The 54,595-nt window shown below is 71.7% G+C and carries 52 protein-coding genes and 2 pseudogenes (2 of these 54 running past the window's edge); 15 read left to right on the top strand and 39 right to left on the bottom strand.

The window, feature by feature from the left end; genetic code table 11:
• A protein-coding gene (locus ACZ4E1_RS08130) for a hypothetical protein (protein ID WP_467536976.1) crosses the window boundary here: on the top strand, positions 1–236 show its 3' portion. 103 nt of this gene lie to the left of the window's left edge; only the last 236 of its 339 coding nucleotides appear in the window; the start codon falls outside the window, past its left edge; the stop codon is at positions 234–236.
• Between the two features lie 211 nt (positions 237–447).
• Positions 448–1,977 (top strand): helix-turn-helix domain-containing protein, encoded by a 1,530-nt coding sequence (locus tag ACZ4E1_RS08125; RefSeq protein WP_399129799.1) that lies wholly within the window; start codon positions 448–450, stop codon positions 1,975–1,977.
• Positions 1,978–2,004: 27 nt separating this feature from the next.
• Here ACZ4E1_RS08125 and ACZ4E1_RS08120 read toward each other — a convergent pair whose 3' ends face one another.
• Positions 2,005–3,123 (bottom strand): hypothetical protein, encoded by a 1,119-nt coding sequence (locus tag ACZ4E1_RS08120; RefSeq protein WP_467536975.1) that lies wholly within the window; start codon positions 3,121–3,123, stop codon positions 2,005–2,007.
• 126 nt (positions 3,124–3,249) lie between these two features.
• On the opposite strand from ACZ4E1_RS08120, the gene ACZ4E1_RS08115 reads away from it, so the two are divergent.
• Positions 3,250–3,909 (top strand): hypothetical protein, encoded by a 660-nt coding sequence (locus tag ACZ4E1_RS08115; protein ID WP_467536974.1) that lies wholly within the window; start codon positions 3,250–3,252, stop codon positions 3,907–3,909.
• Here ACZ4E1_RS08115 and ACZ4E1_RS08110 read toward each other — a convergent pair.
• On the bottom strand, positions 3,903–4,319 hold the full coding sequence (locus ACZ4E1_RS08110) for a hypothetical protein (protein WP_467536973.1): 417 nt from the start codon (positions 4,317–4,319) through the stop codon (positions 3,903–3,905). The two genes, ACZ4E1_RS08115 and ACZ4E1_RS08110, sit on opposite strands and share 7 nt — an antisense overlap.
• A 291-nt stretch (positions 4,320–4,610) precedes the next feature.
• Between ACZ4E1_RS08110 and ACZ4E1_RS08105 the strand changes: the two genes are divergently transcribed.
• Positions 4,611–4,982: a hypothetical protein gene (locus ACZ4E1_RS08105; RefSeq protein WP_467536972.1), complete on the top strand. Its 372-nt coding sequence runs from the start codon at positions 4,611–4,613 to the stop codon at positions 4,980–4,982.
• Here the strand turns inward: ACZ4E1_RS08105 and ACZ4E1_RS08100 are convergent.
• The 3 genes from ACZ4E1_RS08100 to ACZ4E1_RS08090 form a co-directional block, all read right to left on the bottom strand.
• Positions 4,948–6,498, bottom strand: coding sequence for an MFS transporter (locus ACZ4E1_RS08100; RefSeq protein ID WP_467536971.1), 1,551 nt, complete (start codon positions 6,496–6,498; stop codon positions 4,948–4,950). The two genes, ACZ4E1_RS08105 and ACZ4E1_RS08100, sit on opposite strands and share 35 nt — an antisense overlap.
• A 117-nt stretch (positions 6,499–6,615) precedes the next feature.
• Positions 6,616–7,041, bottom strand: a complete 426-nt coding sequence (locus ACZ4E1_RS08095) for a RidA family protein (RefSeq protein WP_467536970.1) — start codon at positions 7,039–7,041, stop codon at positions 6,616–6,618.
• Positions 7,038–8,171: an acyl-CoA dehydrogenase family protein gene (locus ACZ4E1_RS08090; protein WP_467536969.1), complete on the bottom strand. Its 1,134-nt coding sequence runs from the start codon at positions 8,169–8,171 to the stop codon at positions 7,038–7,040. The genes ACZ4E1_RS08095 and ACZ4E1_RS08090 overlap by 4 nt, the downstream gene beginning before the upstream one ends.
• Positions 8,172–8,362: 191 nt before the next feature.
• Here ACZ4E1_RS08090 and ACZ4E1_RS08085 point away from each other — a divergent pair, with 191 nt between their 5' ends.
• Complete coding sequence (locus ACZ4E1_RS08085; RefSeq protein ID WP_467536966.1) at positions 8,363–10,054, top strand: AMP-binding protein; 1,692 nt, start codon at positions 8,363–8,365, stop codon at positions 10,052–10,054.
• A gap of 40 nt (positions 10,055–10,094) precedes the next feature.
• A complete protein-coding gene (locus ACZ4E1_RS08080; protein ID WP_467536964.1) occupies positions 10,095–10,910 on the top strand; it encodes a PaaX family transcriptional regulator in 816 nt (271 codons plus the stop codon).
• Between the two features lie 264 nt (positions 10,911–11,174).
• Here the strand turns inward: ACZ4E1_RS08080 and ACZ4E1_RS08075 are convergent, their stop codons facing one another.
• Both ACZ4E1_RS08075 and ACZ4E1_RS08070 read right to left on the bottom strand, forming a co-directional pair.
• The gene (locus ACZ4E1_RS08075) at positions 11,175–13,481 is read right to left on the bottom strand and encodes a bifunctional salicylyl-CoA 5-hydroxylase/oxidoreductase (protein WP_467536961.1); all 2,307 of its coding nucleotides are present in this window, start codon (positions 13,479–13,481) and stop codon (positions 11,175–11,177) included.
• Positions 13,466–14,296 (bottom strand): enoyl-CoA hydratase family protein, encoded by an 831-nt coding sequence (locus ACZ4E1_RS08070; RefSeq protein WP_467536959.1) that lies wholly within the window; start codon positions 14,294–14,296, stop codon positions 13,466–13,468. The genes ACZ4E1_RS08075 and ACZ4E1_RS08070 overlap by 16 nt, the downstream gene beginning before the upstream one ends.
• A 432-nt stretch (positions 14,297–14,728) precedes the next feature.
• Between ACZ4E1_RS08070 and ACZ4E1_RS08065 the strand changes: the two genes are divergently transcribed.
• Entirely contained in the window at positions 14,729–15,154 is a 426-nt protein-coding gene (locus ACZ4E1_RS08065) for an ATP-binding protein (RefSeq protein WP_467537592.1), read from the top strand.
• A gap of 38 nt (positions 15,155–15,192) precedes the next feature.
• Here ACZ4E1_RS08065 and ACZ4E1_RS08060 read toward each other — a convergent pair whose 3' ends face one another.
• The 7 genes from ACZ4E1_RS08060 to ACZ4E1_RS08030 form a co-directional block, all read right to left on the bottom strand.
• Positions 15,193–16,623: an amino acid permease gene (locus ACZ4E1_RS08060; protein ID WP_467536957.1), complete on the bottom strand. Its 1,431-nt coding sequence runs from the start codon at positions 16,621–16,623 to the stop codon at positions 15,193–15,195.
• A 175-nt stretch (positions 16,624–16,798) separates the two neighbouring features.
• Positions 16,799–17,806: an ornithine carbamoyltransferase gene (argF, locus tag ACZ4E1_RS08055; RefSeq protein ID WP_467536955.1), complete on the bottom strand. Its 1,008-nt coding sequence runs from the start codon at positions 17,804–17,806 to the stop codon at positions 16,799–16,801.
• Positions 17,807–17,953: 147 nt separating this feature from the next.
• On the bottom strand, positions 17,954–19,183 hold the full coding sequence (locus ACZ4E1_RS08050) for an arginine deiminase (protein WP_467536952.1): 1,230 nt from the start codon (positions 19,181–19,183) through the stop codon (positions 17,954–17,956).
• Between the two features lie 183 nt (positions 19,184–19,366).
• Complete coding sequence (locus tag ACZ4E1_RS08045; RefSeq protein WP_467536950.1) at positions 19,367–21,964, bottom strand: polynucleotide kinase-phosphatase; 2,598 nt, start codon at positions 21,962–21,964, stop codon at positions 19,367–19,369.
• On the bottom strand, positions 21,961–23,481 hold the full coding sequence (locus tag ACZ4E1_RS08040; protein WP_467536949.1) for a 3' terminal RNA ribose 2'-O-methyltransferase Hen1: 1,521 nt from the start codon (positions 23,479–23,481) through the stop codon (positions 21,961–21,963). Before ACZ4E1_RS08040 ends, ACZ4E1_RS08045 begins: the two co-directional genes overlap by 4 nt.
• 148 nt (positions 23,482–23,629) lie before the next feature.
• Positions 23,630–24,058: a DUF5959 family protein gene (locus tag ACZ4E1_RS08035; RefSeq protein ID WP_467536947.1), complete on the bottom strand. Its 429-nt coding sequence runs from the start codon at positions 24,056–24,058 to the stop codon at positions 23,630–23,632.
• 80 nt (positions 24,059–24,138) lie between these two features.
• A complete protein-coding gene (locus ACZ4E1_RS08030; protein ID WP_467536945.1) occupies positions 24,139–25,059 on the bottom strand; it encodes an LLM class F420-dependent oxidoreductase in 921 nt (306 codons plus the stop codon).
• A 247-nt stretch (positions 25,060–25,306) separates the two neighbouring features.
• Here ACZ4E1_RS08030 and ACZ4E1_RS08025 point away from each other — a divergent pair, with 247 nt between their 5' ends.
• Positions 25,307–25,474, top strand: a complete 168-nt coding sequence (locus ACZ4E1_RS08025) for a hypothetical protein (RefSeq protein ID WP_399129779.1) — start codon at positions 25,307–25,309, stop codon at positions 25,472–25,474.
• Positions 25,475–25,667: 193 nt separating this feature from the next.
• Here ACZ4E1_RS08025 and ACZ4E1_RS08020 read toward each other — a convergent pair whose 3' ends face one another.
• The 8 genes and pseudogenes from ACZ4E1_RS08020 to ACZ4E1_RS07985 form a co-directional block, all read right to left on the bottom strand.
• Positions 25,668–26,180: a DUF6099 family protein gene (locus ACZ4E1_RS08020; protein ID WP_467537591.1), complete on the bottom strand. Its 513-nt coding sequence runs from the start codon at positions 26,178–26,180 to the stop codon at positions 25,668–25,670.
• A 118-nt stretch (positions 26,181–26,298) separates the two neighbouring features.
• Positions 26,299–26,772, bottom strand: coding sequence for a nucleotide pyrophosphohydrolase (locus ACZ4E1_RS08015; protein ID WP_467536943.1), 474 nt, complete (start codon positions 26,770–26,772; stop codon positions 26,299–26,301).
• 38 nt (positions 26,773–26,810) lie between these two features.
• Positions 26,811–27,977, bottom strand: a complete 1,167-nt coding sequence (locus ACZ4E1_RS08010) for an AAA family ATPase (RefSeq protein ID WP_467536941.1) — start codon at positions 27,975–27,977, stop codon at positions 26,811–26,813.
• A gap of 143 nt (positions 27,978–28,120) precedes the next feature.
• Positions 28,121–28,507 (bottom strand): cell division protein SepF, encoded by a 387-nt coding sequence (locus ACZ4E1_RS08005; RefSeq protein ID WP_467536939.1) that lies wholly within the window; start codon positions 28,505–28,507, stop codon positions 28,121–28,123.
• A 95-nt stretch (positions 28,508–28,602) separates the two neighbouring features.
• Positions 28,603–29,940, bottom strand: coding sequence for an FtsX-like permease family protein (locus tag ACZ4E1_RS08000; protein ID WP_467537589.1), 1,338 nt, complete (start codon positions 29,938–29,940; stop codon positions 28,603–28,605).
• A gap of 12 nt (positions 29,941–29,952) precedes the next feature.
• Positions 29,953–30,765 (bottom strand): ABC transporter ATP-binding protein, encoded by an 813-nt coding sequence (locus ACZ4E1_RS07995; RefSeq protein WP_467536937.1) that lies wholly within the window; start codon positions 30,763–30,765, stop codon positions 29,953–29,955.
• A gap of 120 nt (positions 30,766–30,885) precedes the next feature.
• Entirely contained in the window at positions 30,886–31,734 is an 849-nt protein-coding gene (locus tag ACZ4E1_RS07990; RefSeq protein WP_467536935.1) for an ABC transporter ATP-binding protein, read from the bottom strand.
• Between the two features lie 161 nt (positions 31,735–31,895).
• Positions 31,896–32,123: pseudogene (locus ACZ4E1_RS07985) on the bottom strand (potassium-transporting ATPase subunit C); the annotation flags it as partial.
• A gap of 14 nt (positions 32,124–32,137) precedes the next feature.
• Between ACZ4E1_RS07985 and ACZ4E1_RS07980 the strand changes: the two are divergent.
• Positions 32,138–32,233 carry a hypothetical protein gene (locus ACZ4E1_RS07980; RefSeq protein WP_467536934.1) on the top strand — a complete coding sequence of 32 codons (96 nt, stop codon included), beginning with the start codon at positions 32,138–32,140 and terminating at the stop codon, positions 32,231–32,233.
• A gap of 25 nt (positions 32,234–32,258) precedes the next feature.
• On the opposite strand, the gene ACZ4E1_RS07975 is transcribed toward ACZ4E1_RS07980, so the two are convergent.
• On the bottom strand, positions 32,259–33,062 hold the full coding sequence (locus tag ACZ4E1_RS07975; RefSeq protein ID WP_467536933.1) for a thioesterase family protein: 804 nt from the start codon (positions 33,060–33,062) through the stop codon (positions 32,259–32,261).
• Positions 33,063–33,303: 241 nt separating this feature from the next.
• Between ACZ4E1_RS07975 and ACZ4E1_RS07970 the strand changes: the two genes are divergently transcribed.
• Positions 33,304–35,721, top strand: coding sequence for a glycoside hydrolase family 2 protein (locus ACZ4E1_RS07970; RefSeq protein WP_467537588.1), 2,418 nt, complete (start codon positions 33,304–33,306; stop codon positions 35,719–35,721).
• Positions 35,718–36,755, top strand: coding sequence for a LacI family DNA-binding transcriptional regulator (locus ACZ4E1_RS07965; protein ID WP_467536931.1), 1,038 nt, complete (start codon positions 35,718–35,720; stop codon positions 36,753–36,755). Before ACZ4E1_RS07970 ends, ACZ4E1_RS07965 begins: the two co-directional genes overlap by 4 nt.
• 148 nt (positions 36,756–36,903) lie before the next feature.
• On the opposite strand, the gene ACZ4E1_RS07960 is transcribed toward ACZ4E1_RS07965, so the two are convergent.
• The 5 genes from ACZ4E1_RS07960 to ACZ4E1_RS07940 form a co-directional block, all read right to left on the bottom strand.
• On the bottom strand, positions 36,904–37,167 hold the full coding sequence (locus tag ACZ4E1_RS07960; protein ID WP_467536930.1) for a GlsB/YeaQ/YmgE family stress response membrane protein: 264 nt from the start codon (positions 37,165–37,167) through the stop codon (positions 36,904–36,906).
• A 114-nt stretch (positions 37,168–37,281) separates the two neighbouring features.
• On the bottom strand, positions 37,282–37,503 hold the full coding sequence (locus ACZ4E1_RS07955; RefSeq protein ID WP_467536928.1) for a hypothetical protein: 222 nt from the start codon (positions 37,501–37,503) through the stop codon (positions 37,282–37,284).
• 2 nt (positions 37,504–37,505) lie between these two features.
• Positions 37,506–37,898 (bottom strand): carboxymuconolactone decarboxylase family protein, encoded by a 393-nt coding sequence (locus ACZ4E1_RS07950; protein WP_188336385.1) that lies wholly within the window; start codon positions 37,896–37,898, stop codon positions 37,506–37,508.
• Between the two features lie 126 nt (positions 37,899–38,024).
• On the bottom strand, positions 38,025–38,981 hold the full coding sequence (locus ACZ4E1_RS07945) for a sigma-70 family RNA polymerase sigma factor (protein WP_467536927.1): 957 nt from the start codon (positions 38,979–38,981) through the stop codon (positions 38,025–38,027).
• 165 nt (positions 38,982–39,146) lie between these two features.
• Positions 39,147–40,346, bottom strand: coding sequence for an NAD(P)/FAD-dependent oxidoreductase (locus ACZ4E1_RS07940; RefSeq protein WP_467536926.1), 1,200 nt, complete (start codon positions 40,344–40,346; stop codon positions 39,147–39,149).
• A 410-nt stretch (positions 40,347–40,756) separates the two neighbouring features.
• On the opposite strand from ACZ4E1_RS07940, the gene ACZ4E1_RS07935 reads away from it, so the two are divergent.
• The gene (locus tag ACZ4E1_RS07935) at positions 40,757–41,074 is read left to right on the top strand and encodes a hypothetical protein (protein ID WP_246532363.1); all 318 of its coding nucleotides are present in this window, start codon (positions 40,757–40,759) and stop codon (positions 41,072–41,074) included.
• A 46-nt stretch (positions 41,075–41,120) separates the two neighbouring features.
• Here the strand turns inward: ACZ4E1_RS07935 and ACZ4E1_RS07930 are convergent, their stop codons facing one another.
• Positions 41,121–41,303, bottom strand: coding sequence for a hypothetical protein (locus tag ACZ4E1_RS07930; RefSeq protein ID WP_467536924.1), 183 nt, complete (start codon positions 41,301–41,303; stop codon positions 41,121–41,123).
• A gap of 71 nt (positions 41,304–41,374) precedes the next feature.
• Positions 41,375–41,995, bottom strand: coding sequence for a TetR/AcrR family transcriptional regulator (locus tag ACZ4E1_RS07925; protein WP_116157415.1), 621 nt, complete (start codon positions 41,993–41,995; stop codon positions 41,375–41,377).
• Between the two features lie 264 nt (positions 41,996–42,259).
• Here ACZ4E1_RS07925 and ACZ4E1_RS07920 point away from each other — a divergent pair, with 264 nt between their 5' ends.
• Positions 42,260–42,793 (top strand): TetR/AcrR family transcriptional regulator, encoded by a 534-nt coding sequence (locus ACZ4E1_RS07920; RefSeq protein WP_467537587.1) that lies wholly within the window; start codon positions 42,260–42,262, stop codon positions 42,791–42,793.
• 400 nt (positions 42,794–43,193) lie between these two features.
• Here ACZ4E1_RS07920 and ACZ4E1_RS07915 read toward each other — a convergent pair whose 3' ends face one another.
• The 7 genes and pseudogenes from ACZ4E1_RS07915 to ACZ4E1_RS07885 form a co-directional block, all read right to left on the bottom strand.
• On the bottom strand, positions 43,194–43,472 hold the full coding sequence (locus ACZ4E1_RS07915; protein ID WP_467537586.1) for a helix-turn-helix transcriptional regulator: 279 nt from the start codon (positions 43,470–43,472) through the stop codon (positions 43,194–43,196).
• A gap of 123 nt (positions 43,473–43,595) precedes the next feature.
• Positions 43,596–43,880 (bottom strand): annotated as a pseudogene (locus tag ACZ4E1_RS07910) (helix-turn-helix domain-containing protein); the annotation flags it as partial.
• 144 nt (positions 43,881–44,024) lie between these two features.
• Positions 44,025–44,378 carry a DoxX family protein gene (locus tag ACZ4E1_RS07905; RefSeq protein ID WP_467536923.1) on the bottom strand — a complete coding sequence of 118 codons (354 nt, stop codon included), beginning with the start codon at positions 44,376–44,378 and terminating at the stop codon, positions 44,025–44,027.
• Positions 44,375–46,342, bottom strand: coding sequence for an acetoacetate--CoA ligase (locus ACZ4E1_RS07900; RefSeq protein ID WP_467536922.1), 1,968 nt, complete (start codon positions 46,340–46,342; stop codon positions 44,375–44,377). The genes ACZ4E1_RS07905 and ACZ4E1_RS07900 overlap by 4 nt, the downstream gene beginning before the upstream one ends.
• Entirely contained in the window at positions 46,339–47,916 is a 1,578-nt protein-coding gene (gene mhpA / locus ACZ4E1_RS07895) for a bifunctional 3-(3-hydroxy-phenyl)propionate/3-hydroxycinnamic acid hydroxylase MhpA (protein WP_467536920.1), read from the bottom strand. Before mhpA ends, ACZ4E1_RS07900 begins: the two co-directional genes overlap by 4 nt.
• Before the next feature lie 9 nt (positions 47,917–47,925).
• On the bottom strand, positions 47,926–48,864 hold the full coding sequence (locus ACZ4E1_RS07890) for a fumarylacetoacetate hydrolase family protein (RefSeq protein WP_467536918.1): 939 nt from the start codon (positions 48,862–48,864) through the stop codon (positions 47,926–47,928).
• 28 nt (positions 48,865–48,892) lie between these two features.
• Positions 48,893–50,038: a VOC family protein gene (locus tag ACZ4E1_RS07885; RefSeq protein WP_362012365.1), complete on the bottom strand. Its 1,146-nt coding sequence runs from the start codon at positions 50,036–50,038 to the stop codon at positions 48,893–48,895.
• A gap of 135 nt (positions 50,039–50,173) precedes the next feature.
• On the opposite strand from ACZ4E1_RS07885, the gene ACZ4E1_RS07880 reads away from it, so the two are divergent.
• Positions 50,174–50,809: a TetR/AcrR family transcriptional regulator gene (locus ACZ4E1_RS07880; protein ID WP_181924416.1), complete on the top strand. Its 636-nt coding sequence runs from the start codon at positions 50,174–50,176 to the stop codon at positions 50,807–50,809.
• A gap of 11 nt (positions 50,810–50,820) precedes the next feature.
• Here the strand turns inward: ACZ4E1_RS07880 and ACZ4E1_RS07875 are convergent, their stop codons facing one another.
• Entirely contained in the window at positions 50,821–51,603 is a 783-nt protein-coding gene (locus ACZ4E1_RS07875) for an LmeA family phospholipid-binding protein (RefSeq protein ID WP_467536917.1), read from the bottom strand.
• 481 nt (positions 51,604–52,084) lie between these two features.
• Between ACZ4E1_RS07875 and ACZ4E1_RS07870 the strand changes: the two genes are divergently transcribed.
• On the top strand, positions 52,085–53,698 hold the full coding sequence (locus ACZ4E1_RS07870) for an MFS transporter (RefSeq protein WP_467536916.1): 1,614 nt from the start codon (positions 52,085–52,087) through the stop codon (positions 53,696–53,698).
• A 298-nt stretch (positions 53,699–53,996) separates the two neighbouring features.
• Here ACZ4E1_RS07870 and ACZ4E1_RS07865 read toward each other — a convergent pair whose 3' ends face one another.
• Positions 53,997–54,595 carry the 3' portion of a TetR/AcrR family transcriptional regulator gene (locus ACZ4E1_RS07865; RefSeq protein ID WP_116157425.1) on the bottom strand. The gene runs 49 nt beyond the window's last position, so 599 of the gene's 648 nt are visible here — the last part of the coding sequence; its start codon lies beyond the right edge, outside the window — the gene reads right to left on this strand; the stop codon is at positions 53,997–53,999.

Below are 54,595 nucleotides of genomic sequence, written 5' to 3'. Positions count from 1 at the left end.
CGGCCGAACAGCGGCGGTACCCGGTGGCGCTGAGGCGGGCCTGCGACATGGCGATCGCCGAGGCGCGGCGACGGGCGGGGGCCGGGGAGCCGGCGATGGTGCGGACGGATGCGGTGCTGGAGCTGATGCGGGGGCACTTCGGGTTTCCGTACGCGCGACGGGAGGATGTGGCGGCGGCGCTGCGCGGGCGGTTCCGGGAGCGAGGGTGCGCGGTGGACTGCGTGACGGACGCCTGAGGCCTTGGAGGTCGGCCGTCAGCGCCCGCGTCCCCATGACCACCCCCACCCCCGCGCGACACTCCGTCAAATCCACATATGACTGAAATTGACCACTTCCGCCACTAAGGTCACATCGGTCACGAGAGCGGTCGCTGAGCCTCCGTCAAGCCCCTTCACCCGAACGGGCCCCACGGAATGCGTCATCTCATATCTGAGATAGCCTGCCGCTATGGCAGACGACTACCTCGTACGCATCGGCAAGCTCATCCGTGACGCCCGGCAGCACCGGGGCTGGACGCAGGCACAGTTGGCCGAGGCACTCGGAACCAGCCAGAGCGCCGTCAACCGCATCGAGCGCGGCAACCAGAACATCAGCCTTGAGATGATCGCCCGGATCGGCGAGGCCGTCGACAGCGAGATCGTGTCGCTCGGCTACTCGGGCCCGATGCACCTGCGGGTCGTCGGCGGACGCCGCCTGTCCGGCGCCATCGACGTCAAGACGAGCAAGAACGCGTGCGTGGCGCTGCTCTGCGCCTCCCTCCTCAACAAGGGCCGCACGGTGCTGCGCCGCGTCGCCCGCATCGAAGAGGTCTACCGGCTCCTCGAGGTCCTCAACTCCATCGGCGTCCGCACCCGCTGGATCAACGACGGCGTCGACCTGGAGATCGTGCCGCCCGCCACGATCGACATGGGGTCGATCGACGCGGAGGCGGCCCGCCGCACCCGCTCGATCATCATGTTCCTCGGCCCGCTGCTGCACCGCCTGGACCACTTCAAGCTGCCCTACGCGGGCGGCTGCGACCTCGGCACCCGCACGATCGAGCCGCACATGATCGCGCTGCGCCGCTTCGGCCTCGACATCACGGCGACCGAGGGGCTCTACCACGCCGAGGTCCAGCCGGACGTGGCCCCGGACCGCCCGATCGTGCTGACCGAGCGCGGCGACACCGTGACGGAGAACGCGCTGCTCGCCGCGGCCCGCCACGACGGCACGACCGTCATCCGCAACGCCTCGTCCAACTATATGGTCCAGGACCTCTGCTTCTTCCTGGAGGCGCTCGGCGTCCGCGTCGACGGCATCGGCACGACCACGCTGACCGTGCACGGCGTCCCGCACATCGACGTCGACGTCGACTACTCCCCCTCCGAGGACCCGGTCGAGGCGATGAGCCTGCTGGCCGCGGCCGTCGTCACCGAGTCCGAACTCACCGTGCGCCGCGTGCCGATCGAGTTCCTGGAGATCGAGCTGGCCGTGCTGGAGGAGATGGGCCTCGACCACGACCGTTCCACGGAGTACGTCGCCGACAACGGCCGCACGCGCCTGGTCGACCTGACGGTGCGCCCCTCCAAGCTGGAGGCGCCGATCGACAAGATCCACCCGATGCCGTTCCCGGGCCTGAACATCGACAACGTCCCGTTCTTCGCGGCGATCGCGGCCGCCGCCCAGGGCAAGACCCTCATCCACGACTGGGTCTACGACAACCGCGCGATCTACCTCACGGACCTCAACCGCCTCGGCGGTCGCCTCCAGCTCCTCGACCCCCACCGCGTCCTGGTCGAGGGCCCGACCCGCTGGCGCGCCGCCGAGATGATGTGCCCGCCGGCGCTGCGCCCCGCGGTGGTCGTCCTCCTCGCCATGATGGCGGCGGACGGCACGTCGGTGCTGCGCAACGTGTATGTCATCAACCGGGGTTACGAGGATCTGGCGGAGCGGCTCAACTCGGTGGGCGCGCAGATCGAGATCTTCCGCGACATCTGAGCCGCCCCCGCGCCGGCCACTCCGGAGCTAGAACAGGCCGTGGATCCGCCCGTGTTCCGCGCGGTGCTCGATCACCTCGCGGAACCACGGGTGGCGTGCGGCCGGCAGCCGGGCCGCGGTGCGCCGGAACACCCAGCGGTCCACCCAGAAGTGCCCGCGCCCGCCCGGCGGGATCGGGTAGTCGCACCGTACGAGCGGGGGCAGGCCGCCGGACACGGGTTCCGGCACGGGCCCGCGCGGCTGCGGACGGACCAGGGCCAGCCACACGTCGACGGCCAGCGGCACCCGGTACGCCGGGCGGGCGGCAGCGGGCGGGGCCCACGGTTCGCCGGTCTGCGGATGGAGCGGGACGAGGAGCACGTCCGCGCCGTCGTCCGGCACGGGCAGCCCTGGGCCGGCCAGTACGGCACGGCGCGCGGGCGGACCGGCGGGCAGCAGCGCGTCGAGGGCACGCTGGAAGACCTGCGCGGTGAGCCCGTCGGGCACCGTCAGCCGCTGCCCCTCGGAGGCCGCGACCAGGTGGGCCAGCGCCTGCCCCGCCGCGGCCTCCCAACGGGGGTTCCACGACCAGTAGTGGCCCGTTCCGTACCGTCCGCCGCCCCACGTCGCGATCGGCTCGAACGGCGCCGACGCGGGTACCTGCTCCGCCACTTGCTCCCAGGTCAGCGGGGCTGCCGCGTCCCCGTCGGTGGGCATCCGGCGCACGGCGTCCGGCAGGAACCACACCGCCTGCCAGAGCGAGCAGTCGTCCACCCGGGTCGCGACGGGGGACGCGCAGGAGGCACACGCCATGTTCGGGCCGTCCCGTCCGTCCATGCCGCAGCAGCCTCCGTCGCTCCGCTCGGGGATCAGCCGGGTGCCGCGGACGTCACCGGGCGCGATGACGACCGCGCCGGCCGGGGCGTCCGACAGCCTCGGTACCGGCAGAAACACACCGCGCCGCGCGGCCTCCCCCGGAGCGAGCTCGTCCCACGTCCGCCACGGCGGCCCCCAGGGCTCCGGGTCCACGGCGTACGTCCCCGCCTCCATCAGCACGGGCAGCTGTATGCCGTTCCCGTAACTGGCATGCGCATGGGCCGGCAACGCGACCCGGAGGACCTCCGTGGTGAGCACGCCACCACACTCCGCACAGACGAACACAGCCAATACCCCTCGGCCCCTCCCCCTGGGAAACCCCCGCATCGTCGCACCGGCCCGCACGCCGGACAATCGAGATTCGGGGGCGGGAGGGCGGACCGCTCCCGCACCGGAAGGGAACGGGAGGGAACACTCATGGAGTCTGGGCAACTCGTCGCGCTGCTGCGGGAGATCGTGGCGGCGAGCCCGCGCACGCGGGCGCGGGGCGCCGATCGGGTCACCGATCTGATCCGCGCGTATCAGCCCAGCGAGGTCACCGCACAGGTGACCGCCCTCGCCGCCGGTGCGGCCGAAGAACAGGATCTCGTGGCGCTTGAGTCCCAGTTGCACGCGATCCTCGAGCTGACCTTCACCGGACAGGTACGGCGGTCCCACCTGGCGCGCCTGGAACAGCTCCGCACCCGCGATCTACCGGCCGAACTGCACGGCTACCTGCGGGATCTCCTGGACGACGAGGAACCGGACCACCCGCGCCTGCAAGTCCACTCCGCCGAGGGCACAACCGAGGGTGCCGTAGTGTGTGTCGTCCGGTGCGTGAGCGGCGTCGTGCGTCCCGGGCAGGTGTTCTCGGCCGGCGGGGAAGCCCGGGGTGGCGCACGGTGGCTGGTGGCGGGGATCGAGCGGTACGGGCGACCGGTCGGGATGCTCGACCCGCCGCACAACGCCCGCGTCACCCTGACCGGGGCCTCCACCGACATGCCCCCGTCCCTTCCGGCTCCCTTCGGCCCTGTGCTCGTACAGGTGCGGGCCGATGACGGTCGGTCCGGATCGACAAGTCACCGGGCAGGTCAGTAGGACTGTCCCGGTCCGTTCACCTTCAGGATGAGCCGGCCCGCCCGGTCGAACGCCCTGAACTGGAGGTACGACATTTTGCTCGGGAACTTCGACGCGTCCGCGTAGACGTGGCGCGAGTACCGCTCGGTGCAGGGGCGCAGGCTGGTGGATCGGACGATCCGATGGTTGTCGGCGTCCAGGAGGTAGACGCGGTAGCCGGCGCAGTTCGCGGGGAAGCGGCTCACCGTGGTGCGGCCGTCGAAGGTGGAGCTGACGATGGACAGACAGCTCTTCAGGTCCCAGCCGCCGCCCAGGTACGGATCGCACTGCGTGTCCATGGGCGACGGCCCCACCGCCCCCGCGGGCACCACCGCACCCCCGACCCCGATCACCACCGCTCCGACCAGCCCCGCCCACACGCGCCGCATCATTCCTCGCACTCCCGCACCTCCGCCAAGAACAGTTCAGACCCGAAGCCTGACCGCCCGGCGCCCGGTCAGGAGGGATCCGGGGTGCGTGTCACGTCCGTACGTGCGCTCGGGTACGGCTGCCGGTCTCACGTAGGCAACTGCTCCGGGCGGAACCGTCCTCCCCTGCTTGCTCGTTGACCCAGGCGGAGAGCGCGAAGACTGGCGAGGGGGCAGGGTCGTATGGCGCGGACGTACAGGTTTCGGGTGCATCGTGGGGGCTTCGGGTTTGCTGCCGATCTCGTGGGTGAGGTGGTGAGCCGGAGCGCGGCGGCGCGGGACGGCTCGCTGACCGTCCACGGCAAGGTCTCGCTCGCCCTTCCCGCCGCTCCCCTGTACTGGGAGGACTGTGCCTGGCTCGCCTTCGGGGCCGCGTTGCACGGGCCCGAGATGATGGCGCTGCACCCCGACGGGCTGGTCGTCGAGGTGCATGAGTTGCGGTACCCGGGGGCCGACTACCGGTGCGAGATCGCGGCGCTGGCGATGAGCGGGTTTCTGCGGGAGGCGCTCGGGCTGCGGGGCGCCGCGCCCTCGGTGTCGTTCGCGAAGGAGGGCGGCGGCGCCCCGGTGTTCGACTGGGGTACGGGGTCGATCAGCCCGCCCCCGGTGGACCCGCCCCTCCCTTGAGACGTTCGAGGTCGGACGGGCGGACCTGGATCGCGGTGAGGGAGATGATCAGGGCCACGACCGCGAACGCGGCGGCCACGATGAAGCCGGCCGAGACGCCCGAGGCGAGGACCTGGTCGCCCCAGGGCGAGGGAAGGCGGCCGGTGCGGGCGAACTGGGCCTTCTCCAGCGGGGTCGCCTGCGCGAGGAACGCCGGGACCTGGGTGTGGGCCTCGTTGTTGCTCGCCGTGCCGAAGACGGTGACGAGGATGGACAGACCCAGCGAACCGCCCACCTGCTGCGTCGCGTTGAGCAGTCCGGACGCGGCGCCCACCTCGTGCGGCGCGACGTTCGACAGCGCCATCAGGGTCAGGGAGACGAACAGCAGGCCCATGCCGAGGCTGAACACCAGCATCGGGCCGAGAATCGAGCCCGCGTAGGTGGAGTGGACATCGGTGAAGGTCAGCCAGGACAGGCCGGCGGCCAGGAACAGCGAGCCGAACGCCATGAACGGTTTCGGCCCGTACTTGGGCAGCCCCTGCGAGGTGAACCCGGCCGCCACCGCGACCACCGCGCTGACCGGCAGGAACGCCAGGCCGGCCTGGAGCGGGCTGAAGTCGAGGACGCTCTGCACGAACAGGGTCAGGAAGAAGAACATCCCGAAGATCGCCGCGGCGAGGCAGAGCATGATGCCGTACGTGCCCGCGCGGTTGCGGTCGGCGAACATGTGCAGCGGGGTGATGGGCTGCCGCGACCTGCGCTCGATCAGGACGAACGTGATCAGCAGGACCACCGCGACGCCGAACGACGTGAGGGTCAGCGCGTCCCGCCAGCCCTCCTGCGCGGCGCGGATGAAGCCGTAGACGAGCGCCACCATGCCGAGCGTGGAGGTGAGTGCGCCCAGGAAGTCGAAGTGGCCGGGGTGCCGTTCGGACTCCTTGACGTGGCGCGGGGTGAGGAAGGCGATGAGCAGGGCGATCGGCACGTTGACGAAGAAGATCCAGCGCCAGTCGAGCCATTCGACGAGAACGCCGCCGGCGAGGAGGCCGATCGCGCCGCCGGCGGCCGAGACACCCGCGAACACACCGAAGGCCCGGTTGCGTTCGGGCCCTTCGTCGAAGTTCGTGGTGATCAGCGAGAGCGAGGTCGGCGAGGCGATGGCGCCGCCGACCCCCTGCAAGGCGCGAGCGGCGAGGAGTTGCCACTCGGCCTGGGCGACGCCGCACAGCAGGGAGGCGAGGCCGAAGAGGAGCACACCGAAGATGAAGACGCGGCGCCGGCCGAGGATGTCGCCGGTGCGGCCACCGAGCAGCAGCAGTCCGCCGAAGGTCAGCGTGTACGCGTTGACGACCCAGGACAGGTTCGTGGTCGAGAAGTCGAGCGCGTCCTGGATGTGCGGGAGCGCGATGTTCACGATCGTGATGTCGAGCACGACCATGAGCTGGCAGGAGGCGATCACGAACAGGGCGATCCCCTTGCCGTCGCCCTTCGGTGGGGCGGCGGTCGCTGCTGGTGTCGCGGGCTCGGGATGTGTCATCGCGCATCGCCCTCGTGTGAGGACCCGTGGGCCGTTCAGCCCACCCCTCGAAAATAAGCCCGCGCCCGGAGGGCCACCAGTCGATCAAGGTCCGACCGAAGAAGACTCAGAGGCCTTCTACGGCAGCATCGCCATCCCGTCGATCTCGACCATCGCCTCCTCGTCCCACAGGCGGACCACGCCGATGACGGCCATCGCCGGGTAGTCGCGGCCGGCCAGGTCGCGCCAGATGCGGCCCAGTTCGCGGGCGTGGGTGCGGTAGGCGGCCACGTCGGTCGTGTAGACGGTGACGCGGGCCAGGTCGGCGGGGGTGCCGCCGGATTCCCGTAGCGCGGTGAGGAGGTTGGTGAGGGCCTGGGTGAACTGGGCGGGGAGGGTCTCGCCGACGATCTTGCCGTCCGCGTTCAGGGCGGTCTGGCCGGCGAGGAGGACCAGGCGGGTGCCGGTGGCGACCACCGCGTGGGAGAAGCCGGTGGGCGGGGAGAGGGTCGGGGGGTTCACCCGGTTCAGGTGGGGCAGGTGGGGGTGCTCGGGGTCCGTCACTGGGCGGCCTTTCGCAGAGGGGCGTACAACTCCTTGGCGATGATGGCGCGTTGGACCTCGGAGGCGCCCTCGTAGATGCGGGGTGCGCGTACCTCGCGGTAGAGGTGTTCGAGGAGGTGGCCGCGGCGCAGGGCGCGGGCGCCGTGGAGCTGGACGGCCGTGTCGACGACGTGCTGGGCCGTGTCCGTGGCGAGGAGTTTGGCCATGGCCGCGGTGCGGGGGACGTCGGGCGAGCCCTCGTCGTAGGAGGCGGCGGCCGCGTAGACCATCAGGCGGGCCGATTCGACGCGCAGGGCCATGTCGGCGACCTGGTGGGCGACGGTCTGGAGGTCGGAGAGGGTACCGCCGAAGGCCTGGCGGGTGGCGGTGTGGGCGAGGGTCGCCTCCAGGGCGGCCTGGGCCATGCCGACGGCGAACGCGCCGACGCTGGGGCGGAAGAGGTTCAGGGTGCCCATCGCGACGCGGAAGCCGGCGTCGACCTCGCCGAGCAGGTCGGCCCGGGTCACGGGGACGCCGTCGAAGGCGAGGGCGCCGATGGGGTGCGGGGAGAGCATGTCGAGCGGCTCGCCGCTCAGGCCGGGGCGGTCGGCGGGGACGAGGAACGCGGTGACGCCGCGGGCGCCGGCGCCCTGGGTGGTGCGGGCGAAGACCGTGTAGAGGTCGGCCTCCGGCGCGTTCGAGATCCAGCACTTCTCGCCGGTCAGGCGCCAGGCGTCGGGGCCGTCCGGTTCGGCGGCGAGGGAGAGCGCGGCGGCGTCCGACCCGGCGCCGGGCTCGCTCAGCGCGAAGGCGGCGACGGCGCGGCCCGCCGCCACCTCGGGCAGCCACCGCTCGCGCAGCTCCGCGCTGCCGTGGGCGTGCACGGGGTGGGCGCCGAGGCCCTGGAGGGCGAGGGCGGTCTCGGCCTCCGTGCAGACCCGGGCCAGCGACTCGCGCATCAGGCACAGGTCGAGCGCGCCGGAGGTGAAGAGGCGGTCCAGGAGACCCAGGCGGCCCAGTTCGGCGACGAGGGGGCGGTTGATCCGGCCCGGCTCGGCCTTCTCGGCGAGCGGGACGAGATGCCGCGCGGCGAGCTCGCGGATCTCGGCACACCAGGCCACCTGTGACGGTTCGAGTGAGAATGACCCCATACGGCCTTGCTCCTCCCGGTCGAGCACCCTCGGCTTCCCGGGAACCGTATCGCGCCCCGTTGACTGTCGTCACCATCACGATACGCTCGATGTGCGACCAACCGACATCCGGCCATCAGCAGTCGCGTCAACGCGACGGCCCGGCGCGCCCATCCGGCGTGCGGGCCCACACGGCAAGGGGGCGCCCGGCGATGACCTCACCGTCCGCACCGCACGATCCGCAGTCCGGCCCGTCCACCGCTCCGCCCCCGCTGTCGCCCTCGGCGTACACGGACACGTTCGCCCGCGACCACCTGCCGGCCGCCGAGCTGTGGCCCGGGCTCGTCGTCGAGCTGCCCGAGCTCCGGTACCCGCAGCGCCTGAACTGCGGCGCCGAGTTGCTCGACGCGACGGCGGAGCGGTTCGGGGCGGACCGGCCGGCCTTCCACTCCTCCGGCGAACCGCCGTGGACGTACGGGGAGTTGAAGGCCACGGTCGACCGGATCGCGCACGTCCTGACCGACGACCTCGGTGTCGTCCCGGGCAACCGGGTGCTGCTGCGCGGCCCCACCACCCGTCATCTGGCCGCCTGTTGGCTCGCCGTGATGAAGGCGGGCGGGGTGACCGTCACGGTGCTGGCGCAGCAGCGGTCCGCGGAGCTGGCCACGATGTGCGAGATCGCACAGGTGCGGCACGCGCTGTGCGACGTCCGCGTGGTGGACGACCTGCTCAAGGCCGAGGTCCCGGGGCTGCGGATCGCGACGTTCGGCGGGGACGGTCCGGAGGACCTGCTGGCCCTGGCCGCCGGGAAGCCGGACACGTACGAGGCGGTGGAGACGGCGGCGGACGACGTCGCGCTCATCGCGTTCACGTCCGGGACGACCGGCCGACCCAAGGGGTGCATGCACTTCCACCGGGACGTGCTCGCCATCGCCGACACGTTCTCACGGCACGTGCTGCGGCCCACACCGGACGACGTGTTCGCGGGCAGCCCGCCGCTCGGCTTCACCTTCGGTCTCGGCGGCCTCGTGATCTTCCCGCTGCGGGCGGGCGCCAGTGCGCTGCTCCTCGAACAGGCGGGCCCGCGCCAGCTGTTGCCCGCGATCGCCGAGCACCGGGTGTCGGTGCTGTTCACGGCGCCGACCGCGTACCGCGCGATGCTCGCCGAGATGGCCGAAGGTGCGCACGACGTGTCCTCGCTGCGGCGCTGCGTCTCCGCCGGGGAGAACCTGCCGGCGGCCACGTGGGAGGCCTGGCACGAGGCGACCGGACTGCGGATCATCAACGGGATCGGCGCCACCGAACTCCTGCACATCTTCATCTCGGCGGCCGACGAGGCGATCCGGCCCGGCACCACGGGCGTGCCCGTACCCGGCTGGCAGGCCCGGATCGTGGACGAGTCGGGGGCCGAACTCCCGGACGGGGAGCCTGGGTTGCTCGCGGTGCGCGGTCCGGTCGGCTGCCGCTATCTCGCCGACGAGCGCCAGACCACGTACGTACGCCACGGCTGGAACGTCACGGGGGACACCTATGTCCGCGAGCCCGACGGCTACTTCCGCTATCTCGCCCGCGCCGACGACATGATCATCTCTGCGGGGTACAACATCCCGGGGCCCGAGGTCGAGGACGCGCTGCTCAAGCATCCCGACGTGACGGAGGTCGCGGTCGTGGCGCGGCCCGACGAGGCGCGCGGGCAGATCGCCGTCGCGCACGTCGTGCTGCGGCCGGGCGCGCGCCGCGATCCGGAGGCGCTGCGCGAGTTCGTGAAGGCGGAGCTGGTGCCGTACAAGTGCCCGCGCGTCATCGAGTTCCTGGACGCGCTGCCGCGTACGGCGACGGGGAAACTGCAGCGGTTCCGGCTGCGGGGGCCGAGCGGCGGCGGAGCGGCCCCGGACGCGGGGTGATCCCGGAGTGCGCGAGCAGGGCGGACCGTACAGTGATCACGTGTCCGAGCAGCCCCTTCACACCCCCCGGTCCCTCATCGTCACGCTCTACGGAGCGCACGGGCGGGACTTCCCCGGGCCCGTGCCCGTCGCCGAACTGATCCGGCTGCTCGGCGCGGCCGGGGTCGACGCGCCGTCGGTCCGCTCGGCGGTCTCCCGGCTCAAGCGGCGCGGGCTCCTCGTGCCCGCCCGCACCGAGGCCGGCGCCGCCGCGTACGCCCTGTCCGACGACGCCCGCCAGCTCCTCGACGACGGCGACCGGCGGGTCTACGGGACGCCGGAGGCGGGCGGGGGCTGGGTCCTCGCCGTGTTCTCCGTGCCGGAGTCCGAGCGGGCGCGGCGGCACGTGCTGCGGTCGACGCTCAGCGGGCTGGGCTTCGGCACGGCCGCGCCCGGCGTGTGGCTGGCGCCCGCCGGGCTGTACGAGGAGACGCGGCACACGCTCGAACGGATCGGCTGCGCCGGGTACGTCGAGCTGTTCCGGGGCGAGCATCTGGGGTTCGCGGCGACGGCCGAGGCGGTGGCCCGCTGGTGGGATCTGCCGGCCCTCGCGAAGCTGTACGAGGCGTTCCTCGACGAGCACGAAGGGGTGCTGCGGGCCTGGGAGGGCCGCCCTGTCGCCGACCCGCGCCTCGCCTACCGGGATCATCTGCTGGCCGTGGACTCCTGGCGGCATCTTCCTTACGCGGATCCCGGGTTGCCGCGGGAGCTGTTGCCGGTGGACTGGCCGGGGGTGCGGGCGTTCGAGGTCTTCCGGGCGCTGGACGGGTTGCTGCGCGATGCGGCGGCGGGATACGTGCGCGCCGCGGGTTCCTAGGTCTCGTCGCGGGCCGCGGGCCGGTGGGGCTTCTCGCGCAGTTCCCCGCGCCCCTGAAATGCAGACGCTTCGCGTCGCATTTCCCCGATAGGGCACCGCCCCGATGGAGATCGCGCACGAAGTGCGCATCTCCAGGGGCGCGGGGAACTGCGCGAGCAACCACGACGGCGCAGCAGTCGGACGACGGCCGCATGTGGCACTCACCTGAGGGGCGCGGGGAACTGCGCGACCAGCCCCCACCGGGCCGCAGCCCCCGACGATCGCTCAGTCGGGCAGGACCAGGCGGGGTTTGGGCGCGTCCAGGCGGCCCGTCTGGGGGCGGCGGCTACCGGCACGGTAAGGCGCCGGCCACACCGCGCCGGGCCCCGCATACCCCTGCTCCGCGGCAGCGTGCACCGTCCAGTGCGGGTCGTAGAGGTGCGGTCGCCCCAGCGCACACAGATCCGTCCGCCCCGCGAGGACGAGCGAGTTCACGTCGTCCCACGACGAGATCGCCCCGACGGCGATGACGGGAACGCCCGCCTCGTTGCGGATCCGGTCCGCGTACGGCACCTGGTAGGAACGCCCGTACGCGGGACGCTCCTCCGCGACGACCTGCCCCGTGGACACGTCGATCGCATCGGCCCCGTGCGCGGCGAAGGCCCGCGCGACGGCGACCGCGTCGTCCCCGTCGAGTCCCCCTTCGGCCCAGTCCGTCGCGGAGATCCGGACGGTCATGGGCCGGTCCTCGGGCCAGACCTCGCGGACCGCGTCGAAGACCTCCAGCGGGAACTTCAGCCGGGCCTCCAGGGAGCCGCCGTAGGCGTCCGTGCGGCGGTTCGTGAGCGGTGAGAGGAAGCTGGACAGCAGGTAGCCGTGGGCGCAGTGGAGTTCGAGGAGGTCGAATCCGGCGCGGGCCGCACGGCGGGCGGAAGCCGTGAACTCCTCGCGGATCGCGTCCAGTTCGGGGACGGACAGCTCGCGCGGGAGCTGGTTGTCCGGCTTGTAGCGCAGGGGCGAGGGGGCCACCACGGGCCAGTTGTCGTCCGGGTCGGGCAGGGGCTCGTCCATGCCCTCCCACATGAGCCGGGTGGAGCCCTTGCGGCCCGAGTGACCGAGCTGGAGGCCGATCCCGGTGCCGGGCGACTGGGCGTGCACGAAGTCGGCGATCCGGGTCCAGGCGGCGGCCTGCTCGTCGGTGTAGAGGCCCGCGCAGCCGGGGGTGATGCGGCCCTCGGGGCTGACGCACACCATCTCCGTCATGACGACACCGGCGCCGCCGAGCGCCCGCGCGCCGAGGTGGACGAGGTGGAAGTCGCCGGGGACGCCGTCGACCGCCGAGTACATGTCCATGGGCGAGACGACGACCCGGTTGCGCAGGGCGAGGCCGCGCAGCCGGAACGGGGTGAACATCGGGGGCGTGCCCTCGGGGCAGCCGAACTCGCGCTCGACGGACTCGGTGAAGGCGGGGTCGCGCAGCCGCAGGTTGTCGTGCGTGACGCGGCGGCTGCGGGTGAGCAGGTTGAAGGCGAACTGGAGCGGCGGCTGGTCGAGGTAGCGGCCGAGCTCTTCGAACCAGGCGAGACTGGCCCGCGCCGCGCGCTGCGTGGAGGCGACGACGGGCCGCCGCTCCGCCTCGTACGCCTTGAGGGCCGTCTCGGTGGTGGGGTGCTCGTGGAGGCAGGCGGCGAGGGCGAGCGCGTCCTCGACGGCGAGCTTGGTGCCGGAGCCGATGGAGAAGTGCGCGGTGTGCGCGGCGTCGCCGATGAGGACGAGGTTGCCGTGCGACCAGCGGTCGTTGACGACGGTGCGGAAGGTGAGCCAGGCGGAGTTGTTGGAGGTCAGACCGCGTCCGCCGAGCGCGTCGGCGAAGATCTTGGCGCAGGTGTCGATCGACGCGCGCACGTCGGCGTCCGCGAACCCGGCGGCCCGCCACACCTCCTCGCGCATCTCGACGATGACGGTGGAGCGCTCCGCGTCGAAGGGGTAGCCGTGCAGCTGCATGACGCCGTGCTCGGTCTCCGCGATCTCGAAGCGGAAGGCGTCGAAGGCGAAGTCGGCGGCGAGCCAGATGTAGCGGTTGCGGTGCTCCTCGATGTGCGGTCCGAACGCGTCGGCGTGGGCGGCGCGGGTGCGGCTGTTCACCCCGTCCGCGGCGACGACCAGGTCGTAGGAGGCGCTGAGTTCGGCGGCCGGGGGTGCCTCGGTGCGGAAGCGGAGGTCGACGCCGAGCTGCCGGCAGCGGCTCTGCAGGATCTCCAGGAGGCGGCGCCGGCCGAGCGCGGCGAAGCCGTGGCCGCCGGAGGTGTGCCGGGCGCCGCGGTGCACGATGTCGATGTCGTCCCAGCGCACGAACTCGTCCTGGAGCGCCGCGTACACGACGGGGTCGGCGTGCTCGATGCCGCCGAGGGTCTCGTCGGACAGGACGACGCCGAAGCCGAAGGTGTCGTCCGGCGCGTTGCGCTCCCAGACCGTGATCTCGCGGGCGGGGTCGAGACGTTTGAGGAGCGCGGCGGCGTACAGGCCGCCGGGGCCGCCGCCGATCACGGCGATGCGCTGAGCGGGCACGGGCGCGCTCACCTCCCCTGCCACTTCGGCGGGCGCTTCTCGGTGAAGGCCGCGTGGAACTCGGCGTAGTCCTCGCCGTTCATCAGGAGCGCCTGCGTCGCGGCGTCCAGCTCGACGGACGCGGCGAGCGGCATGTCGAGCTCGGAGGTGAGCAGCGCCTTGGTCTGCGCGTACGCGAGCGCGGGGCCCTCGGCGAGGCGCCGGGCGAGGGCCTGTGCGGCCGTGTCGGCGTCGCCCTCGTCGGTGAGCTGGCTGATCAGGCCGATCCGCTCGGCCTCGGGCGCGCGCACGGGGTCGCCGAGCATGAGCAGGCGGGTGGCGTGGCCGAGGCCGACGACGCGGGGCAGCAGATAGGCGGCGCCCATGTCGCCGCCGGACAGGCCGACCTTCGTGAACAGGAAGGCGAAGCGGGTGCTGGGGTCGGCGACGCGGAAGTCGGCGGCGAGCGCGAGGACGGCTCCGGCGCCCGCGGCGACCCCGTGCAGGGCGGCGACCACCGGGAACGGGGCCTCGCGCAGGGCCCGTACGACCTGGCCCGTCATCCGGTTGAAGTCGAGGAGCTGGGCAGTGTCCATGCCGAGGGTGGCGCCGATGATCTCGTCGACGTCGCCGCCGGAGCAGAATCCGCGGCCCTCACCGGCCAGGACCAGGACGCGTACGGACTTCTCGCGGGACAGCTCGGCGAGCAGGTCGCGCAGGTCGGCGTAGGCGCCGAAGGTGAGCGCGTTGAGTTTCTCGGGCCGGGCCAGGGTCACCGTGGCGACGCCATGCGCGTCCACGGCGTAGTCCAGGTGGCGCCACTTCTCGGTGCGGGGGGCGGATCCGGTGAAGGGACTCATGCGCGTGCGGCCTCCTACGGCGGGGTTCCCGGCGGCTCCTCCTCTCGAAGTTATCACCGCTTCGTGACTGCCGTCACGAGTGCGCGATAGAACGGCGGGGCGCTGGGCATGATGAGAGTGCCGGGCCCCGCACCGCACGGGCGACGGCCCGGGACGAAGGGCCCGGGAGACCGCCGCCAGGAGACCCTGGCGCACACGCCGTACCATTCATACGGTCGAAAGCAGGACAGTCACCCCGAGCCGGACCGGCGGAACCATCGCCGACCCGGCACAGCCCAGCCGACCGAGCAGAACGGGCCCCCCGCCCCAGAGACAGCAGCACCACAGACACAGCAGCTCCACAGACAGCAGCCCCAGAGACAGCAGCTCCGAGTACGCCAGCCCCCGAGCCCCCCGCCCTCAGGACCCGCCTTGCCCAGTCCCTCCACCCCCATGTCGTGGCGCATCGCCCTGCCGCACACGGCCGCCGCCGTGCCGGTCGCCCGCGCCCTCGTCCGTACCGCCCTGGGTGACATCGAGCCGCCGGGCGCCGACACGGACACCGCCGAGCTGCTGACGGCGGAGCTGGTGGCGAACGCGGTGGAGCACACGACGGGGGACGCGCCGATCGAGCTGGTCGTGGAGCTTCTGGAGACCGGCTGTCAGGTCGAGGTGCACGATCCGGACCCGGCTCCGCCTTCGGATCTCACGAATCCGGACGACGCCGAGGCGCCGGACCCCTGGCAGGAGCACGGGCGGGGCCTGCTGCTGATCCGGACCCTGTCGGCCTCGTGCGGGCACCGCCCCACCGATTCCGGCAAGGCGGTGTGGTTCACGCTCCCCGCGGTGCCGCGCCAGCGCCCCGCGTCCGAGGACTAGGGCCGAACGAAAGGCCCTAGGTCCCGTAGAACCAGGGCTCAGGCGGTCTGTGCCTGAGCGGACCCGAGCCGGGAGTTGCGGCGCCCGTAGAACGCGTAGACGAGCGCGCCGACGACGAGGAACACGGCGAACTGGACCCAGGTCGTCCAGCCCGTCCCCCAGATCAGGTACATGCAGAAGCCGACGCCCAGGACCGGGCTGAGCGGGTACAGCGGCACCCGGAACGAGCGCTTAAGGTCGGGGCGCGAGCGGCGCAGCGCGATGACCGCGATGTTCACGACGACCATGGTGGCGAGGGTGCCGATGGTCGTCAGGTTCACGACGACGTCGAGCGAGGAGAACGCGGCCGGGACCGCGAAGACCGACGCCACGATCAGCGTGCCGCGCACCGGCGTGGAGGTCTTCGGGGAGACCCGCTCGAAGACGCGCGGGATCAGCCCGTCCCGGGACATCGACATCAGGATGCGGGTCTGCCCGTACATCACGGCGAGGACGACGGACGCGATGGCGACGACCGCGCCGAAGGCGACGATGCCGCCGCCGACCGTGGAGTCGGTGACCTGGTCGACGACGAGGGAGAGCGCGGCGGGCTTGTCGCCGACGGCGTCCGCGCCGAGCGCGCCGATGGCCGCGACGGCGACCGCGCAGTAGAGCAGCGTGACGAGGCCGATGCAGATCATGATCGCGAGCGGGATGTTCCGCCGCGGGTTCTTGACCTCCTCGCCGGCGGTGGTGACGGCGTCGAAGCCGATGTACGAGAAGAAGGCCAGCGAGGCGCCGGAGGTGACGCCGCCGACGCCCTCCTTCAGGAACGGCGTGAGGTTGCCGTCCTGGAAGGCGCTGAAGGCGATCGCGCAGAAGGCCAGCAGGATGCCGATCTTGAGGACGGCCATGGCTGCGGTGGCGCGGGCGCTCTCGCGGATGCCGCGCACGAGGAGGGCCGCGGCCATCGCCATGACGACGACGGCCGGTAGGTTGATGACGCCGCCGTCGGCGGGTCCCGCGGACAGCGCGGTGGGCAGCTGGACGCCGAAGAGGCTGTCGAGCAGTTCGTTGAGGTACTGGCTCCAGCCGACGGCGACGGCCGAGACGGAGATGCCGTACTCCAGGAGCAGGCACCAGCCGACGAGGAACGCGACGCGTTCGCCGAGTGCGGCGTAGGCGAAGGAGTACGAGGAGCCGGAGACGGGGATCGCGCCGCCCAGCTCGGCGAAGGAGAACGCCGTGAAGATGCAGGTGATCGCGGCGAGGACGAAGGAGACGATCACGGCGGGTCCGGCGTCGGCGACCGTGTCGGACAGGCCGACGAAGATGCCGGTGCCGACGATCGCGCCGACGCCGAAGCACACGAGCTGGAACAGCCCCATGGTGCGCTTGAGGCCGTGGCCTTCCAGGTCGGCGCCCGATTCGGCGATGAGGGTCTCGGGCGACTTGATGCGCGGGCCGGTGGGGGGCGGCGTCGACGGCATGGGGTGGTGCTCTTTTCTGGTGGTGCGGGCGCGGCGGGGTGGGCCGCATGCCGGTGGGGCCGGAGAGGGTGGTCCGGCCCCATCAGTGTGAACGGTTGCTGTTGTTCTACGACGATTCGGGCTGCGTTACAGGGGTTTGGGCTGCCTTACGGGGGCGAGGGCGCTCCGGGCCGGGTCAGGCGCCCGGGGTGCGGCCGAGGGTGGCGACCATGACGGCCTTGATGGTGTGCATCCGGTTCTCCGCCTCGTCGAAGACGACGGAGTGCTCGGACTCGAAGACCTCGTCGGTGACCTCGAGGGACTCCAGGCCGTACTTGTCGTGGATCTCGCGCCCGACCTTGGTGCCGAGGTCGTGGAAGGCGGGGAGGCAGTGCAGGAACTTCACGTCCGCTGTCCCGGTCGCCCGCAGCACGTCCATCGTGACGGCGTACGGCGTGAGGGCCTTGATCCGCTCGTCCCAGATCTCCGCGGGCTCGCCCATCGACACCCACACGTCGGTGACGACGAAGTCGGCGCCGAGGACACCCTCCTCGACCGTCTCGGTGAGGGTGATCCGCGCACCGCTGGCCGCCGCGAGCTCGCGGGCCTTCGCGACGATCTCCTCGGCCGGCCAGTAGGCCTTCGGCGCGACGATCCGCACGTCCATGCCGAGCAGGGCGCCGGTGACCAGGTACGAGTTCCCCATGTTGAACCGGGCGTCGCCCAGGTACGCGAAGGCGATGTCCGTGAGCGGCTTGGTGCTGTGCTCGGTCATCGTGAGCACGTCGGCGAGCATCTGGGTGGGGTGCCAGTCGTCCGTCAGGCCGTTGTAGACCGGCACGCCCGCGTGGGCGGCGAGCGTCTCGACGGTCTCCTGGGCGTCGCCCCGGAACTCGATCGCGTCGAACATCCGGCCGAGGACCCGGGCCGTGTCCTTGCTCGACTCCTTCTTGCCGATGTGGGAGCCGCTCGGGTCGATGTACGTCGTCGAGGCGCCCTGGTCGGCGGCCGCCACCTCGAAGGAACAGCGGGTGCGGGTGGAGGGCTTCTCGAAGATCAGGGCGATGTTCCTGCCCTTGAGGTACTGGGGCTCCGTCCCCGCCTTCTTGGCGGCCTTGAGCTCGGCGGCCAGCTCCACCAGCCCGCGGAACTCCTCGGCGGTGAAGTCCAGCTCCTTGAGGAAGTGGCGGCCGGTGAGATTCATGGAGGTGCTCCTGGCAGGCTGAGGGACGACATCACAACACTGGAAGTCTATACGATGTTCCACATTTATATACAGCGCCCCTGTCCGTGAAGCCCGTCCCCGCGCCCGCGCCCGTGCCCGCCCCGGGGCCCCGGCCGGCCTCCGCGCCTAGCCGGACACCGGGTCCCGCTCCACCGGGCAGCTCATGCAGCGCGGGCCGCCCCGCCCGCGGCCGAGCTCGCTGCCGGGGATCTCGATCACCTCGATGCCCTGCTTGCGCAGGAACGTGTTCGTGGTCGCGTTCCGCTCGTACGCGACGACGACGCCGGGCTCGACGGCCAGCACGTTGCACCCGTCGTCCCACTGTTCCCGCTCGGCGGCGTGCACGTCCTGCGTCGCGGTGAGCACCCGGATCTCGCTCAGCCCGAGGGCGGCGGCGATCGCCCGGTGCATGTGCTCCGGCGGATGGTCGGTGACCTTCAGCTCCCGCTCCGAGGTGCCCGGCTCGATCGTGTAGGAGCGCAGCATGCCGAGCCCGGCGTACTGCGTGAAGGTGTCCCCGTCGACCATCGTCATCACCGTGTCCAGGTGCATGAACGCCCGTCGCTTGGGCATGTCGAGCGCCACGATCGTGCGGGCCGAGCCGGCCGCGAACAGCTTGTGCGCGAGCATCTCCACGGCCTGCGGGGTCGTGCGCTCGCTCATGCCGATGAGGACGGCGCCCTCCCCGATGACGAGGACGTCACCGCCCTCGATCGTCGACGGGTAGTCGGCCTGCCCCTGCGACCACAGGCGGAAGTCCTCGTCGCGGAAGAGCGGGTGGTGCCGGTAGATCGCCTCGAAGTGCACGGTCTCGCGCTGCCGGGCGGGCAGCCGCATCGCGTTGATGGACACGCCGTCGTAGATCCACGCGGAGGTGTCCCGGGTGAACAGGTGGTTGGGCAGCGGCCGGAGCAGGAAGTCGTCCAGCTCCATCGCGTGGAAGCGCACGGAGGTCGGCTCCGGGTGCGCTTCGAGGAACTCGCGTTTGGTCATGCCGCCGATCAGCGCCGTGGCCAGCTCCTGCTCCGGCAGCGTCTCGAAGGCGGCCCGCAGGTGGTCGGTGGCCAGCGGGCCGTACTCCTTCTCGTCGAAGACGCGGTCCAGGACGAGGGAGCGGGCGGTGTCGAGGCCCAGCGTCTCGGTGAGCAGGTCGCCGAAGAGATGAACGGTGACACCGCGGTCGCGCAGCACGTCGGCGAAGCCGTCGTGTTCCTGACGTGCCCTGCGTACCCAGAGCACGTCGTCGAAGAGCAGCTGGTCCTTGTTGCTCGGCGTCAGGCGCTTCAGCTCCAGATCGGGGCGGTGCAAGATGACGCGGCGCAGCCGCCCGGCCTCGGAGTCGACATGGAATCCCATGGGGCCATCTTTCCCCCGCGGGGGCCGCTCGCGCGCGGGTTACGCACGCGCGGTTCCGATGGGGCGCGGGGCGGTGTCGGTCAGCGGCTCCGCCGCGGGCGTGGCCGGCCACGACGGCGGGAGGGCCGCCCACGCGCCGAACCCGACCGTCGCGTGGGCGCCCCCTCAGGCCCGAGCGCTACATCACAGCCGAGGGTCGACCGGCTCCGACTCCAGCGCCAGCACCCCGAACACCGCCTCGTGCACCCGCCAGAGCGGCTCACCCCCGGCCAGCCTCTCGAGCGCCTCGAGGCCCAGCCCGTACTCGCGGATCGCCAGGGACCGCTTGTGCCCGAGGAACCGCTGCCGCAGCTTCGCGAGATTCTCCGGCCGTGTGTACTCGGGCCCGTAGACGATCCGGAGGTACTCGCGCCCGCGGCATTTGATGCCGGGCTGCACGAGCCGCCCCTTCCCGTCCCGGACGAGCGCCCCTACCGGCTTCACGACCATGCCCTCGCCGCCGCGCCCGGTCATCTCCAGCCACCAGTCGACGCCGGCCCGCACGGACTCGGCGTCTCCCGTGTCGACGAACAGCCGCCGGGTCGTCCGCAGCAGACCCGACCCGTCGTGCGCGACGACGCGGTCGATGAGCGACAGCTGCTCGTCGTGGGGCAGCGCTGCCAGCGACCGGCCGCGCACGGCGAGGATCTGGAACGGGGCGAACCGCACCCCGTCGAGCCCGTCCGTGGTCCAGCAGTAGCGCCGGTACGCGTCCGTGAACGCGGCGGCGTCGGCGGCCCGGCCCCGCTGCCGCTCCAGCAGGTCGCCCACGTCGACCCCGCGCGCGGCGGCCGTCTCCAGCGCCGCGAGGACGCCGGGGAACACCGCGCCGGAGGCCGCGCCGACCGCCGCGTACTGCGAGCGCAGCAGCCCGGACGCCTTGAGCGACCAGGGCATCAGCTCGCCGTCCAGGAGCAGCCAGTCGGTGTCGAGCTCCTCCCACAGGCCGGCCGCGGTGACCGCGTCCCGCACCCGGGTGAGGACGGCCTCGGTGGTCTCGGCGTCGTCGAAGAACGGCCGGCCGGTCCGGGTGTAGAGCGAGCCGGTGACCGACTCGTCGTCCACGCCGAACCGCTCGCGCGCGGTCGCCGCGTCCCGGCACACGAGCGCCACGGCCCGCGAGCCCATGTGCTTCTCCTCGCACACGACCCGGGCCACGCCGTCCGCCGCGTACTGGGCGAACGCCTCCGCCGGGTGCTCCAGGAAGTCTCCTTCAGCGGCTCCGCCGCGGGCCCCCACCTCGGACGTGGCGGTGGGCGCCATGGTCGGCGGCAGGTACGGCACGAGCCGCGGGTCGACGGCGAAGCGGCTCATGACCTCCAGGGCCGCCGCCGCGTTCTCCTCGCGCACGGCGACGCGCCCGGCGTGCCGGGTCTCGACGGTGCGGCGCCCCTGCACGTCGGCGAGGTCGAGCGGCCGGCCCTCGTGCCCGCCGGGCGCCTCCGTGGCGAGCGGTCGCGCCGGCTCGTACCAGACCTGCTGGGCCGGTACGTCGACGAGTTCGCGCTCCGGCCAGCGCAGCGCGGTGAGCTTGCCGCCGAAGACGACGCCGGTGTCGAGGCAGATGGTGTTGTTGAGCCACGTGGCGTTCGGCACCGGGGTGTGGCCGTAGACGACGGCCGCCTTGCCGCGGTAGTCCTCCGCCCACGGGTAGCGCACGGGCAGCCCGAACTCATCGGTCTCCCCGGTGGTGTCCCCGTAGAGCGCGTGCGAGCGCACCCGGCCCGAGGTGCGGCCGTGGTACTGCTCGGGCAGGCCCGCGTGGCAGACGACGAGCTTGCCGCCGTCGAGCACGTAGTGGCTGACGAGGCCGTGCACGAACTCACGGACCTCGGTGCGGAACTCCTCGCTCTCCTTCTCCAGCTGCTGGATCGTCTCGGCGAGGCCGTGCGTGTGCTGCACGTTGCGGCCCTTGAGCCAGCGCTCCAGCTTGTTCTCGTGGTTGCCGGGCACGCACAGCGCGGTACCCGCTCTGACCATGCCCATGACGCGGCGCAGGACGCCCGGGGTGTCGGGCCCCCGGTCGACGAGGTCGCCGACGAACACGGCCGTGCGCCCCTCCGGGTGCGCGCCGTCCACATAGCCCAACGCGCCGAGCAGGGTCTCCAGTTCCGCCGCGCAGCCGTGGATGTCGCCGATGATGTCGAACGGGCCGGAGAGGTGCGTCAGGTCGTTGTACCGCTTCTCGCGCACGACACCGGCGTGCGCGATCTCCTCGGCGCCGCGCAGGACGTGCACCTTGCGGAAGCCCTCGCGCTCCAGGTGGCGCAGGGAGCGGCGCAGTTCGCGGGTGTGCCGGGTGATGACGCGGCGGGGCATGTCGGCGCGGTCGGTGCGGGCCGCGTTCCGCGCGGCGCAGACGTCCTCGGGCACGTCGAGGACGATCGCGATGGGCAGCACGTCGTGCTTGCGGGCCAGCTCGACCAGCTGACGGCGGCTCTCCTGCTGCACGTTGGTCGCGTCGACGACGGTGAGCCGTCCCGCGGCGAGCCGCTTGCCGGCGATGTAGTGGAGCACGTCGAACGCGTCACGGCTGGCGCTCTGGTCGTTCTCGTCGTCGGCGACCAGGCCCCGGCAGAAGTCGCTGGAGATGATCTCGGTCGCCTTGAAGTGGGCGCGGGCGAAGGTGGACTTGCCCGATCCCGACGCACCGATCAGCACGACGAGGCTCAGGTCGGTGACGGGCAGCGTCCGCCCGCTCTCCCGCTGGTCGATGTCGATGTCCCTGTCGATCCCGCTCATCCGTCCTTCGCCTCCTTCTCGGCGCGCTTGTTCTCTTCGGTGGTCCTCGCGGTCCCGCCCGGGGCGGGGGTGTCGTTCAGGGTGAAGACCGCCATCTGCGTCGGCGGCCCCACCTCGGGGTCGTCGGGCCCGACGGCCACGTACGCGACCTCGTAACCGTGCCGCTCGGCGACCCGCCCGGCCCACTCCCGGAACTCGGCGCGCGTCCACTCGAACCGGTGGTCGCCGTGCCGCGCGTGCCCGGCGGGCAGGGACTCCCAGCGGACGTTGTACTCCACGTTCGGCGTGGTCACGAGCACCGTGCGGGGCCGCGCGGAACCGAACACCGCGTACTCCAGCGCCGGCAGCCGCGGCAGGTCGAGGTGCTCGACGACCTCGCTCAGCACGGCCGCGTCGTACCCCTTGAGCCGCTTGTCGGTGTACGCGAGCGAGCCCTGCCGCAGCTCGACGCGCGCGGCCTGCCGCTCCCCCATGCGGTCCAGCTTGAGCCGCCGGGCCGCGATGGTGAGGGCGCGCACGGACACGTCCATGCCGACGATCTCGGTGAACCGCGGGTCCTTGAGCAGCTCCTGCACCAACTGACCCTGGCCGCAGCCCAGATCGAGCACCCGCGCCGCCCCGGCCTCCCGCAGCGCGCCGACGATCGCCTCACGCCGCCGCACCGCGAGCGGAACGGGCCGCTCCTCCGTGTCCGCCGTCTCGTCCACCGCGTTGTCGATCGCCTCGACCTCGGTGTCGTCCGCGTCCGCGAGCCGCACCAGCTCAAGCCGGCCGAGCGCCTCCCTGGTCAGCGACCAGCGCCGCGCCAGATAGCGGCTGGTGATCAGCTTCTGCTCAGGGTGCCCCGCCAGCCAGCCGTCCCCGGCCCGCAACAGCTTGTCGACCTCGTCGGCGGACACCCAGTAGTGCTTGGCGTCGTCGAGCACGGGCAGCAGCACGTACAGGTGCCGCAGCGCCTGCGCGAGCCGCAGCTCCCCCTCCAGGACGAGCCGCACGTACCGCGAGTCCCCCCACTCGGGGAACTTCTCGTCGAGCGGCACCGTCGCCACCGTGACCGCCCACCCGAGCGGCTCGAACAGCTTCCGTACGAGGTCGGGGCCGCCCCGCGCGGGCAGCGCGGGCACCTCGATGCGCAGCGGCATGGCCTCCTCGGCCCGCTCGGGACGCGCCGCGCACACCCCGCGCAGCGCGCTGGAGAACACCGCGCTGAGCGCGACCGCCAACAGCGACGACGCCGCGTAGGGCCGGTCGTTCACGTACTGGGCGAGCGACGCGTCGGCCGCACCGCCACGCCCCTTGCCGCCCTTGCCCCTGCCGCGCCTCACCAGCGCGACCGGATCGACCTCCAGCAGCAGCGCGGCCGTGCACCGCTCCGCGCTCGCCTCGGGGTAGAGGACGTGCGCGGTGCCGTAGGAGGTGGAGAACGTCTGCGCGTTCTCGGGATGCTTGTGCAGCAGGAACCCGAGGTCGGTCGCGGGGCGTTCAGGGGTACCGGTGGTACTGATCGTCAGGAACACGCCCACCAGTCTCCCCATCCCAGAGCCGGGCGACCAGCGAGTTTCGGCGCAGGGCGCTGGGGGTGTCGGGGTGTCGGGGTGCCGGGGCCGACGGGATCTCCGGGAAGGGGAGGGATGTGCGCCCTGCTGCCGACAGAGGCTCGTCTCCCTACCCCGACAGCATCGGAACCCAGAGTTGCATCACCTCGCGCAGGCGTTGCCGGTGGTCAGCGATCCAGTCGTCCGGCGGGACGATCGGCACCCGAACGGTGACCATGGAACCCGACTCGTCCTCCACGACCACCTCGGGGCAGTCGCGCTCGCCGGTGAGCCGGACGGAGAGGGACGGCCCTCTGTCCCACTCCATCCAGACCACGTCTTCGCCGGCATCGAGCCTGTTCAACGCGACGGCCCAGCTGTCCAGCTTCGAGGCCGACAGCACCAGGCCGAGACGACCGGACACGAACGGCGTCCTGACGACGATCTCGGCATCGAGCCCGGCACTCCATCTGGGGCTGCGCCCCAGAACGCTGACGGTGACACTGTTCCCCTCGTCGTCGGCGAGGGAGATGAGTTCCCTCGCGGCGATGTCTCCCATAGCTGCCCCTCCATCGGCGAGTACCAGAAGATCCTCGCCCGGCCAGGAGCGCGATCACCACCCCGTTCCGTCAGGGGTGCTCACAACTGCGACTGGACCTGCGCGGAGATCAGTTCCAGGTGGTCCAGGTCGTCCAGGTCCAGGACCTGGAGGTAGATCCGGCTCGACCCGATCGCCCCGTAGCGGCCGATCTTGTCGACCACCTCGGCCGGCGACCCCGCCAGCCCGTTCGCCCGCAGGTCGTCGACGTCCCGGCCGATGGCCGCCGCCCGCTGCTTGATCTCCGCCTCGTTCCGGCCGACGCAGACCACCAGCGCGTTGGAGTACACGAGGTCGTCGCCGCGGCGGCCGGCCTGCTCGGCCGCTGCGCGCACCCGGCCGAACTGCCGCTCGCTGTCCTCGATCGAGGCGAACGGGATGTTGAACTCGTCCGCGTACCGCGCCGCCAGCCGGGGCGTCCGCTTCGCCCCGTGCCCACCGATCAGCACCGGTACCTTGGCCTGCGCCGGCTTGGGCAGCGCCGGGGAGTCGACGAGCTGGTAGTAGGTGCCTTGGTGGGTGAACGTGGCGCCGGCCTCGGTGCCCCACAACCCCGTGACGATGGCCAGTTGCTCCTCCAGTCGGTCGAACTTCTCCTTGGGGAACGGGATCCCGTACGCCTTGTGCTCCTCCTCGAACCACCCGGCGCCCAGGCCCAGTTCGACCCGGCCGCCCGACATCTGGTCGACCTGGGCCACCTGGATGGCGAGGATGCCGGGCAGCCGGAAGGTGCCTGCCGTCATCAGGGTGCCGAGGCGGATGCGCCGGGTCTCCCGGGCGAGGCCGGCGAGGGTGATCCAGGCGTCGGTGGGCCCGGGCAGCCCGTCGGACGAGCCCATGCGCAGGTAGTGATCGGAGCGGAAGAAGGCATCGAAGGCGAGGTCCTCGGTCGCCTTCGCGACGGTCAGCAACGTGTCATAGGTCGCCCCCTGCTGGGGCTCGGTGAAGATGCGAAGATCCATGCCTCCATCCTGCACGCTCGAACGTGCGTCAACCTTGCTGGTCACTCCGGTGCCCGACCCCCACGGTCGGGTGAAAATCCGTCAACCCGGCGCTGGCGCGGGCCCCGTTCAGTGACCGGGACCGCCGGGTGATCGTTGGCCGGGGCGGTGCCGGACCGCCCGGCATCCGCGCCGGCGTCGTCTGCCGGGCGTCTTGTGTGTCGTCCGCCTTTCCCCAGGTGGGAGGGCGAGGGCCGAGGAGGCCGTCATGTCCGAGGAAGTCGTGTCCGTACCGCAGCAACAGGGCGCGCCCAAGGGGCTGCTGCAGCAGATGGAGGAGTTGATGGCGGCGCTCAACGCCGATCTGTCGCAGCTCGACGCCGACCTCCAGCAGACCGCGGGCGGTGTGCCGCACCCCGTCGCCGGGGAAGGCTGACGCTCCGGTCCGGCGGTCGGCCCTGCCGGGTCGGGCCGCCGGTCATCTCTGCCCCGCCGGACCTGCCCCGCTGGACCTGCTCCGCCGTGCCGGACCTGCCCCACCAGACCTGCTCCGCCGTGCCGGACCTGCCCCACCAGACCTGCTCCGCCGTGCCGGACCTGCCCGGCCCCTCCCTGCCGGACCCGACCGGTCAGGCCGCCGAGTCCGATCCCGGCGCGGGCCCGCGACCCAGATTCCGGCCGCGGTCGGTCAGTCTGGCGTCGTCCCGGTCCGGCAGGCGCCGCAGGATCTCCAGGACCCGGTCCCGGGACTCGTCCGCCGCGTCGATCGCTTCCATGCACTGCCAATAGGCCCCCTCCTCGAAAGACTCGCTCGCCACGCCGACGAGCGCGATCCCCACGTCGCCGAGCAACGCGCCGAGCTCCAGCAACGCCCCTCGCGCGTCACCCAGTTCGGTCAGCTGCGCCGCCCGTATGCCGCCCGCTCCGACCACCGGCCCCGCGGAGCCCCCGCTGCCCCGCGCTCCGGCCTCGCTCAGGCTCAGCGCGTCGCCCCGTAATTCCGCGGGCCCGAGCATCGCCAGCCTGCTGCCGACCGCCTGGGCCAGCGCCTGCGCCTGCCACGCCTCCCTCATGATGTCCGGCGCGTCCTGGCTCTGCGCCAGGGCCCGTCGGCCGACCCCGATGAGCCGCACCGCTTCCATCCGCGTCCCCGTCCGTCCTGCCCGAACTCCCTTGTCCACTACCCAGAGTGAGGGTCCGCGAGACGAAAAGCCAGAGGAAGCCCGAAATCTGTGGACACAGAATCGAATGTGGACAACTTCATGACTCCGAAGAGTGACGATCGGGGTCATGAGCGGCGGATTGCCGGCCCGGCGCGGGGAATCGCGACTCGTTGCGGTCGATCTTCGCGTCCAGCGCGGCGAGGGCGTCGACCCCGAGGACCTCGCACAGTTGCAGCAGATACGCGAGCACGTCGGCCACCTCGTCGCGCACACGGTGCGCCGAGTCCGGGTCGTCCATGACCCGGGCCGACTGCTCAGGGGTCAACCACTGGAAGATCTCCATGAGTTCGGCGGCCTCGACGCTCAGCGCCGATGCCAGGTTCTTGGGGGTGTGGAAGGGGCCCCAATCGCGGGCAGCGGCGAAGGCGGCGAGCCGGGCCTGCAGCGACGCGAGGTCGGGCGCCTTCGCCCGCCGCCCCTCGACGCCGCCGGCCTCCGCACCGACGGCGCCCTCGTCTCCGCTTCCCCCCGGGCCTCCGTCGCCGCCGTTCCCGATCCCGTTCCCGCGCATGAGTCCTGACCCGTCCCCGATTTCCGGCGCTCCGTCTGTCACGGCCTCAGGTCTACCACCGTCGCCCCGTGCGTCCGCGCCTCGGCGACGACGGCGGATCCCTCCGCCACCGCGGCGACCAGGCGGATGTGACCGCGGGCGCACATCCGGGCGGCGAGCGCGGCCAGTTCACGGCTCTGGGCCGGGTCGAGCCCGCGGTCGAGGCCGTCGGCGAGCACGGTCAGGGTCTGGTAGGCGTCCGGCACCTCCGCGACGGTGTCGACGTCCAGCACTCCCGGTCCGGTGAGCAGCACCAATGCCAGGGCCAGGTAGCGCAGTTCACCGTCGGCGAGGCGTTCGACGGGCGTGCCCGGGCCGGATTCCCGGCCGACGACGGCGCGGACCAGGCCGTCGGTGCCGGTCTCGGCGAGGACCTCCCGCACGGGACCCGCGAGTCCGGCGCGGGCCGCGGCGACCAACAATCCGTGCCGGTGGGAGCATTCGGAGCGGGTGCGCCGCAGCACCGCGGCGAGGTTGTCGCAGCCGGCGAGCAGCATGCCGTCGCCGACCGGGACGGGGGCGCGCATCCGGGCGGGCTCGGGGTCGCAGGCGAACAGGGAGCGCAGGCCGACGACCGCCTGTTCCGCGGCGGCCAGCACCTGGCGCTGGCCCTGGGTGCGGCCGGCGACACGCAGCGGGAGCAGCGCGGTGCCGAGGAGGTCGTCGGGGAGCGGGCCGCGGGTGACGGTGACGGATCCGGCGGTGTGCCAGGCGGCCTGGACGTCGCGCCGGCCCGGGTCGCGCAGGGCGGTCTCCAGGTAGGTGACGCCGGGGCCGGTCAGGCGCTCGCCGACGATGCGGAGTTCGGGTTCGGCCTGGACGGCCAGGTCGAGCCGGACGGGTCCGACCGGTCCCAGGACGGTGCAGCCGATACGGAATCCGCGGCGGTCCTGGGCGTCGGGTCTGGCCTGCTCGGGGACGCAGGCGGCGGGGTCGGGGAAGACCTCGGTGAGGTGCGCTCCCCCGCCGAGCCGGGCGAGCGCGTCAAGGGCCCGCAGAACACTGGTCTTCCCGCTGCCGCTCGGGCCGGTCAGTACGGTGAAGGGGCTGAGGGGGACGGTGGTGCCGCGGTGTCGAGCGAAGGCCGAGAGCCGCAGCTCGGTCACGTACGGGCGGTCCGGGGTCGGGCCTGGTAACGCGGGCGCGCCCGGCTGAAGCACGGTCATGTCGATGAACGTAGGCGTCCGCGCCCGGCAGAACCGATTTCCCTCGATGACCTTCCTACGATCGGGGGACTATGCCGCCCGGGCTTGCCTGGCGGCGCCCCCGCTCGATACGGCCCCGCTCGCCACGGCTTCGGGCCTCGGGGTCAGCCGAGCGCGCCCGCCCCGGCCACGAGACCCTGGACCTCGGTGCCGGGCGGGGCGAGCAGGAACACGTTGCGGTCGACGCGGTGCATGCCGCAGCCGAGGCCGAGGACCACGCCGCTGCTGAAGTCCAGGACGCGCTTGGCGACTTCGCCCTCGGCGCCGGTCAGGTCGAGCAGGACGGGGATGCCGGACATCACGGTCTCGGCGACCTCGCGGGCGTCACCGAAGACGTTGACGCGCAGGACGACGAAGCGGCGGCGCGGCTCGGTCTCGTACTCGGGCATCGCCCGGTGGTCGACCGCGGACGGCCATTCGTTGCGGCTGCGCAGCGGTACGACCTGAGCGAGCCCTTCCCACTGTTCGTCAGTGACGTCGTGGCTGTTCAATGCCCCCACCCCGTCCGGGCTCGTACTACTGTCTGCACCGGTCAATTCTTACGCCATGTCACCCGTTCAGCCCAACAGCGACACGGACGGGCATGTCACGCGGCGAGGGTCACGGCCTGCACCGCCGGGACCTTCAGCCCGCGCCGGGCAGTGGCCAGGCTGGTGACCAGGGTGGCCGTGGCGGCCATGGCCACCACCGCGATCCAGATGCCGAGGCCCTGGTGCGGGAGCAGCCCGTCGGTGCGGACGGCGGTGAACGGGAGGAGCCCCGCGAGTGCGGCGAGTGTGCCGAAGAACACGCCGGTGACGGTCAGGACGACGCCCTCCGCGGCGACGCCGCCGAGGACCTGCGCGGGTGTGGCTCCGGCGAGGCGCTGCTGGCCGAACTCGCGGACGCGGTAGGCCGTCGCCGCGTAGAGGGAGTTGATCAGCATGACGCAGGCGAAGACGACGATGATGCCGACCACGGTGAGGTTGAGCGTTTCGAGGTTCTTGTCCTCTATTGATCGGGTGAGCCCGGAGGACTTGATCGCGTCGTTCTCGACGGCCTGCATGTACAGGGTCGCGGTGGCCATGCCGGTGAAGAGGATCAACGGCATGAGGACGCCGGAGAGTTGTGCGGCGCGCTGTCGCAGGTTCCGTACGGTCAGGTAGCCGCTCGCGCCGGTAAGGGCGGTGACGAGGGGCTCGGCGCGGTGCAGGACGGCGCGCAGGAGGTCGGTGGAGACGAGGGCGAAGCCGACGGAGAGCAGGATGGCTCCGTAGGCGGGGGCCGCCATGAGGGCGGCGTCGTTGGCGTTCATCGCGAAGGTGCTCGTGACCGCGAGGGCGCCGAGGGCGAGCGCCGCCCAGGAGGCGGTCTTCCGGGCGCGGCCGGGCCGCCTGGCCTGGCCGGCGGCGGCCTTCGTGGCGCGTCGGACGGCGAGGAACGCCGCGCCCGCCGAGGCGAGCAGGGTGACCGTGACGCCGGACATGAGGGCGATCGGGCCGAAGGTGTGATGGACGGAGTCGGCGACCTGGCCACTGTCCTTGAACACGTCGAGCAGCAGCGAGCCGCCGAGTGCAGCCGGGCCGACGGCGAGGACGGTGGCGACGAGTGCGACGGTGACGGCTTCGCCGACGACCATGCGCTTGATCTGGGCGGGGGTCGCGCCGGTGTGGCGCAACAGCTGGATCTCCTCGGCCCGTTGACGCACGTTGACGGTCAACGTGGAGGCGATGGCGAAGAAGACGAGCAGGGTGCCGTAGCCGCCGACGACGCTCGCGGCGGTGGTGAGGGTGTCGGAACTGATCTTGTCGACGCCGTCCGCGCCGGCGGTGTCGTGCATCGAGTTGAACGTCATGACGATGGTGGCGCCGAGGAACGCGGACAGGAGTGTGGCGACGAAGCGGCCGGGGCGCTGGCGTACGGAGCGCAGGGCGAGGCCGAGCATGGTGAACACGGTTCACACTCCCATCGGGGTGTTCGGGGTGGTGTCGCCGAGGTGGGCGAGGCGTTCGGCAACGGCGTCGACGGTCGGGGCGGTGAGTTGTCCGGCGAGCCGGCCGTCGGCGAGGAACTGGACGGTGTCCGCGTAGGAGGCGGCGACCGGGTCGTGGGTGACCATGACGACGGTCCTGCCGTGCAGTCGGACGGCCTCCTGGAGGAGTCGCAGGACATCGCGGGCGCTGCGGGTGTCGAGTGCTCCGGTCGGTTCGTCGGCGAAGATCACGGACGGTTCGGTGACCAGCGCGCGGGCGATGGCGACGCGCTGGCGCTGGCCGCCGGAGAGCTGGTCGGGGCGGTGTCCGAGCCGGTCGCCGAGGCCGACGTCGGTGAGGACGCGCTCGACGCGTTCCCGGTCGACGCGGCGGCCCGCGAGCTTGAGCGGCAGGATCGTGTTCTGGGCGACGGTGAGGGTGGGCAGCAGGTTGTACTGCTGGAACACGAAGCCGACGCGGGTGCGGCGGAAGCGGGTCAGGGCGGCCTCGCCGCGGGCGGGGCCGGGGCCGCCGCTCATCTCCTCGCCGTCGACGGCGACGACGCCGCTGTCGGGCCGGTCGAGTCCGGCCGCGCAGTGCAGCAGCGTGGACTTGCCGGAGCCGGAGGGGCCCATCACGGCGGTGAACGTGCCCGCGGGCAGGCTGAGCGTGATGTCGTCGAGGGCGGTGACGCGGTCGGCGCCGCCCTCGTCCGTGCCGTAGGTCTTGGTGACCCGGACCAGGCGCAGCGCCTCCGCGTGGGCCGTGTGCCGGGGTGTCCGTCCGTGGTGTCGCATGATCGCCGTTCCCCTTGTCCGGCGCGCTCTGCGCCTCGTCCTACGACGCTAGGGACGGCGGGCGGCCAGCACACGGGGCGTACGTGGCGGGCCGGGGTGGTGCTGGGTCCACCGCGCCGGTTACGGCTGACCCGTGGAGCGGGCGAGCCAGCGGCCGGCGTGGCGGGTGACCTCGATGGGGCGGCCGAAGCAGGCGGTCATCCGGTCGGGGGTGAGGACGTCCTCCACGGGGCCGCGGGCGAGGACGCGTCCGTCGCGCAGCAGGAGGGCGTGGCCGATGGCCGGGGAGAGCTCCTCCAGGTGGTGGGTGACCGTGACGGTGGCCAGGTGCGGGCGGCCCGCGGCGAGCCGGCGCATGGTGTCGATGAGGTCCTCGCGGGAGGGCAGGTCGAGCGCGTTGAACGGCTCGTCGAGCAGCAGCAGCGCGGGGTCGGCCATGAGAGCGCGGGCGATGAGGACACGGGCGCGCTGGCCTCCGGAGCAGACTCCGTAGGGGCGGTCGGCGAGCTCCTTGATGTCGAGTTCGGCGAGCAGCGCGTCGGCGCGGTCGCGGACCTCGGTGTCGTAGGCCTTCCAGAGCGGTTGGACGGTGCCGGTGTGGCCGGTCAGGACGACGGTGTGGCCGGGGAGGTCGAGGGGGACGCGCTGGGAGGTGGAGACGTGGCCGATGTGGGCGCGCAGTTCGCGGACGTCGACGCGGCCGAGGCGGTGGCCGAGGACCTCGACGGTGCCGGTGGTGGGGTGGTGGGTGGCTCCGACGAGGCGCAGGATGCTGGTCTTTCCGGCGCCGTTGGGGCCGAGCAGGGCCCAGTGTTCGCCGGCCCGGACGGTCCAGTCGATGCCGTCGAGGATGGTCTGGCCGGTGGTGATGCGGCGCAGGCCGACGCCGTCGAGTGCGGCCACGATCCGGCCGCCACCGCCGCCTTCGGGGCAGGTGCGCGTGCTCGTGTCGTCCAGGTTCTCGCTCATGGTGCGTGCCTCCCGCCGGAACAGTAGCTGTAGGCGACACGCATACGGGCGGGGTGTCCGGTTCGTGGACGGTGGGCGGGGCTGCGGGGCGGACCGGCGGGTGGTCCGGTCCACCCCATGCTGCGGCCCGCGCGGTGTCCCCGGGGGGCGGCGGTCGCCGATCAACTGTTGCGCGTCAACTGTTGCAGGGCGTCGTTGAGTTCGAGGACGTTGACGTTGGGTTCACCGACGAAGCCTTGGGTGCGGCCATCTGTGTGGAGGTCGGCGTAGGCCGGGGAGACGGCGGGGTCGAGGCCGGAGCCGGAGGAGGTGACGGCGTCGGCCGGGATGTCGGCCGGGTCCACCCGGTGTCCGCGCCCTGAGCGCCCGGATCGAGGCGCGGGGCGAGCGCCCGTTCCGGCATGTGGCCGCGTCCGACACGGCGGCGGTCGCGCTGCACGGGCGGCTCGGCTTCGAGGTGCGGCGCCCGGGCGAGGTTCCAGGGCTTCCGCATCCCTGAAGCGTGAGCCCCCGAAGCGTGCAGGTCAGCGCTGTGGCTGGGGCCTGACCGTGAGGATCTGCTGCGCCGTCCCGACGGGCCCGTCGGTGTCGTGCAGCACCGTGCTGGTGACGCCGTGCCCGGCCGGGCCGAAGGTCACCGTCGTGTCGAGGCCGGTCCAGGGGCCGCGCGGCTGCCTGTGCAGGTGCAGGGTCAGATCGACGTTGGGGAACATCCACTCGTTCGGCGACTCGCGCACGGCAATGCCGTTGGCGGTGTCGACGAGGGCGACGAAGGACGCGAGCGCGCTGCTCGGTTCGCCGGCCACGAGGTCGAGCGGCGTCGAGATCCAGGCGGTGGTGCGACCGGGACGTGGCGGCGTGAGGGGGCGTACGTCGATCGAGGCGATGTAGCCGCCGGGCCAGTGGTCCGCCATCGGCCAGGGGGCGAGCGCGTCGGGCGGGGTGAGCCGGTCGGGTCCGCCGCCGGCGACGGCCGTGGTGTCGGCAGCGGCGAGCAGCCAGGCGCGGGCGCGCACCACGGCGCGTCCGGCGATCAGGACGACGGCTTCGAGGAGTTCGATGGTGCGGCCGGGCCGGACGGTCTCCACCCGGATCTCGCACTCGTCGAGGGCGAGCCTGCCGAGGATGTCGAAGCTGATCCGGGCCACGGTGAGCCCGGCGGTCTCCGGGCGGGCGGCCAGATGCCGGTCGATCGCGTGGACGACGAGGCCGCCGAGCGGGCTGAAGTGCTGCTCGTCGGGGTCCCAGGCGCCGCCCGCGTGCGCGGTGGGCTTGTAGCGGAACGCGTCGATGGGCTCGTAGTAGCTGTGGTGACTGCCGGTGGACAACGGACACTTCCCCTTCCTGTCGCGGGGCGCCGTCCCTCGACCGGGTCGCGGCCGGGGGCGAGGCCCGGCGACCAACGTAACCGAGCGGCCGCTCACGCGTACTAGACCGGTTAAGAAGCGGCGGGCTAGGTTGGCGCGCAGCGTCCGTGAACCGGTGGTGAACCGGTCATGGCCCGGTCCTGGCCCGTCAGTTGGGAGTCGCACCATGCAGCCCGCGCAGCCCCCGCAGCCCCCGCAGCCTTTGAAGCACACCGTTCCGCTCGACTCGGGGTGGAGCCTGGACCACGACGGGAGGCCGCTGCCCGCGCAGGTGCCGGGATGTGTGCACACCGATCTGCTGGCGGCGGGCCTGATCCCGGACCCGTTCATCGGCTCGGCCGAGCTCGACGTCGACTGGGTGGGGCGCCGCGCCTGGACGTACACACGGGACGTGACCGCCGAGGAGACCGCGGCGGACGAGCGGCACGAGCGCACGGATCTGGTGTTCGACGGCCTCGACACGGCGGCCCGGATCACGCTCGGCGGGCGGGAGGTGGGCCGCACCCGGAACATGCACCGCTCGTACCGCTTCGACGTCACGGGCCTGAGCGGGCCGCTGGACGTGGAGTTCGCCTCCGCGTACGACGAGGCGGAGGCGGTGCGGCGCGTGACGGGCGACCGGCCGAACGTGTATCCGGCGCCCTCCCAGTACATCCGGAAGATGGCGTGCAGTTTCGGCTGGGACTGGGGTCCGACCGTGGTCACGGCGGGCATGTGGCGTCCGGTCCGGCTGGAGCGCTGGTCGACGGCGCGGCTCGCCCGGGTCCGGCCGCTGGTGACGGTCGGCGCGGACGGCACGGGCCGCGTCGACCTGCGGATCGACGTGGAACGCACGGCGCGGGGCGCGGACCGTGCGCTGACCGTGCGGGCCGGCGTCGCGGGCGTCACCGTGGAGGGCGAGGTCGAGGGCGACGGCACGACCCTGGTCCTGGAGGTGCCGGACGCGCGGTTGTGGTGGCCGCGCGGATACGGCGAACAGCCGCTGTACGACGTCGATGTGGCGCTGCTCGACGGCGGGTCGGTGCTGGACGGCTGGGAGCGCCGGGTCGGGTTCAGGAGCATCGAGATCGACCGGTCGCCGGACGAGCACGGCACCGGCTTCACGTTCGTGGTGAACGGAGTCCGCGTCTTCGTACGAGGTGTGAACTGGATCCCCGACGACGTGCTGCCGTCCCGGGTGACGCCCGAGCGCTACCGGACGCGACTGCGGCAGACGGCGGAGGCGAACGCCGATCTGGTGCGGGTGTGGGGCGGTGGCATCTATGAGGACGAGGCGTTCTACGACGCCTGTGACGAGCTGGGTCTGATGGTGTGGCAGGACTTCCTCTTCGCCTGTTCCACCTATCCGGAGGAGCAGCCGCTGCGCGGGGAGGTCGAGGCGGAGGCGCGGGAGAACGTGGCGCGGCTGATGCCGCATCCGAGCCTCGTGGTGTGGAACGGCAACAACGAGAACCTGTGGGGCTTCCGGGACTGGGGCTGGGAGGAGGAGCTTGCCGGGGACTCGTGGGGCGAGGGGTACTACCTGGGGCTGCTGCCGCGGGTCGTCGCCGAGCTCGACCCGACGCGGCCCTACATGGCGGGCAGTCCGTGGTCCGGTTCCTGGGACCACCACCCCAACCATCCGGATCACGGCACGCACCACTCGTGGGACGTGTGGAACCGGGTGGACTACACCGAGTACCGGGCCGATGTGCCGCGGTTCGTGGCCGAGTTCGGCTGGCAGGCGCCGCCCGCGCTCGCCACGCTGCGCCGGGCGCTTCCCGGTGAGGAGCTGGCCCCCGACTCCCCCGGCATGCTGCACCACCAGAAGGCGGAGGACGGCAACGGCAAGCTCCAGCGCGGTCTGGCCCGCCATTTCGCGATGCCCGAGGGCGACTTCGACCGCTGGCACTACCTCACGCAGGTCGTCCAGGCGCGCGCCGTCGCGACCGGCATCGAGCACTGGCGCTCCCACCGGCCGCGCTGCGCCGGCACGATCGTCTGGCAGATCAACGACTGCTGGCCGGTCAGTTCCTGGTCCGCGATCGACGGCGACGGCCGCCTCAAGCCGCTCTACCACGAGCTGCGCCGCCTCTACGCGGATCGGCTGCTCACCCTCCAGCCCGGCCCGGACGGGCCGGTGCTCGTCCTCGACAACCAGTCCTCGCAGGCGTGGAGTTGCACGGTGACGCTGCGCCGCATGCGGGCGGACGGCACGGAGACCGCGCGCGTGCCGCTGGAGGTCACCGCGCCCGCGCGCGAGGTGCTGCGGCTTGCGGTGCCGGCGCGTGCCGTTCCCGCGGCGGGCTCGGCGAAGGAGTATCTGGTCGCGGACGCCGACGGGCTGCGCGCGCTCCACTTCGAGGCGCGCGACCGCGCGTTCGCCTATCCGGAGCCGCGTTTCGACATCGCGGTCGAGAGCGTCGGTGGGTCGCGGGACACGGTCGACGTCGTGGTCACCGCCCATACGCTCGTACGAGATCTGCTGCTCCAGCCCGACCGCCTCGCCCCGGACGCCCACACCGATCGGGGTCTGGTCACCCTGCTGCCCGGCGAGACGACGAGGATCCGGGTGCACGGCGCGCCGGGCTGCGGGGCCAACGCGATCCGGGCCGCCCTCTTCTGCGTGGAGCCGGTATGAGCGTGAGAGGCGACGGCCGGCGGGTCACCATCAGGGACGTCGCGGCGGCGGCAGGGGTGTCGAAGGGCGCGGTGTCGATCGCGTTCAACCACAAGCCGGGGCTGTCCGAGCCGACGCGGGAGCGGATCTTCGGGGTGGCGCGCGAGCTCGGCTGGGCGCCGGACGCGTCGGCGCGCAGCCTGTCGCGGCGCCGCACGGACACGGTCGGTCTGGCGCTGTGCCGTCCGGCGCGGCTGCTCGGCCTGGAGCCGTTCTACATGGAGTTCGTGTCCGGTCTGCAGAGCGTGCTGGCGGAGCGTTCCTGCTCGCTGCTGCTGCGGCTCGTCGGGAGCCGGGAGGAGGAGATCGGGCTGCAGGAGGCCTGGTGGCGCGAGCGGCAGGTCGGCGGCACGGTCCTCGTCGACCTGGACCGGGACGATCCGCGGGTCGCGCCGGTCGCGGCGCTCGGCGTCCCGGCCGTCGCGGTCGCCCACCCGGACCTGGCCGGCGGGCTGCCCTCGGTGTGGCGGGACGACGTGGCCGCGATGGACGAGGCGGTGCGGTACCTCGCGGCGCTCGGGCACCGCCGGATCGCCCGGGTCGGCGGACCGGAGCGGCTCGGTCACAGCGTGCTGCGCGCACAGGCCTTCGGCAGCGCGCTGGGCTCGCTCGGTCTCGACGCGGGGCCCCAGGTCGCGACCGACTACTCCGGTGAGGAGGGCGCCCGCGCGACGCGGGCGCTGCTGCTGCGGCCGGAGCGGCCGACGGCGATCGTGTACGACAACGACATCATGGCCGTGGCCGGGCTCGGGGTGGCCGCCGAGCTGGGCATCCCGGTCCCGGACGAGCTGTCGTTGCTGGCCTGGGACGACTCCCAGCTGTGCCGGCTGACCCGCCCGTCACTGTCGGCGATGAGTCATGACGTGCACAGGTTCGGGGCGGATGTGGCGAGGGCGCTCTTCGAGGTGATCGAGGGGCGCGCGCTCGGTACGGAGCCGGTGTCCCGCCCGTCGCTGTCCCCGCGCGGGTCGACGGCGACACCGCGGACGCCTTGATGACCTTGATGCGTCTCGATGCACCTTGATTGTCTTGGTCATCTTGATCGCCCAGGCCATGTCTTGATGGCCCAGGCGATGCCTTGATGGCCCAAGCGATGTCTTGACGCGTCTCTCGATGCTTGATGCTTGACGCGTCTCTTGACGATCAGCGTCGTCCCTTGAGCCGCTCCACGGCGGTGACGCCGACGGCGGCGAGGCCCACCTGTATGGCGAGCTCGATCCAATCGACGCCCCGGGTATCGGCGACGTCGATCGCACCGGCGACGGCGGTGCCGACCAGTGCGGCGGCGATGCCGACGAGGATCGTCCACAGGACACCGATGCGCTGACGGCCCGGGATCACCAGACGTCCCAGGATGCCGATGACGATGCCGATCACGATCGCGGTGAAGATGCCGGAGATCTCCATGACTGCTGCCTGCCCCTCGTCGAGTCCCTGCGACGCCCCGTGGGGATGGACGCGACAGTGGCCCGGCGGGTTGAGCGGGCGCCGGGTCGGGCGGGTTCAGGGCGGTCGAGACGGTCAGGGGTCGGGCTTCTCCTCCGATGCGGCGGGTGCCTCGTGAAGGCGGCGTGCCTGGTCGTCGTAACCGCTCAGCACTGCTCTGAGCTGCTCCAGCGACTCCTCGGGGATGTCGGGCGGAGCGGACTCGACCACGTAACGGGCGGCGGCCACGAGGGCCGCGAACTCGAAGGCGTGGGCGGTCGCCCGCAGGACTCCGGGCCGGGCCCACTCCAGGCGCATGATCAGCCCTTCGACGACAGGTATTCCTTGATCTGGCCGAGTTCCTTCTCGAAGTCGTCGTAGTCCTCGCGCATCCCGTTGAGGTACGCGCTCCAGCCGAGGCTGTTCTTGGCGTAGTGGACGGCTTCCTGGATCTCCTCGTCCGTGGCCCCGAACAGCTTCGCGGCCTCGGTGTGGAACAGCGTGCAGTAACGGCACTTCGTCTCCGAGTGCAGCGCGATCCCGATGAGCTCCTTGTACTTGTTCGGGATCAGCGTCTCGCCGAGTTCGAGCTTCTTGAAGATCTCCCACTCGTAGTCCAGGAGGTCGTCGGGGATCGCGGAGAAGAAATGAGGCACGAGCCCCAGCGTCTCCTTGATCTCCGCCTCCACCTCGCCCCGGTTACGTCCCGCCATGGCGACCACTCCTCTCAGCCGAAGCGGAACCGGTTCCCCTTGTCCACGATATGCCTGGGCGGGGGGCCTGGGCATATGCAGACGTGTACCGGGCGGGCACGTGGCCGGGCCGCGGCCGGCGCCGGGTCACCAACGGTCGATCAGCGGTGTGTCCGGTGTGTGCTGTCGCCAGGCTTCGGTGAGGCGGGCGAGGCGGGTGGGGGCGGAGATGCCGCGCACGGTGGCGATCTTGCCGTCGGCGAGGTCGAACGTCACCGCGCCGGTGACGCGGTCGCCGAGCACGAAGAGGACGGCGGGGGCGCCGTTGACGAGCGCGTAGTGGAGGGCGAGCGGGCCGCCGGCGAGTCGCCGCTTCGCGGGGGTGGGCTTGAGGCCTGCCCGCACGACGGCGGCGATGCGCGGCGGCGAGTCGTACCGCAGCAGCGTCTCGGCGCGACCGCCGACGCCGTCGGAGATCGCTGTCGCGTCGTCGGTGAGCAGCGCCACGAGCTGTTCGGTGCGCCCGGAGGAGGCGGCAGCGAGGAATTCCTCGATGATCCTGCGGGCGGATGCCGGGTCGGCTTCCGCGCCGGCGCGGCGTGTGGCCGTGACGCGGCGCCGGGCCCGGTGGAGGTGCTGCTGGCTCGCGGTCTCGGTGATGTCGAGGATCTCGGCGATCTCGGCGTGGGTGTGGGCGAACGCCTCGCGCAGGACGTAGACGGCCCGTTCGACGGGTGACAGCCGCTCCATGAGCATCAGGACGGCCAGGGAGACGGATTCGCGCTGCTCGAAGGTGTCGGCCGGGCCGAGCATCGGGTCGCTGTCGAGGAGCGGTTCGGGCAGCCAGGCGCCGACGGCGCGTTCACGGCGGGCCTGTGCCGAGCGGAGCCGGTCGAGGCACAGGTTGGTGACGACCTTGGTCAGCCACGCCTCCGGCACCCTGATCCGCTGCCGGTCCGCTGCCTGCCAGTGCAAGTAGGCGTCCTGCACGGCGTCTTCGGCATCGGTGGCGGATCCGAGCAGTCGGTACGCCAGCGAAGCGAGCCGGCTCCGACCGGCCTCGAACCGGTCGGTGTCGAATCGATCAGTGGTGGCGCTGTCCATGTGGACCACCCCAAGCGGTGCGGTGGAAGACGACTCTGACCGGGCCATCTTGCCTGTACGGGCAGGACGTTGCGGGGACGGATGATGTGCCCGGCCGAAGCGGCGACGGTTCGGCCGGCCGCGCGGCGGTGGTCGGGGACCGACCCCGCGGCGCGGACCGGAGAGTTACGCGACCGCCTTCTCTGCGAGCGTGTTCTGCGGGGCCGCCAGGCGGTGCTTGCGCTTGGGCAGGCCGAACGTCGGGTGGGAGGTCGCCCACAGCGCCGTCCTGATGATGCCGTTCTTGATCCGCGCGACTTTCCGGCCGCCCAGGAACCTCGGTTTGGCCCGCCCTTCCCCGTCGACCATCTGCATGATCCCGTCCAGCCGCCCGAGGCTGATGTGGTTGCCCACGTACTCCAGCTTGGTGTTCGGGATCTCACGCCCGGTCAGACGCGCCACGACCGCTCCCGCGGCCTGCCGGCCCGTGTAGCCGGCCGAGGCGCAGGACATCGGCAGCGGCCGGCCGTTGTCACCGACGACGAAGGCGCTGTCGCCGACGGCGTAGACGTCCGGGTGCGACACCGACCGCATGGTGCGGTCGACCGTGATGCGACCGTCGTCGGTGACCTCCAGGCCGCTCGCGGCGGCGAGTGGCCCGACGACGAATCCGGCCGTCCACACGGTCGCGTCGGACGCCAGGACGGTGCCGTCGGCGCACAACACCCGTGTGGCTTCGACGGCTTCGACACTGGTGTGCTCCACGACGGTGACGGCCAGGCGGGCGCACGCCTCGCGCAGGTGGCCACGCGCACCCGCCGAGAGCGCGGCGCCCAGCTCGCCGCGGGCGACCAGTGTCACCGACAGGCCGGGCCGGGATTCGGCAATCTCGGTGGCGGTCTCGATGCCCGTCAGCCCTTCGCCGACGACCACCACACGGCCGCTCTCGCCGCGCCCCTCCAGGCGGTCCAGACGCTCGCGCAGGCGCCGCGCCGACGGCCGGGCGGCGATGTCGAAGGCATGCTCGGCCGCCCCGGGGACGCCGCGGTCGGCCCCGTGGCTGCCGAGCGCGTACAGCAACGTGTCGTAGCCGAGTTCGCCACCGCCGTCGGTGTCGGCCACTGCGACGACCCGGCGGTCGGGGTCGATGGCGGTGACGCGGCCGACACGCAGCCGCACCGCCGTGCCCGCGAAGACATCGGTGAGCCGGGGAGCCTCGATCTCCTGCCCGGCGGCGAGCTGGTGCAGCCGCATCCGCTGGACGAAGTCCGGTTCGGCGTTGACCACGGTGATCTCGGTGTCCGCCGGTGCCAGCCGGCGCGCCAGGGTCCCTGCCACGTAGGACCCCGCGTACCCGGCGCCGAGGACGACGATGCGGTGCTTCATGAGGTGCTCCCGTCTGTTCGCTTGCTCTCAGCGACTTGAGCGGGGCAGGACCTCGATCCCTGACAGGAACCTCATGTGACCCGCGTCACACCGCGACGGCGCGCACGAGGGCGCTGTCGACGGGACACCGGCAACGTGCACATGCCGCCACCATGCACGGTGGCGGCATTCGCAGAAACAGCAGGTCAGCGACCCTTGTCGGCGGGCTCCAGGATCGCGACGCACTCCACGTGGTGCGTCACAAAAACAGGTCCACACAAAACATGTCGAAGAAAACCGCAGGTCAGCGGCGCGCGGGCCGCGAAACGGACACAAGATCAATGTGCATCATGTGCATGACGGGCGCTACGTGCGACCTCTGACGCACGTCCGAAGGGCAGCTGGGGCACCACGCAGCCGAATCGCGCAGTTTGGCGTTCCCGAATGCCCTTTGCGTCACGACTGGCAACGACACCGACTACCCGCCCGGCGACGGCTCCAGTAGTGGTGGCTCCGTCCTTCTGACCGCTGGCATCCTGCGAGCGATCCGTGAGTGGTTCGACACGCGTGGCGTTTCCGCGCAGCGGCAGATCGAGCGCTACAACCGGGACGAGCTGATCGCCGACTTCGACGAGGCAAACGGCCCCACCGCCCCGGGGCGGCTGCCGCCGAGGAGGCCAGGCTGCCCGGTGGCACTCCATCCGATGCCGGCGCGACCGCCCGAGCGGCGCGCTTGCTGTCCGATCTGAAGTCCACCGGGCTGCACGCGGTCATCGATGCCGGGTGGCTCGATGGTCAGCGGGCGTGGAGGAAATGGCGGTCCGCGTCAGTCAGGGCCTGCCCGAGCAGATCGACGATGTGGTCGAGTTCGTCGCGGGTGGCGATCAGGGGTGGTGCGATCTGCACGACCGAGTCGCCGCGGTCGTCCGCGCGGGCCAGGAGTCCGAGGGCACGCAGGAGTGCGGGAAGGAACTGCACAGTAGACCGGACTCACGCACGGATCACGACGCCCAAGGGCGATCACGCCCTCATCCCGCGGAGGGGAGCGGTCAGCCTGATCCCGCGTCTGCGACTGCGCGCAGCCCATGAAGGAACAGGTCGAGGAACCGGTCACGGACTGCGTGCGTGTTCATGCCGCGGAGGCGGGCGATGTGTGTGCTGAACCCGCCGATCGACGCCGCGAAGGTCTCCGCGGCCACGGAGCGGTCGATGTCGCTGCGGAGTTCGCCGCGCACCTGGGCGTCGCGGAGGACGTCCTCGATGACGGCCAGCGGCTGGTCGATGCAGTCGCGCTGGAACGTCGCGTAGAGCTCGGGGTGGTCGGGGAATTCGAAGCTGCAGTGAGCTCCGATCAGCCAGCGGGGGCTGGCGAGATGCTCGGCCATGGCGTCGTAGAGAAGCCGTATGTCCTTTTCGAGGCTGCCCGTGCACGGCGGGTCGAGCCGCACGGACAAGGTGGCCAGGCCGGCCAGGATCAGATCTTCGCGCTCGGGCCAGCGCGAGTAGAGGGTTCGTTTGGCGACCTTGGCACGCGCGGCGACGGAGTTGATACGGAAACCAGCGATGCCGACCTCGGCGAGTTCGTCCACGACCGCCTGGAGTATGCGTTCATCCGCGCCCGGGTCGCGGGGCCGTCCACGCTTCGCCGCGGCCGGTGACGTGCGTGCCATGCCTGTCCCTTCCAGTGTGCTCGTGGTCCAGTTTCCCAGGTGGCCCGGATCGATCGTCAGGGCCGGGCTTCACCCGTGTCCCTTTTCACTACCGAAACGGTTTCGTATTCATGCTTCCTCGGGATAGATTCTCCTCGCACGGAACGGTTCCGTTCGAGGGAGTCGCTGATGTTGACGGAGGCCGAGCGCAAGACGTCAGCAGCGTCCGCGCGGCCGGACCGCGCGAGGCCGCGTAGGCGGATATCGCCCGAGCGCGAGGCAGAGATGCACGAGGCCGTGCTCGATGTGCTGCGGGAATCCGGTTACGAGGCCCTGACCATGGACGCCGTGGCCGCCCGGGCCCAGTGCAGCAAGGCCACCCTTTACCGCCAGTGGACGGGCAAGCCGGAGCTGGTCGCCATGGCGCTACGCCATCAAAAGCCCGCCACCCTTGCCGGTGTCGACGCCGGATCCCTGCGGGGTGACTTCCGGGCGATGGTGGCGCAACTGGACGACCGGCAGATGATGAGGAACGCCTCGCTCATGCGCGGCCTCGTCCAGGCCGTGCACACCCATCCCGATCTGTTCCAGGCGCTGCGTGAACTGCTCGTCCACCCGGAGCTGACGGGACTCGACAAGGTGCTCGCCCGGGCGGTCGAGCGGGGTGAGATCAGCGCGGCCTCGCCGACCCTGACCTACGTGCCGCACATGCTGCTCGGTGCCCTGATCGCCCGTCAGTTGATCGAGGACAAGTCGCCCGACCGAGCCTTCGTGAGCCATTACATCGACGCCGTTGTCCTCCCCGCCCTCGGCGCCTGAACCGCCGCACAACGGCGTACGGCACCACAAGCGTCGTGCGGCGCCATAGCGGACCGTCTGCCGATCGAGTCAATCCACAAACTGGCCGCCATCACCCGGGGACGTCATCAAGGACGCGGCGCGAAGCGGCGGCTCACTTCTGACGTGGGGTGACCTGCGGCTGTGGATGGCGGGCGGGCTGCCGCACCTGCACCCGGACGACCAAGGTGGACGCCTGGTCGCCGGCGACCGGGAGACACCGGTCGGTGAACCGCTGCTGTCCGGACTCGTCGCGAGCTCAGACGCAGGCACATCCTGCTCCGCCTGGGCTGCATGCCAGCCCACGGACGACGTCCTCAGAGGGCTTTTCGCGATCCTGCTACCCACTGGGCTCGACTCGGCAGGGCGGTGTGCCTCGGAATCAGCCGTTGTCCGTGCCGGTCCGGCTGTGCTGGCCCTGGAGCAAGACGCTGCTGGGTGTCACGCCGAACGCCTGCTTGAAGGCTGTGCTGAAGTGGCCCGTGTTACTGAAGCCCCAGCGGAAGGCAACGTCGGTGACCGTCGTGCCGCCATGCGCACGTGAGAGGTCCCGGTTGCAGGCCTTCAGGCGACGCTCCCGGATCCAGCGACCCACTGTTGCGCCCGTACCGGCATGAGCGAGATGCAGCGTGCGAACGGAGATGTCGAACGCCTCGGCGATGGAGGAAGCGCAAAGGTCCGGATCATCCAGGTGGTCCTCGATGTACCGGTGGGTCCGTATGAGCAGCGCCTCGCGGGCGCTGCTGGAAACAGGCTGCTCCGGAGCGGGGACGAGGGCCGTTTCGAGGGTGTCGAAGAAGGTCTGGGAGGCAACGGCCAGATCCGCGTCGGACAGGTGGTCGAACTCGCGCGTGATGGCCTGCAGCTGAGCGGCAGCGATCGAGGCGAGCCCTGACCCTGGCCGCACGGAAACGACACCGCCGGCGCGGGAGGCACTTCCGGCAATCGCCTGGGGCAGCCGCTCGCGGGGCAGGAGCAGGTACAGCTCACGGTGGTCCCCCACGACCTCGAAGTCGTGCGCCAGTTCACTGTCCCAGACCAGCAGGTCGCCGGGACCGAGTTCGACCTCGCTACCGCCGACGTACCGGGCTGACCAGGACTCTTCAGCAAGATCGTGTTACGAGCTCAAAGCCGGCCGAGCAGACGGAGGACGGTCCGTGATCCGTCGGGGGCGACAAGGTCTCATGCGTCGCGACGGCGCACATTTAGGACATCAGCCGGCTGCGACCGTCGCCCCGGCGTACGCCACCGCCGCCAGGGCCAGGACGGCGGCCGGTAGGGCCCGCATGGGCGGATCGCCGTGGCGCAGGTGGACCACTGCTGCCGCGGTCATGAGCAGCGCGAGTCCGATCGCGGCGGTCATCCCGAGTAGGGCGGAAGCCAGTCCGATTACCAGTCCGACGGCTCCGGCCACTTCCAGGGTGCCGACGACGCGGTAGAGGCCCGGTGGCATGCCGAGGTGTGCTGCCGCCTGCCGCATGAACGGCACCGCGGCGATCTTCCCCAGTCTCAGCGGGAGGAAGACGAGGGACAGTACGGCGGCGAGGGTGACCTGTGCGGTGGTCACGCCGGCCGCCTCCGGCGTTCGGCGCCCAGGCGGGCGAAGTGGTCGATGAGGTCGGGGGCGTCCACGGCTGCCGGGTTGACGACCTGCTCGACCGGGGCGCCCTGGAGGAGGCGCTTGACGGGGACTTCGAGTTTCTTGCCGGTGCGGGTGTGCGGGATGCCGGGGACTTCGAGGATCTCGTCGGGGACGTGGCGGGGTGAGGCGCCGGTCCGGATCGCCTCCTTGATCTTCTCGCGGAGCGGGTCGTCCAGGGTCGCGTCGTCTGCGAGGACGACGAACAGGGGCATCCAGTAGCCGCCGTCGGGTTCTTCCGCGCCGATGACGAGGGCCTCGGTGATCTCGGGGAGGCGTTCGACGGCGTCGTGGATGTCGGCGCTGCCCAGGCGTACGCCGTTGCGGTTCAGGGTGCTGTCGGAGCGGCCGTGGACGATCACGGAGCCGTGTCCGGTGACGGTGATCCAGTCGCCGTGCCGCCAGACGCCGGGGTGGGAGGAGAAGTAGGCGTCGCGGTAGCGGGTGCCGTCGGGGTCGTTCCAGAAGTACAGCGGCATGGACGGCATCGGGCGGGTGACGACCAGTTCGCCCACCTGGTCCACGATCGGGAGGCCCTCGGCGTCGTACGCGGCCAGGGCCACCCCGAGATGACGTGCGGACAGCTCCCCGGCCCAGACCGGTGTGTTGGGGGCGCTGCCCGCGAAGCCGGAGACGACGTCCGTGCCGCCGCTGGTGGACGCGAGCAGGACGTGGTCGCCGACGTGGTCGCGGACCCAGGGGTAGGCGGAGGCCGGCAGGGCGGAGCCGGTGCAGCCGACCACGCGGATCGACGACAGGTCGTGTGCCGAGGGGTCGATGCCGTACTTGGCCATGCCCAGCAGGTACTGGGGGCTGGTGCCGAAGACGGTCACCCGGTGGCGCGCGGCCAGCTCCCACAGGACGTCGAGCCGGGCGAAGGGTGCGGGGCTGCCGTCGTACGTACAGGTCGTGGCGCCGGTCAGCAGGGTGGAGGCGACCAGGTTCCACATCATCCAGTGGGTCGTGGTGTACCAGAGCAGACGGTCGCCGGGCCCGAGGTCGGAGTGCAGGCCGAGGGTCTTCAGGTGCTCCAGCAGGACGCCGCCGTGACCGTGGACGATGCCCTTGGGCAGACCGGTGGTGCCGGAGGAGAACACGACCCACAGCGGGTGGTCGAACGGCACCGGCGTACACGTGAGTTCCTCGGCGCGGGTGGACGCGTCCTCCCACGGCACCACCAGCGACGGGAACGCTCGCGAAGGCCACGGCAGGCCCACGTGGTCCACCAGTAGCGTCGCCTTCAACGTCGGGAGATGCGCGGCCAGTTCACCGGCGGCCTCGCGGCGGTCGTGGGTCGTGCCGTTGAAGAGGTAGCCGTCGGCGGCGATCAGGACGGTGGGTTCGAGCTGGGCGAAGCGGTCGGCGGCGGCCTTGGGGGCGTAGTCCTGCCCGCAGACCGACCACACCGCGCCCAGGCTCGCGGCGGCGAGGAAGGCGACGATGGCGTGCGGGGTGTTGGGCAGGTAGCCCACGACCCGGTCCCCCTTGCCGACGCCCAGATCGCGCAGTGTGGCGGCGACGGAGGCGACCTGGGCGCGCAGCCGGCCGCCGGTCACCTCGTGACTGGAGCCGGTCTCGTCGAGGGCGATGATCGCCACGGCGTCGTCGGTGAGGTTGCGCAGGGCGTGATGGGTGTAGTTGAGGGTGGCGCCGGGGAACCACCGGGCGCCCGGCATCCGCTCCTCGGCCAGCACCTGCTCGTACGGGGTGTCGGACTCGATGTCGAAGTACTCCCACACCGCGCGCCAGAAGCCTTCCAGGTCGGTGACCGACCAGTGGTGCAGGGTGGCGTAGTCGGTGCCGTCGAGCCCGGCGTGGCGGGCGAAGTCCATGATGCGGCTGTTCACGACGGCCTTGGGGTCAGGAGTCGTGAAGGGGTCCGGCCTGGTCATCGTGTGGCGCTCCTCAGCAGGCTCTTCTCGGCGGTCTGTTGGAGGGGGAGGGTGCTGCGCGTGGTGTGCAGGAGGGCCGCCCAGGCGGCGGTGTCGGTGAAGTCGTGCCTCCCGGCCGGAACGACGTCCATGACGACGTGGTCGGGGCGCAGCAGGACGGCATCCACCCTGCCGGCGCGCAGCCAGGCCGCGAGAGTGCCGTCGTCACCGAGGCCGGTGACAGGGATCGTCCGGGCGCCGAGCGCGTGGGCGAGGGCGTTCAGTGCGGGCCAGGGTTCGGCGGCGGTCAGGACGGTGAAGGAGTCGCCGAGCAGTTCGTCGAGGCGGATGCGCCGTCCGTCGAGTGCCACCCATGGTTGCGGGCAGTGGGTGCCCGCGAGGCCCCTGCGCATACGGCGCCGGACGAGGGGCCCGGCGGTCAGGGACGGGCTGAGGTCCCGGCCCGCCGCCGCGGTGAGGCCGGGTATGCGGCAGGCAGCGGCCAGGATCCTGCGGCGTAGTCCGGCGGCGCCGTCCTGGCCGCCGGTCATGGCCCAGCCCATGGCGACCGCGAGCCGGATCACATGCCGTGCGTGCGGCTTGCGCTCGCTCTCGTACGTGTCAAGCAGCCGCTCGTCGCCGCCCTGGCCCAGGACGCGGGCCAGCTTCCAGGTGAGGTTGTAGGCATCACGCAGGCCCGCGCACAGCCCCTGCCCGATGAACGGCGGGGTGAGGTGGGCGGCGTCGCCGAGGAGGAAGACTCGTCCGCTGCGCCACCGGTCGGCGATGCGCGCCCGGAAGGTGTACTGGGTCTCGCGGACGATCTCGAAGTCACCGTCGTGGGAGGGTGGCATCCATGGGGCGATCAGCTCCCGCACCGGTTGCCGCTCGTCCTGCAGCCGGAACTCCCAGCGGTAGCGGTCTTCGCCGACGCGCATGAAGGTCGCCGGGCGGTGTGGGTCGCAGACCTGGTCGACGCCTTCCCAGCAGCGGACGTCGGCGTTCGTGCGGACGTCGACGACGGTCCATCGTTCCTCGAAGCGCAGGTCCTCCCACGTGGCGCCGATGGCGTCGCGGGTGAGGCTGTTCGCCCCGTCGCAGCCGAGGACCGCCTCGGCCCACAGTTCGTACTCTCCGTCGTCGTCGCGGTAAGTCACGCGCACGGGGCCGGCGGTGTCCGGGCCGACGCCGGTAACCTCCACGCCGCTGCGCAGTTCGCATTGCGGGTTCCGGGCGAGGGCGTCGCGCAGCAGTCGCTCCAGCTCGGGCTGGTCGAACATGCTGGTCTGCGGGTAGCCGTGATGACCGTGCTCGGAGCGCCGGAACTCGGCCATGACCCGGTGCCGGGCGTCCAGCAGCCGCAGTCCGTTCGCGGGGCGGGCTATCTCTGCGAACTCCTCCCCCACGCCCGCGGCCTGGAGGATCCTGCGGACCTCGTCGTCGGTGGCGACGGCGCGCGGGAGCGGGTAGACGTCCCGGTGGCGTTCCAGGACGACGGTGCGCACCCCGCGCCGGGCGAGGAGGAGGGCGGCGGTCACGCCCACCGGTCCCGCGCCGATGATCACCACGGGTACCTGCTGTTCGGTGCGGCTCACCTCAGGTCCCTACTTCGCGTCCGTGACGGAGGTTCGCTGCTCGCCGAGGTCGATCCGGCCGTCCGGGGTCGCGATCGTCGCCGTGATCACGTCTCCCGCGTGCAGGTAGTGCGGGTTCTTCGCCTGGGACTTGAAGAAAGCCTTCCACTTCAAGGCGGGCGGCAGCAGTGCGCCGACCTTCTCGACCGGCTTCGGCGGGGCCTTGAGGGCCGTGCCGCCGGGCGTGCCGGTCAGGAGCAGGTCGCCGGGGTCGAGGGTCTGGAAACGGGCCAGCAGGGTGAGGGCCTGCGCCGGGCGGACGATCATGTCGGCGAGGGTGCGGTCCTGGCGCAGCTCGCCGTTGACGGACAGCTTCAGCCTGAGGTCGAGGAGATGGACGAAGTCCTCCGCCTCCAGCAGGGCGAGGTACGGGCCGGTCGGTGTGAAGGTCGGGTAGGACTTGCTCTCGTAGAACTGCGTCTTGGTCAGCTGGACGTCGCGCGCGCTGATGTCGTTGGTGACGACGAGCCCGGCGACGTACGACGGCAGGTCCCGCTCGTCGACCGTGGTGCCGATGGGCAGGGTGGCGCCCATGACGAGCCCGAGTTCGACCTCGTAGTCGAGGAACTTCACGTGCGAGGGCCGTACGACGGGGTCGCCGGGTCCGCTGACCGACCCGGACGCCTTGCGGAAGAAGGCGGGCGGGATGTCGCCCGTGAAGCCCGAATCACGGGCGTGACTCCGGTAGTTGACCATCTGGGCGACCACCCGGCAGGGGGTGGTGACCGGCGAGAGGACGGCCAGGTCGGCGACGGGCGTGCCCGCCTCGGTCGAGCGAGCCGCCTCTCGTACGGCGTCACGATCGGCGATCAGCTCGGCGGTGGTGGTGGCCTTGGTGTCGACAGGGATGGCCCGGTGGCCGCGGACGACCCACCATCCGTCGGCGGTGCGCAGGACGTTGGTGCTCATGTCAGTACCTTCGTGAGGGGGTCGGTGTTCAGGACTTGGCGGCTTTGAGCAGGCCCAGCAGGCGCGCCGGGTCCATCTCGTTGTCGCCGCGCAGGGCCTGGATGACGTCGCGGACCCGCTGCGGGGAGGGACTCGCGCCGAGGAAGTCACGCGTGGCCGGTGGACCCCACTGGGCAAGACCGCTGGTCGACATGGGTGCCCACCCGGGCTCGACGCCGCTGGAGAACAGGTCGCCGTCGGCGAAGTGCTCCAGCATGAAGCGGTCGGGGTCGCGCCAGTAGTCGAAGAGCTGGCTGCCCTGGATGTGCCGACCGACGCCCCAGCTGCGCTGGTATCCGCGTTCCTTGAGGTATTCGCCGCCTACGGCGATCGAGTCCAGGTCGGTGACCTGGTAGGCGGAGTGGACATAGCCGGTCCCCGGTCCCAGGTGCATGGCCAGCGTGTGATGGTCGGCCGGCACGCTGCCGAGGTCGCAGCGGATGAACGCCATGGTCGGGCCGCGGTCGCGCTGCCCGTCCAGGAAGAGAAAGTCGGACACGATCATCCCCAGCGTGTCCAGGTACCAGTCCAGGGCCCGGCCGAACACGCGGGTCTCCAGGACGACGTGGCCCAGCCGCTGGATCCGGGACGGCTCGCGCGGCGGCCGCTGCGTGGTGTTCGTACGACGATGGTCCGTACCGAAGTTGAGCAGCAGCGGCAGCTGCTCGGGCAGCGCCGGCAGCTGCTCGCCGCAGTGCACCACCCGCACCGGGAAGCCGGACGGATCGAGCAGGTCGACCGTCTTTCCGCCACCGGGTACGTCCGCGTCACGCACGTCGGAACCGGTGGCCCGCGCCAGCCGGTCCAGATCGGGACGCTCCGCCGCACGGAACGCCGGGCCGATGAAGCGGGACGTACGCCCGCGCCGGATCACCATGCACGGCGAGCCGGCGAACGTGCCGCGCAGCCACAGCTCGCTGTCGGTGCGCGCTGCGATCTGGAAGCCGAAGTCCCGGGCGAAGACCTCGGCTCGCTCCAGGTCAGGCTTCTCGAACTCCAGCCAGGCCAGGTCCGCGACCTTGATCACGGGATTCCGGGAGCGGCCGGGATGCTCGCCCCTCAGGGCTCCCTGTTCGCTATGCAGGTCCTGGTGGGCCGTTTTGGCATCGGCCCCGTGGACGCGGGTCTCAGACATGGTGTCCTCCGAGCAACATTGCCGTAATGAGGAAATCATCAACTTTGACAGTTCCTTCGTCAAGATGTTCCCGGCTGGAAATGATGGATTCATCAGAACTGCAGTCGTCATCGCCTGCGCGGTTAGACTTGGCGCATGCCTACGTCAGCCCCGCCCAGCAACCGATTCGAGCGACGTCGCGCCGAGACCCGTAGCGCCCTCATTCGCGCCGCCCGGCAGATACTCGCCGACAGCGGGGACACCGGCATCAGCATCCAGGCGATCGCCGAGCGCGCCGACGTGGGCTTCGGCTCCTTCTACAACCACTTCGAGTCGAAGGCCGAGCTGTTCGAGGCGGCGGTGGTGGACGCCCTGGAGGAGTACGGTCGGAACTTCGACCAGCGCCTGGCGGAGATCGACGACCCTGCGGAGCTCGTCGCGGCGGGCTTCCGGCTCAGCGCACGCATGGCCGACTCCCACCCTGAACTGATGCAGGTCCTGCGCCGTCGCGGCCTCGGTCACATCCACTCGGACAACGGCCTGGCCCGGCGGGCGCTGCGTGACATCGAGGTCGGCACGGCCTCCGGCCGCTTCACCGTGGCCGACCCGACTGTGGCCCTGTCCGCACTGGGCGGCACCCTGCTGTCCCTGGTGGAGCTGAGGTTCGCGCGCCCCGACGTGGACGGTGACGAGGCTGCGGTGAACCTGGCCGAGATGGCCCTGCGCATGCTGGGCGTACCACCGGACGACGCCCACGAGGTCGCCCGGCGCCCCCTCCCCGGCCCCGTCTGAGACGACCGCTCCTACCCGGCGGCGGACGAACCCTGCCGGAAGGCGACCGAGCGGCCGGTGAAGGCGGCGTCGATTCCGTCCCGCGTGGTGGTGACGGATCGCAGGTGCAGCCCCTCGGGGACGCTCTCCAGCGGGATGGGATCTTCCAGGGCTCTGTCCAGCAGCGTTTTCAGCGGAGGAAGCAGCTCGCCCCGGACGGTGCGGACATCCGTGAAGGCGATGCGGTTGCCCGTTGCCGCCGAGACGGCCGCGCTCACGGTGACGTCGCCGACGACCGGCAGAACGGCCGTCGCACCGATCCGGTCCGTTTCGCCACCTGGTGACATCCGCACACCGAGCGCGCCCGACACGTCACCGTACGAGAGGAACGCGGTCGCCTCGACATGGTCGGCGTGAGCCTCCTCAGCACTCCCGGAGGTCTTCAGCCCGTCAAGGCGTACGGTCAGCTTCGTCACCGGCAGGGGCCGAGTCGAGCCGTTCGCGGGTATGTCATGGGCGGCCAGGTCGATGTGCCGGAGGCTGCCCTTCGCCAGCTGGGTGAGCACGGGGAAGCCGCTGACGCGTACCGACGGCCGATCCGCGGTTCCCATGCCGTGCTGGAACGCCTCGGCCGTACGGCTCTCCGCACGGGCCGCCGCGATCCGGTCCACCGCGACGCCACCAGTCAGCAACGCCGCCATAGAAGCGGCGACGACGATCAGGAGCCGCCCCCTCGGGGCAGAGAAGCCCGTGGACAAGGAATCGCCGCGGTAGGGCTCGCCGGCGCGTCCGTCATCGGGCTGGGGCTGGTACATGGGAGTGCTCTCCAGAAGGCGGTCAGGAACTTCTCGGGATGAGTCTCTGAGACGAGGGCGCCGATGCACTCGGGCCGGCCGAGCCCTCGGACGCAGGCCGCGGCTCGGTCACCGTCCGCACCCATCGCGATCAGCGCGGCGGTCGCGGTGCGGGTGCCGTCGTCGGGCCAGGTCCCGGCGTTCACGCACTCCAGCAGGCCCAGCGGATGCCCCTCCAGCACCCGGCTCAGCGGGCCGGGTCGGCCGTTGGTGACCGGACACCGTGCGCCACACCACACCCTCGGGCAGGTCAGGTCGGGAGCTCTGGTCAGCGGCGGGGAAGGCGACTCAATAGTTGCACACTAGCGAGCAATTAGCTAACCTGCACATGGATGGGCAATTAACTTGCCCGACGGTGCCTCGCAAGCAGACAGCCGCGCCCGCGCCGATCCTCTCCCCCGAAGCCTCCCGCTTTCTCTCTCCCCCCGCCGAGGAGCCCTCGATGCCGCTCTTTGCCAACACACCCGCCGAGAAGATGACCGAGCCCTACCCACGCCGCTGGTGGGCCTTGCTCGTGCTCTGTCTCAGCCTGCTGATCGTCGTGATGGCCAACACGTCGCTGGTCGTGGCCGCGCCGGACCTGACGCAGGACCTGGGACTCTCCAGCAGCGACCTGCAGTGGGTCATCGACGGCTACACCGTCCCGTACGCGGCGCTGATGCTGGTACTGGGAGCGATCGGCGACAAGTACAGCCGCCGGGGCGCGCTGATCCTGGGCCTGCTGATCTTCGCGGCCGGTTCGGTGATGGGCGGCCTGGTCGACGAGACCGGCCTGGTCATCACCGCGCGCGCGATCATGGGCGTCGGCGCCGCCGTGGTCATGCCGGCCACCCTCTCCCTGCTGGTCGCGGTCTTCCCGAGGGCAGAGCGCGCCAAGGCCATCACGGCCTGGAGCGCCACCTCCGGCCTCGCCATCGCCGCCGGACCGGTGGCCGCCGGCTGGCTGCTGCAGGACCACGCCTGGGGCTCCACCTTCCTCATGAACGTGCCCATTGCCGTCCTCGGCGTCGTCGGAGCGCTGGTACTGGTACCGCCGTCCAAAGCGAAGGGCATGGGCCGCATCGACTATGTCGGCGGTCTGCTGTCGATCGCCTCGGTCGGCAGCCTCGTCTACGCCACCATCGAAGGCCCGCACTTCGGCTGGGGCACCGGCCCGATCGCCGCGGCCGTGGTCGCCGGCCTGAGTCTGGCAGCCTTCATCGTCTGGGAGCTGCGCCACCCCAACCCCATGCTGAATGTGCGGAAGTTCAAGGAGCGCCCCTTCAGCGGCTCGATGCTCGCGGTGCTGTTCTTCTTCTTCGGCACCTTCGGCTCGATCTACTACTCCACCCAGTTCCTGCAGTTCGTCCTCGGCTACGACGCGCTGGAGACCGGCATACGACTGCTGCCGCTCGCCGGAGCCGTCTTCGTCGGTGCCGCGGTGACCGGCAAGCTGGCCCCGAAGCTGGGCGTGAAGCTGATGGTCGGGACCGGCATGGCCATCGGCACGGCAGGCGTCTTCCTGCTCACCCAGATCGAGTCGGGCTCGACGTACACCGACTTCCTGGCGCCCCTGCTCCTGCTCGGCTTCGCCATCGGGCTGAGCCTGTCCCCGGCCACCGACACCATCATGGGCGCCTTCCCCGAATCGGAGCTCGGCGTCGGCGGCGGCGCCAACGACACCGCGCTGGAGCTCGGCTGCGCCCTGGGCATCGCCGTCCTCGGCTCACTGCTGGCCACGTCCTACAAGGACAAGCTGACCGAGCTCGTCGGCGGCCACCTCCCGGCCGCCGCGATGGACACCGCCAAGGACTCGGTGGGCGGCGGCATCGCGGTCGCCGAACAGGTCGCCCTGAACCCCCAGGGCGGCGCCCAACAGGCCCAGGCCCTGCTCGGCGCGGTGCACGAGTCCTTCGCCCACTCCATCGCCCACACCAGCCTCATCGGCGGCATCATCATGGCCGCCGGCACGCTGATCGTCATCGCCGTCCTGCCCGGCCGCAAGCGCGTCGCGAAGCACCGTCAGGAGCAGACGGACGGGACGGCGAGGCAGACCGAGACCGTAGGCGCCGCCTGAACCCCACGGCATGACCGCGGCTCATGGCCGCCGACCGGAGGCCGGACAGCGTTCCGGCCTCCTCCACCAAGGACGGGCCGTACCTGAGCGGTGCACGGCCCCGGACGGTGCCGGAAGGGACAGCCGACACCCTCCTCTTGCTGCGTGCGTCCAGGGTGCCGACCGGGAAGAACCGAGTGGCCCCCGGCTGGGACTTCCCGGTGCGACGGAAGGGGGTGCACCAGGCAGGAAGTCGCCCGGAGGCAGCGCCTTGGCACCGGGTCCGCTCGCACTTCCGCGCCTGCGGCCGGGCCGCGGCTCAGCCGTCGCCGCCGGCCTCCGGGGCGACCGAGGCCGCCACCTCTTCTACAACAACGCCCGCCCGCTCCTCCGGCACGCCGGCCGCGATGAGCGTGGTGACGGCCACCCGGGTGCCGTCGTCCTCCAGAGCCCCGGTGTTGACCTCTTCCAGCAGGGCGAGCGCCATCGCCTCCAGAGCGGCGCTGAGCACCGCGGGCGGCAGATGAGAGTGGAAGACTCCGTCCCGCTGGCCCCGCTCCACGACGGCCGTCGCCCTGACACGGGCGGGTTCGAGGATCTCGGCGACCCTTTCGACGCCGAGATCCCGCTGGGCGAGCGCCAGGAGCATCCGGTACCGGTCTCCCACCGGCCACATCGCCAACGAGAAGCGCGCGAGCGCCCGCTCGGCCGGCTCCGTCGCCTCCGCCGCGCCTGCCACGGCGCCCTGAAGAGCCTCGGCGGCCTCCTCGGCCAGCGCTTCCAGGAGCGCGGCACGTCCGGGGAAGTGCCCGAAGAGCGTTCGCCTGACGACACCGGAGGCGCGCGCCAGCTCCTCCAGGGTGGTGTCGGGGTTTCGCCCGAGCTCCTGGCGAGCGGTGGCCAGGATGCGTGCCCGGT

The sequence above is a fragment of the Streptomyces sp. NPDC025806 genome (assembly GCF_055558275.1).
The sequence above is the reverse complement of the archived record's forward strand: the minus strand, read 5'-3'. Positions and strand labels throughout refer to the sequence as shown.

What these genes read in the sequence shown, in the direction of transcription:
- ACZ4E1_RS08125 (WP_399129799.1), top strand. Translation starts at nt 448, where the DNA reads ATGGCAGACGACTACCTCGTACGCATCGGCAAGCTCATCCGTGACGCC.
- ACZ4E1_RS07990 (WP_467536935.1), bottom strand. Translation starts at nt 31,734, where the DNA reads ATGAGCGAGAACCTGGACGACACGAGCACGCGCACCTGCCCCGAAGGC.
- ACZ4E1_RS07890 (WP_467536918.1), bottom strand. Translation starts at nt 48,864, where the DNA reads ATGAGCACCAACGTCCTGCGCACCGCCGACGGATGGTGGGTCGTCCGC.
- ACZ4E1_RS08100 (WP_467536971.1), bottom strand. Translation starts at nt 6,498, where the DNA reads ATGACACATCCCGAGCCCGCGACACCAGCAGCGACCGCCGCCCCACCG.
- ACZ4E1_RS07885 (WP_362012365.1), bottom strand. Translation starts at nt 50,038, where the DNA reads ATGTCTGAGACCCGCGTCCACGGGGCCGATGCCAAAACGGCCCACCAG.
- ACZ4E1_RS07960 (WP_467536930.1), bottom strand. Translation starts at nt 37,167, where the DNA reads ATGGAGATCTCCGGCATCTTCACCGCGATCGTGATCGGCATCGTCATC.
- ACZ4E1_RS08045 (WP_467536950.1), bottom strand. Translation starts at nt 21,964, where the DNA reads ATGAGCGGGATCGACAGGGACATCGACATCGACCAGCGGGAGAGCGGG.
- ACZ4E1_RS07940 (WP_467536926.1), bottom strand. Translation starts at nt 40,346, where the DNA reads ATGAAGCACCGCATCGTCGTCCTCGGCGCCGGGTACGCGGGGTCCTAC.
- argF (WP_467536955.1), bottom strand. Translation starts at nt 17,806, where the DNA reads ATGAATCTCACCGGCCGCCACTTCCTCAAGGAGCTGGACTTCACCGCC.
- ACZ4E1_RS08010 (WP_467536941.1), bottom strand. Translation starts at nt 27,977, where the DNA reads ATGACCGTGCTTCAGCCGGGCGCGCCCGCGTTACCAGGCCCGACCCCG.
- ACZ4E1_RS07945 (WP_467536927.1), bottom strand. Translation starts at nt 38,981, where the DNA reads ATGGACAGCGCCACCACTGATCGATTCGACACCGACCGGTTCGAGGCC.
- ACZ4E1_RS07950 (WP_188336385.1), bottom strand. Translation starts at nt 37,898, where the DNA reads ATGGCGGGACGTAACCGGGGCGAGGTGGAGGCGGAGATCAAGGAGACG.
- ACZ4E1_RS08030 (WP_467536945.1), bottom strand. Translation starts at nt 25,059, where the DNA reads ATGGATCTTCGCATCTTCACCGAGCCCCAGCAGGGGGCGACCTATGAC.
- ACZ4E1_RS07900 (WP_467536922.1), bottom strand. Translation starts at nt 46,342, where the DNA reads ATGACCAGGCCGGACCCCTTCACGACTCCTGACCCCAAGGCCGTCGTG.
- ACZ4E1_RS08085 (WP_467536966.1), top strand. Translation starts at nt 8,363, where the DNA reads ATGACCTCACCGTCCGCACCGCACGATCCGCAGTCCGGCCCGTCCACC.
- ACZ4E1_RS07880 (WP_181924416.1), top strand. Translation starts at nt 50,174, where the DNA reads ATGCCTACGTCAGCCCCGCCCAGCAACCGATTCGAGCGACGTCGCGCC.
- ACZ4E1_RS08020 (WP_467537591.1), bottom strand. Translation starts at nt 26,180, where the DNA reads ATGGAAGCGGTGCGGCTCATCGGGGTCGGCCGACGGGCCCTGGCGCAG.
- ACZ4E1_RS08000 (WP_467537589.1), bottom strand. Translation starts at nt 29,940, where the DNA reads ATGCTCGGCCTCGCCCTGCGCTCCGTACGCCAGCGCCCCGGCCGCTTC.
- ACZ4E1_RS08025 (WP_399129779.1), top strand. Translation starts at nt 25,307, where the DNA reads ATGTCCGAGGAAGTCGTGTCCGTACCGCAGCAACAGGGCGCGCCCAAG.
- ACZ4E1_RS07875 (WP_467536917.1), bottom strand. Translation starts at nt 51,603, where the DNA reads ATGTACCAGCCCCAGCCCGATGACGGACGCGCCGGCGAGCCCTACCGC.
- ACZ4E1_RS08065 (WP_467537592.1), top strand. Translation starts at nt 14,729, where the DNA reads ATGTCGTGGCGCATCGCCCTGCCGCACACGGCCGCCGCCGTGCCGGTC.
- ACZ4E1_RS08115 (WP_467536974.1), top strand. Translation starts at nt 3,250, where the DNA reads ATGGAGTCTGGGCAACTCGTCGCGCTGCTGCGGGAGATCGTGGCGGCG.
- ACZ4E1_RS08015 (WP_467536943.1), bottom strand. Translation starts at nt 26,772, where the DNA reads ATGCGCGGGAACGGGATCGGGAACGGCGGCGACGGAGGCCCGGGGGGA.
- ACZ4E1_RS07965 (WP_467536931.1), top strand. Translation starts at nt 35,718, where the DNA reads ATGAGCGTGAGAGGCGACGGCCGGCGGGTCACCATCAGGGACGTCGCG.
- ACZ4E1_RS07955 (WP_467536928.1), bottom strand. Translation starts at nt 37,503, where the DNA reads ATGCGCCTGGAGTGGGCCCGGCCCGGAGTCCTGCGGGCGACCGCCCAC.
- ACZ4E1_RS08035 (WP_467536947.1), bottom strand. Translation starts at nt 24,058, where the DNA reads ATGGGAGACATCGCCGCGAGGGAACTCATCTCCCTCGCCGACGACGAG.
- ACZ4E1_RS08090 (WP_467536969.1), bottom strand. Translation starts at nt 8,171, where the DNA reads ATGGGGTCATTCTCACTCGAACCGTCACAGGTGGCCTGGTGTGCCGAG.
- ACZ4E1_RS07920 (WP_467537587.1), top strand. Translation starts at nt 42,260, where the DNA reads ATGCACGAGGCCGTGCTCGATGTGCTGCGGGAATCCGGTTACGAGGCC.
- ACZ4E1_RS08050 (WP_467536952.1), bottom strand. Translation starts at nt 19,183, where the DNA reads ATGGGATTCCATGTCGACTCCGAGGCCGGGCGGCTGCGCCGCGTCATC.
- ACZ4E1_RS07870 (WP_467536916.1), top strand. Translation starts at nt 52,085, where the DNA reads ATGCCGCTCTTTGCCAACACACCCGCCGAGAAGATGACCGAGCCCTAC.
- ACZ4E1_RS07995 (WP_467536937.1), bottom strand. Translation starts at nt 30,765, where the DNA reads ATGCGACACCACGGACGGACACCCCGGCACACGGCCCACGCGGAGGCG.
- ACZ4E1_RS07925 (WP_116157415.1), bottom strand. Translation starts at nt 41,995, where the DNA reads ATGGCACGCACGTCACCGGCCGCGGCGAAGCGTGGACGGCCCCGCGAC.
- ACZ4E1_RS08110 (WP_467536973.1), bottom strand. Translation starts at nt 4,319, where the DNA reads ATGATGCGGCGCGTGTGGGCGGGGCTGGTCGGAGCGGTGGTGATCGGG.
- ACZ4E1_RS08060 (WP_467536957.1), bottom strand. Translation starts at nt 16,623, where the DNA reads ATGCCGTCGACGCCGCCCCCCACCGGCCCGCGCATCAAGTCGCCCGAG.
- ACZ4E1_RS08070 (WP_467536959.1), bottom strand. Translation starts at nt 14,296, where the DNA reads ATGAGTCCCTTCACCGGATCCGCCCCCCGCACCGAGAAGTGGCGCCAC.